This is a genomic window from Bacillus sp. K2I17 (assembly GCF_002209985.1).
Classification (GTDB): domain Bacteria; phylum Bacillota; class Bacilli; order Bacillales; family Bacillaceae_G; genus Bacillus_A; species Bacillus_A wiedmannii.
Genome location: NZ_NJGF01000002.1, coordinates 1 through 57,671, shown reverse-complemented (window position 1 = coordinate 57,671; position 57,671 = coordinate 1). Strand labels below are relative to the sequence as shown.

Here is a 57,671-nt window from a genome sequence, read left to right as displayed (position 1 = left end):
AATAAAGTGTTTCCTTTTTCCCCATACTTTCCGTAGTCGTTTAAGCATAATAGTTCCTCGACTCACTTTCATCTCTAGAAATATATGGTGCCTCTTTTAGCGGCATCGGCTTATTTCTTAATACTTGAATCCAAATTCGAATCGCAGAAATTAATACAGCGATTACAACTATCATAAAAATTCCACAAAGCGCTGCATCAATATAATCATTGAAAATAATTTGTTTCATTTGAGCGACATTTTTAGCTGGTGCTAACACTTTCCCCTCATCTAATGCTCCCTGAAACACCTTTGCATGAGATAGAAATCCTATTTTAGGATTTTCATGAAATAGCTTTTGATAACCCGCTGTCATCGTTACAATAAGCAATCCGACAGTTGGAATAAGTGTCACCCAAACATATGCCTTTTTCCCCATTTTGAACAAAATTGTCGTTCCAAGTAATAATGCAATACCTGCTAACATTTGATTTGCAATACCGAAAAGTGGCCATAATGTATTAATTCCACCAAGCGGATCAACTACCCCTTGGTATAAGAAATAACCCCATCCTAATACGCATAACGTTGTAGCTATCACATTCGCTAATGTAGAATCCGTTTTCCCAAATGGCTTATATACATGTCCTAAAATATCTTGAATCATAAATCGGCCTACACGCGTTCCAGCATCAATTGTTGTTAAAATGAATAGAGCTTCAAAGAGGATTGCAAAATGATACCAAAAGGCCATCATGGCTGTTCCACCTATTACTTGTGAGAAAATATACGCCATACCTATCGCTAACGTTGGTGCACCACCTGTGCGTGATAAAATCGTTTGCTCTCCAACGTTTACAGCGAGATCTTTTAGTTCATTTGGTGTAATAGCAAATCCCCATGAGGAAATAACTTGAGCTGCCTGCGAGACATCCGTACCGATAAGCGCTGCGGGACTATTAATCGCAAAATAAGTTCCTGGTGTTAATACACAAGCTGCAATCATCGCCATCGCAGCTACAAATGATTCCATTAACATTGCCCCATAACCGATTGGCTGTGCGTGTCCCTCTTGTTCAATCATCTTTGGTGTCGTACCTGATGAAACGAGAGCATGGAATCCAGACACCGCACCACAAGCAATTGTAATAAATAAGAACGGGAATAAGTTTCCAGAGAAAACAGGACCTGTTCCATCGATAAATTTCGAAACTGCTGGCATTTGTAAATCTGGTGCTACAATTAAAATACCAATTGCTAATCCAACAATTGTTCCGACTTTTAAAAATGTGCTTAAATAATCACGTGGTGCTAAAAGCATCCAAACTGGTAAGGCCGATGCGATAAATCCATATACAATAAGCATAATAGCAATCGTTTCACCGCTAAACGTGAACATGCTTGCAAGCGTTGGATGCTCTGCTACATACTGTCCCCCAATAAGAGACAGTATAAGTAGAATAATTCCGATTACTGACCCTTCACCAACCCGGCCAGGCCTAATGTAGCGCATGTACACTCCCATTAAAATAGCAATAGGAATCGTTGCTGCTATTGTAAACATTCCCCAAGGACTTCCGACAAGCGCCTTTACTACCACTAATGCTAATACCGCTAATAAAATAATCATAATGCCTAAAATGCCTATCATTGCAATAAGCCCTGTAACAGGACCGATCTCATCTTTAATCATTTCTCCTAAAGATTTACCATTCCGTCTCATCGAAGCAAATAAAATTACAAAATCTTGTACAGCTCCAGCGACAACTACCCCAACAATAATCCATATTGTCCCTGGTAAATATCCCATTTGCGCTGCCAAAATCGGTCCTACTAAAGGGCCTGCCCCAGCAATTGCTGCAAAATGGTGCCCAAATAATACCCACTTATTTGTCGGAACATAATCTTTTCCATCGTTTAATGTATGGGCTGGCGTTTGCCGATTATTATCTAAACCAAATACCTTTCTCGCTATAAATCTACTATAAAAGCGGTAAGCAACTGCATACACACATACCGCAGCTACTAAGAGCCACACGGCATTAATAGTTTCACCTTGTGATAAAGCTATTACACCAAAAGCACCTGCGCCTACTGCTGCAATAACTCCCCATAGTAAAATCGACTTCAATGTTTTCACATACAATCCCCCCAATACTATCGCTTAGTGGGATTGTACTAAATTTTCTGAATATTTAATTTGAATCCTCCTTATCATGAAGGATTTTTAGTTTATCATGTTAAAAAATTCGCATTACCTACTATAATTCAATCTTATTTCGAAGTCGTTTCACATAATTACGACTAACTGGAATCGGTTGCTCATCATATTTATCTAAATACAGATTATATGTGCCATTATAATAAGGTTTTAGTTCTTGTACATATGACATATTAATTAAATAACTTTTATGCACACGTAAAAAATCATATACATTTAGCTTATTTTCCAGCTCTTGAAGTGTATATGTTGAAATATACTGATTATTTGTTGTATAAATTGAAACCGTTTTGTTTTCCTTATTTTTGCTTACATATACAATATCTTCAGGGAAAATATACCGAATTCCCTCTTGACCTTCTATCGGTAGTTTTCGCAAATAACTCTTTGCTTTCTCGCCTTGCTCTTTACACATTCTATATAAAAGGAATTGCAAATCTTCCTCACGAAATGGGCGTAGTAAATAATAAAATGCTTGAAACCGAAATGCCGTAATCGACTCTTCTATATCTTCACCCATAAAAATCAATTTCGTATAACAATTTACTTCCCGTAATAAACTCGCATATTCAAAACCAGTTCCATCTAGTAATTTTGAATTCAAGAAAACAAAATCTGGTGTATGCTTTTTCATGATCAATAATGATTCTGTTCCCGTATTCGCTTCAAAACATTCTACATTCCTTATATTTTCAGTAAATTTTTCAGCTAAACTTCTTCGCTCTTCTGCTTCTTCCATGATCAGTAAAATTTTCATTTCTTCAACCACCTAATTCTTTTGTCCATATGTCTTGTTGTATACATTCGCTTTTATAAGAAACATTCCCTTTTTCTTACTATACCATTATTTATCTAAAAAAACAGAAAAAAGGAAACCACAACGGTTCCCCCTACCCTTTCATTCCATTATTTGTAGGAAGTAACACCCACTGAATGCGAAGAAATGAGTGTTACTTCCCCAAAAACACAATTGGTGCTGGCTAATAATCAGTGGAGATAAATCCCTCACCGATTAAACTTTCACCTTATACTAATTCTCGTTGCTTCGTTTCTTGCCCAAGTACAATTACAGCAACTACGCCAATTAAAATTGATCCACAGAAAATCGTAAATATTAGTGATAGTGAAGCCTGTGAAGCAACTAAATATCCTACTAATAGCGGCCCAAGAATACCACCAATACGACCGAATGCTGCTGCCATCCCTGCACCTGTACCACGAATAACCGTTGGATACTGTTCCGGTGTATAAGCGTATAATGCACCCCAAGCACCTAAATTGAAGAAGGATAGTAACATGCCTGCTACGATTAATATCGTTAATGACTCTGCCACTCCAAACAAGTAAGCACTACATGCTGTACCGATTAAATACGTAACTAAAACGAACTTACGACCAAGTCGTTCAATAAACCAAGCAGCCGTGAAATATCCTGGCAATTGAGCTAACGTCATAATAAGTACGTACTGAAAACTTTTTATTAAACTAAATCCTTTTAATACCATTACACTAGGTAACCAAAGGAACATCCCATAGTAAGAAAAGACAACAGAAAACCATAGAATCCATAACATAATTGTTGCCTTACGATATTCACCAGACCAAACTAACTTTACATTTTCGATAACAGATGGTCTTTTTTCAGCCTTTTGAAATTTGGGAGAATCCGGTAAATTCCATCTTAAATATAAAGCATATAGTGCCGGAACCGCGCTCAATACCATTGCAACTTCCCACCCATATTTCGGAATAACAAAATACGAGATAAGGGCTGCAATTAGCCATCCACCTGCCCAAAAGCTTTCTAATAGCACAACTATTTTGCCACGTTCATGCGCTTCAACGCTCTCTGATACTAATGTAGATGCGACTGGAAGCTCTCCGCCAAGCCCCATACCAATTAAAAATCGTAAAACAAGGAACATCGCAAGTGTCGTCGTTAAAGCAGTTAAACCACTACCGATAGAAAATAGTAATAATGTAATAATAAAGACTGATTTCCGCCCTATTTTATCTGATAGTATTCCAAAAACGAGCGCTCCGATTGCCATACCAATCGAATTAACGCTGCCTATCCAGCCCATTTCTTGCGTACTTAATCCCCAATCTTTTTGCAGTGCTACCATTACAAATGAAAGCATTCCAACATCCATTGCATCAAATAACCATCCAAGCCCTGCTATACCAAGTAGCTTTCGCTTCGAAATTTCTTTCACCTTGCCCACAAGAAGTCCTCCTTACACAGCTGTCTTTACACATCATTTTACATGTGTGAATTGTATAAGTAAAATACTTTCGTTCAAAAAATTCTCCTTCATCATTCCCCAAAAGTAAAATACTTATCACACTATTTGAGGGCAGTAAGACTCCTACCTCAAAATTCAGCTGAAACAAAAAGGTTAAATTGAAGACCAACTGCCATTAAACGTCCAATTGGTGAGGGTTAACCATCAGTGGTGGATGAGCAAAACCTCACTTTATTAAAAATGACCAAATAAAAAAGTAGCGATATTCCGCTACTTTTTCGAACGCATGACTTCTTTTAAAAATTCCGCTAATACTAACTGACGACGCCAGCGCGTTGGATTACTACACAATCTATAAAACCACTCTAAGTTAATCGCTTGAATCCATTTTGGTGCACGTTTTACCTCTCCAGCCCATACATCTAAACTTCCGCCCACTCCAACAGCCATCTTCGTTTCTAAACGATGCTTATTAGTTTGGATAAAATTCTCTTGTCTTGGGAAACCAAGCGCGACAAGTAATAAATCTGGTTTTGCTTCTTGAATGCGAGAAACGATACTCTCTTCTTCTTCTTGTTTAAAGTACCCATCTTGTGTACCCACAATAGATACAGCTGAATATGTCTTCGTTAAATGATCTGCTGCAGCTTGTACAACATGCGGTTTTGCACCAAGTAAGAAAACAGATACCGGTTTATTCTCCTCTGATAACTTTGCAAATAGATTACACATTAAATCAAAACCTGCTACACGTTCCTTTACAGGTGTACCTAACATACCACTTGCTTTTACAACTCCAATACCGTCAGGTGTAATTAAATCTGTATTTAATAATGTTTTATGGAATGTTTCATCCTTTTTTGCACACATAACAATTTCAGGATTTGCTGTTACTACCTGAAAAGTATGAGTTCGCTCCAATTCTAGTTGTCCCTTCAAATATTGGATCGTTTCATCCATTGTCATTGTAGAAAAAGGAACACCTAGAATATCAACCGTTTTTACTTCCATGATTAACTATCCTCTCTATTTCAGTAAAAGTTTTTTATATGCATTATAAGTATCTTCATACAAATTCTTTAGCGAGAAATGAGTAGATGCATGATTATATAAACGATTTCCCATCGCTTCTAATTCACCATTCAACCATTTTTCATAAGCATTTTCTAACGCGTTTGCTAACGAATCTGCATCACCAATCGGTACAATCCATCCATACGTATCATCAACTATTAACTTTTTCATATCACCTACATTTGTTGCAATAGATGTTAAGCGTTGATTAGCCGCCTCTAATAAAACAAGAGGGAAGCTTTCGCTATAAGAGGTTAACAAATTAATGTGTGCAGATGCATATAATTCTTTTGAATCTGTACGAAAACCTAGAAAAATCACCTTATCCTCTAAGCCCTTTTGTTTCACCATCTCTTTTAATTCTGCTTCTATAGGTCCATCACCAAGCAAGAGCACCTTTATATTTGGAATTTTAATTTTTTGTAACGCTTCAAATAAAATATCATGACCTTTAACAGGATGAAGACGCGCTACTTGAACAGCTGTAAATACTCCTTCATCAATGCCAAATTCACTTTTATCATAAGGTTTTGCTGGAGTATTATCATACTCGATTCCATTATAAACCGTACAAATCTTCTCTTCTGGTACACCTAGTTTTATTATGTTTCTCTTAAAGTTTTCCGTAATTGCAAAGAATAAATCTACCTTCCTGAAAGAACGTAAATTTAACTTCGTAAATACCCATCCTTTTAATCCCCTCTTCATAAAATCCAAAGTTGGATCACTGTGGACAGTCATTATCCATTTCGCTTTTATACCTTTTTTCAAGAGGGAGAGATAGAAATTTGCTCGTGCGCCATGTGTATGCACAATGTCAAATTGATTTTCATTAATAAATGCTTTTATTTTTGAAAGAATTGATAGGTCGTACCGAGATGATTGGGTAAAAACATGCACTTGAATACCAAGGTTTCTCGCCTCTCTAGCAATCGCACCTTCTTCAAATACCATTAATTCCACTTCTTCCTTTGAAAATTGAGATAAAAGTGAAATAATATGTGTTTTCCCCCCACCTTCTTCTGCACCAGCATTCATATGCAACACTTTCATTTCTTACATCCCCCATTTTTTCTTTTTATTTACTATAACAAAATAAAAGCTAACATATGCTAGCTTTTATTTTTCTATCATTCAATTTCCAAGTCAACTATTAAATATGCCATGATTATTACTAAGTAGAAACTCACTCCAGGTGCAATTAAAATATGACCAGCCATGAATGAGATACCTAATCCGAGAAGTATTGCTGCAATCATCATTGCATATTTCACTGTGAATATTTGTTTAAATTTAGTAAATATACATGCAATAAATTTAATACCAAAGTATAAGAATGGAATTACAAGTAAAATGAACCCTATGATTCCGAAAGAATAGAACCAATCGTGGAAGTCACGTTCAATTAATTTCGGCTGTTCTTTATAGTTACCAGCATAACCCATTCCTAATAATTTTTGAGACATTGGGGCTTCATTATAGAAATCTTTATACATCTGTTCAAATAATTGACGCCCACTAAAAATAAGAGCTTGCGTTTCTTCTTTCTTCTCCGCTACTTTTTCTTTTGCTTTTTCTTTCTCTTTTTCTTGCTCTGTCACAGGAGGTTTGTGCTCTTTAGCTTCCTCCTTCTTTTTCTCTTCCTTTTTCGCACTCTGTTCTTGTTCAATTAATTGGAAATGGAATCCCATATTTTTCATAAACGGTGAAAAAGGTGTATATGCCAATATGCCTACAAATACAGTTATTGCAAGAAAACCATTTAATAAATAGGCATGTTTCTTTCCATCTTTACGCTGTGTAAATGCCTGAATAAAGCACATAACAACTGCGATAGCCATTGATCCAAAGATTGCTCCTACGCCAACCTTTGTCCCAATTGCAAATAGTGAATAAACAACTAAAATTGAAGGAATCCAATAGTACGCTTTACCTATACTTTTTGTTCTTTCAATTGAATACAAAATAACAATTGGACACATGATGGCTAAAATAGATCCTAGCTCGTTACCTGCATAAAACCAACCGCGTGATCCTAACTTTACCCATTCATAACTATTATAATCTGTTCCAGTAGTAATCGAAGCTAGCATGACTACTCCTATAATTAGCGATGCATACGTAACATAGTCACGCATTTTTGAATTTGAATGGCTTTTCTCTTTTAAAGACTTAAATACAAATACATAACAAGTAAGCATAACAAACGGATATAATGCTTTTGCTATAAACTTAATTTCCTCTGTAAGTACCATAGGATCTTTTGTAAGCTTGTTATTTACCAATCCGATGGTGAAGACTATTCCTACTAAGATTATATACAATATATATTTTATATTTCCTTGTTTCTTCGTTTGAATTAAAATATATATCCCGCTTAGGAACATAACGAATAAGCGTGTAATAACTCCAATGGTCGTATCAATTTTTAAAACCATTATACAGAATGCCGTGAGCAAATCTAAAATTGGTTGCAACAAAATAAAGATTAATAGAAAATTTTCAAATTTATTACTTTTACTATTTTCGCTTAACATCTAGAACCTCCATAACTATTACCTAATTTCAATCTATACTGTTAATATTTTTTTCTTATCTCAAATATTTATTATAACATATATTTTTTAATTAAACGCCTCACATTTCTCCCCAGCCTTACCTTATAGAAAAAAGCATATTTGCATTTTCAAGCGCTTTCTTTCCTCATTTTTTCTTTTTTTCTACATGTAAAGAAAATGCGTTGTTATTTACATAACTTTAGTGTATATTTTTTCTCTGGAACATCTTTAGGAGGAAGGGATTACAGCAATGTTATTAATCGACATATTTACGTTTCTTGGCATTATCGCCGCTGCTATTTCCGGTACATTAGTTGGTTTAAAAAAAGATTTAGATTTATTCGGTGTCCTTTGTTTAGCTGTAGCTACAGCGCTCGGCGGCGGTATTATTCGTGATATTATGATCGGTAACCTGCCTCCTGTCGCATTTGTTAAACCCATTTACTTTTTCGTAAGCGTATTATCAGCATTATTTACTTGTATGTTTTTTGAGCGTATCAATAAACTGCAAGTCGTTATTATGCTTTCTGATGCTGTTGGCTTAGGTGTTTTTACAGCTATTGGTGCAAATGCAGCAATGTCACATCATGTTGACGCCTCATTTTTAGTTGTTTCAATGGGAGTCATTACAGGTATTGGAGGCGGTATTTTGCGTGACATTTGCGCTCAAGATATCCCCTACGTATTCCGAAAAGAGATTTACGCAATCGCTTCTATTTTAGGAGCAATTAGTTTCCTAATCACATATGCAATGGGGGCACACGTACTAGCTTTCTATGTTTGTTTATTAGTAACATTTATTATTCGTGTTGTCACTGTAATATATAATGTACATTTCCCTGTTTTCTTTAAAACACATGCTAAAATTAATAAAGGCCATTAAGAGAATTCTACACAGAATTCTCTTAATTTATATACTATTCTACACACTAATATAGAGTAATTGTATATAAAAATATATAATTATATTAGAACCAAAAATGAAAACGCTTTATACACAGGGGGAAGAACGATGCTTCGGTTTTTTAAAAAACATACAAATAAAACAAACGCCAGTATACTTGAATTAAGTAAGGATCAAAAAATCACTTTTAACGTGCCTACTAATTCTGAACTGAAAATTCAAATGGATATGCTACATATTTCAAAAGAAGATTTACAAATCGTAAAGGTACTACAGCCCTTTATTTATGAAGAAATTGATTGGATTACGGAAAAATTCTATGCCAATATTACAAAGCAGCCTAATTTAACTACTATTATTGAACGTTATAGCTCTATTCCAAAACTAAAGCAAACTTTAAAAACACATATAAAGGAATTATTCAGCGGAGATATGCACGAAGATTTTATTGAACAACGTGTTAAAATTGCCAAAAGACATGTACAAATTGGTTTACATAGAAAATGGTATACTGCCGCTTATCAAGAATTATTCCGCTCTATCATGAAGATTTTGCAAACAAAAATTACAACAATTGACGATTTTTCTTATTCTATAAACGTAATAAATAAATTATTCACCCTTGAACAAGAGCTCGTTATTGCGGCTTATGAATCTGAATATGAAAGAATGCAAAAAGAACATGAAAAAGAAAAAGAAATAACAGCTATGACCATTACGCATATTGCAACAGAACTAGCATCTGTATCTGAAAAAACGAGTGCTTCTATTCAACAGTTAACCGCTAAATCTGAAACTATTGTAGAAATTGCCAAAACAGGTACATCATTAGCTACAACATCAGAAGAAAAAGCGAATAAAGGGAAAGAACAATTAAATCAACAGAATAAACGAATGGAATACATTCAAACAAACATGGAAACGATTATTACAGATACTCATGAACTTCTCGATATTTCTAACAAAATTAACGAGATTATAGACATTGTAAAATCAATTGCAGAGCAAACAAATTTGCTCGCACTAAATGCTGCTATTGAATCTGCACGTGCTGGGGAATTTGGCAAAGGCTTTTCTGTTGTAGCTGGAGAAATTCGCAAGTTATCAGAGCAAACGAAAGAATCTATATTCAACGTTACAAAGCTCGTTGAAAAAACAAATGAACAAATTGTTCGTGTCTCTTCTTCAGTGAAACAAATTAGCTCCCTCGTATCTGAAGGAACGGATAGTATGTCTGCAACAGATCAATACTTCCAAGAAATTGTAAAAGACATGTCTAACTCGAAAGAACAGAATAAAAAAATTGAAAATGAGTTAGAAACCATTTCACAAGTAATGAAAGGAATTCAAGACGATTCCTCAAAAATGGCTCTAACAGCTGATAGTTTACAACTAGAACTGAATAGATAGGGTGAAGCTTATGTCAGTAGAGATTCTTCATCTCTGCTGACTCTTAGTCCTCATCTTCCATCCATAAAAAAAGAATCCAAACTGGATTCTTTTTATTTTCTGAAGAATATTTTTTGACAATAAACATAACTCATATAAACACCAAAGCTTTGCAAAATAAACAAGGCTGGCACAATAAGATTGTAATATGCCATATCTACTTGGAAGAGCCTTAACAATACGTATCCGCCAATTAACAAAACGAACAACATATATCCTTCGTTTTGTTGTTTCTTAATAAGAAAGTGTAATAAAGCTATCGACATAAATAATGTTACCGCTATATATATAAGTTTTTCACATTTAAATAGAATAGAATGTATTCCCTCACCTGAGAATTGATTAATTACTGGCTTTAAAAGTTTAAATCTTTCTTCTTCAATCTCTTTTAGCTTTTGATCAATATGCTCTGTTACGTTTTGATTCTTTGTTATTTTTTCCTCATTTTTACTTTTTCCAATTAAAACAGATTGAACATACGTCTCATTTGAAATTGTATATTGTGACATTCCCATTGTCTGAATTCCATAACTCACACCAAAATGAGCACTATAAAATAGAATAAGTATCCCTATCATCTTTAATAGTACTTTTTGCTTCATTGCTGATTGAAAGAGTTCAATTAACAACACATATACAGCAATAAAAATAGGAAGAAATAATCCTATTGGGAAAATCATATTACTGCATGCAAATAAAATTGCTGAAAGTACCCACATATAAGGATGATCTAAACCTTTATATAAAAGTATGTAGCAAGCCAAATAAAATAAAAATATTGCGAGCGATTCTGATGTTAATAAGGAACTCATAAATATATTCGGAATATATAAAGCGTAAAATACAGACGCAATACGGCCGCATTCTTCTCCGAAAACCATTGCTGCAATACGATAAATGAAAAATGCAGTCCCTGTGCAAAATAAAATATTAAATAACTGCAATGCGAATACTGTATCGCCAAATACACGAATAATTATTGATTCATAAATAATAAAAGGTAACTGCGCTATGCTCTCTACGTTATTACCAATTGCAATCTGCTTTGCAGACTCAAACATAGCTTTCATATCACCAATTATTGGAACGTCTACAAATAGAACCATACTAAGTCTCACAATTATAGATGTACTCATAAGAAAAACAAGAAATTGTTTTTCTGTAAAGCGATACTGTAAAATCGATGCCACTAACAACATAAGAATAACAAAAATAACCAATACAATTGTTACACTTGTTGTACTGTCGCCAAAAAATTGTTTACTTGTTTCAAACGCTGACCAACAACTATAAACAAAAAATGCGAGCATCGCACCAATCATTATTTTACTAAAAAAAGACGAAAAATTTGTTTGTATATGATTCATATGTCCATTGCACCTCTATTTCCATTCATAACAAAACGATTCTATCATGAATAGGTACACAGCTGATAGGGAATTTCTATGACAAATACAGGGTCCTAATTTTTTCACTTGCAATGTAAGCGAATCCTCTTTTACACTACACTTTATATAGTAATAAATTTTCTTTCAGTTACATGAATACAAATACAGAAGTTTTACTAACCCTCTTCTGGAATTCTTTACTTCATTAAATATCTATTGATTTTTAATTTTTTGTACTCCACTTACAATACATGTCATTCTGATTGAAAACAGAAAATAGGGGCTGACCATATGGAAAAGAAATTCATGCGAGAATCCAAAGCAATTAAAACAACACGTGTTTTTCCGAATGATTTAAATAATCATCAAACACTTTTCGGAGGAAAATTATTAGCGGAAATTGATAGTATCGCTTCAATTGCAGCTGCAAGACATAGCCGTAAACATTGCGTAACGGCATCTATCGATTCTGTTGATTTTTTAACTCCAATTCACCAAGCAGATTCTGTTTGTTACGAAGCATTCGTATGTTATACAGGAAAATCTTCGATGGAAGTGTTCGTAAAAGTAATTGCAGAGAATTTATTAGCAGGCGAACGTAGAATAGCTGCAACATGTTTCATTACATTCGTTGCATTAAAAGATGGAAAACCTTCATCCGTCCCACAAGTACTACCTGAAACGGAAGAAGAACATTGGCTACACACAACTGGTTCTGAGCGTGCAGAAAGTAGAAAAAAAGGGCGTGTAAAAAGCAAAGAAATGGCTGAAGTTTTAACTTTAAGTAAACCTTGGAGTATATAGGCCTTCACCATTAAAACATCTTTTGAGCGAATAGCTATCACATATTCGCTCATTTTTTATAAACAATTTCACACCTTCATACAACCATTACTCCTTTTCACACATATTATGTAATATTTTTATACATACCCGTTCGCTATTAACTTTTTCTAATTGATAAAATCTCATTTATCCCGCTATTTTCGGGCTGTAAAAATACCGTGTAGCAAAGACTTTAGGCGGGAGCCCTGTTGCCCGTAAACGCCCAATTGATGAGTGCTGATAATCAATAGGAAATGTACACCCCCCCACTGATTAAAGTTTCACTTTATAATACAGTTCGATCCCATCAACAGTTGCTTTACAAAGTTTATGTAGGGTACACTTATACGGGTGGTCAACAAACAATTTAAGGATTTGTAAACAGTGTAGAAAACACCTTACACTTCATTATATTGAGAGAATTAACTCTAGTGAAAAAACTGGATTATTTTAATGGAAAGGTGAAATTATGCAGAAATCAATTGCTTCAAATATTTTTTATAAAATACTGCTCAACACGTTTAATATTATACTTCCAATTTTAGTTGGTCCTTACGCATATCGAACATTAGGGGCCAATTCAATCGGAACCGTTAACATTGCTGAAACTTTTTTCAATTACTTCTTCGTGTTCGCCGTATTTGGTGTATATCAATATGGTTTACGTGAAATTAGCTTAATTAAAAACGATAAAAAGAAAGTTTCTAAGTTATTTACAAGTCTCTATGTAATTAACTTCACAACTAGTATTTTAGCTTTATCAGGCTTTGTGCTCTTTAGTTATATTGGATACGGACATGAAAGTTTATTTCCTGTTCTTCTTATTTTCGGTTTTAATTTTATATCTAACATGTTTTATGTGGAATGGTTCAATGAGGCATATGAAAATTATGACTTCATCACTAAAAAAACAGTTATCGTTCGATTAATCTATGTCGTACTTCTTTTCTCTTTCATTCATGGGGTTGACGATTACAAAACATATGCTGGTTTATTAGTATTATCGACATTTTTAAACCACTCTATTAGCTTTATATATGTGAAACGCCAAGTGAAATTTGATTTTTCCGACTTAACAATTATTCCTCATTTAAAACCGTTACTATTAGTCTTGATTTTTTCAAATGCTAATATTTTATATACTCAATTAGATCGTCTTGTTTTAGGGGTATATGTTGGAAAAGAAGAAGTTGCATATTACGTAATGGCTTTTCAAATTATGATGATTATTAATACACTTATGTTAAGTGTTGTACAAGTAACCGTTCCAAGACTGTCTTATTTATCAGGAAACGCGTCTGAAATGGAATATGAGTCTTTACTAAATAAAATTTCAAAAGTATATTTCATTACCCTATTCCCTGCCGCAATTGGTTTAATGCTCATTGCTCATGGAGCTGTTGTTATTTACGGTGGACAACAATTTGCTGAGGCTGGTAATACATTAATTGTTTTCGCCTTCTATATGATTACAGTCGGTATTGAGTCCATTTTATCGAATCAAATTATTTATGTGAAAAAGAAAGAAAGCATTTTAGTGCGATTTTTATTTATTTGTGGATTTATCAACTTGGCATCCAATATTGCATTAATATTCTTCCATATACTTACACCAACAACCGCAATTTTCACAACAACAATTGCGAATTGTTTCTTAATCACATTTGAATATATTTATGTGAAAAAGAAATTAAAAGTGAATTATACGTTATTTGATATACAAAAACTTAAATATCTATTTTATTCCCTAACATTTGTCCCCATAGCATTCGTTATTGATATGATCGTATCTGGACAAATACTACAAGTTATCCTAGTCATAATAACGTGTGGATTAACGTATGCCCTTATCCTCTTTATAACAAAGGATGAAATTCTCTTTTCACTACTTGAAAAGATATTAGCACGATTCAAAAAAGCTTAAACTCAATCTCTAAAAGGAGCTGTTAAACTTGAAATTTTCTTTAATCATGGCTACTTGTGGCAGACGTGATGATATTCTTGACTTACTAAAATCACTTGAACAACAAACTTACAAAAACTTTGAACTTATCGTAGTAGATCAAAATGATACGCCAATCTCTGATTTATTTGATGAATATAAAGATAAATTTTCTATTAACTACATTTATACACCTATTAAAGGGCTATCGAGAGCTCGAAATGCAGGATTAAAAGTAGCAGATGGTGATTTCATCGCTTTTCCAGATGATGATTGTATTTATGAAACAAATGTTTTAGAGAGTATATTAGAAACTTTCAACTCTAATAAAGATGTTCATTTCATCTCGACAAACACTACAAATGTTGAAGGTACAGGTTCTTTAATACACGCACCGAATACAGACATTATTTTAAATAATAAGTATGGATTCATGGGGCCTTCTTTCACACTATTCTTCACAAAACAATTTGTACAAGCTGTAGGTACATTTGATGAAGATTTAGGTGTTGGTTCTGGCACGATTTATGGAGCTGGTGAAGAAACTGACTTTGTACTACGTGGGATGAAACAAAATTACACTGGTTTATTTAGAAAAGATCTGTTCGTATACCATCCTGTAAAAGAGGAAATTATTAATGAACAATCATTAAAACGTGCTATTTCTTATGCTGGTGGTTTTGGTAGGGTTATTCGCTTACACTATGGATTCCCTTATTTCATACGTGCTGTCGCTGCCGCAACATTCCGTATGACACAAAACATTTCTAATGATAAGCGTAAATTCCACGCAAATCGCTTACGCGGTATTGTTCGTGGATATTTAAAATAAAAAAACAAGGTGTAACCACTTTTATTAAATGGTTACACCTTATTTTTTTATTTCTCTTGCATCGCTTATTTCTTGCAAAGCAACCCATCATTCTTTTGTAATCGCATACCTTGCTTGTCAGTTACATTATATATTTTTGAAATGATAGCATTATATCCAAGAATTTAGTATCATGATTCAAGACACTATTTAGAAATGAACGGAGGACATTATGAGCTTATTAACTGTTGAAAAATTAGGCCATACATTTGGTGATCGTACATTATTTAGAGATGTATCCATGCGCTTACTCGCAGGAGAACACGTTGGATTAGTCGGAGCAAACGGTGTTGGTAAATCAACATTTATGAATATAATTACTGGTCAGCTTATCCATGACGAAGGTCGTGTAGAATGGACACCTGGTACAAATTACGGTTACTTAGACCAACATACGATTTTAACACCTGGTCGCACGATCCGTGACGTATTAGCAGATGCATTTTTACCTTTATTTGAAAAAGAAAAAGTTTTAAATGAAGTTGCAGAAAAAATGGGAACTGCTACACCAGAAGAATTAGAGGAACTTCTTGAACAAATGGCAGAAATTCAAGATGCCCTTGAAGCAGGTGGCTTCTATTTATTAGATATTAAAATTGAAGAAGCAGCGCGCGGCCTTGGAATTGATGCAATTGGTCTAGATCGTGATGTTGCGGCATTAAGTGGTGGACAACGTACAAAAGTATTACTTGCAAAGCTACTACTTGAGCAACCAGAAGTATTACTATTAGATGAGCCTACCAACTATTTAGACGTTGAACATATCCATTGGTTAACAAGTTATTTAAAAGAATATCCACATGCATTCCTATTAATTTCCCATGATACGGAATTTATGAATAAATGTGTCGATGTTATTTTCCATCTAGAATTCACAAAAATGACGCGTTATACAGCAACATATGAAAAATTCTTAGAGCTGGCAGAAATCAATAAAAATCAACATATCAATGCTTATGAAAAGCAGCGAGAGTTTATCAAAAAACAAGAAGATTTTATTGCAAAAAATAAAGCCCGTTACTCAACAACAGGCCGTGCAAAGAGCCGTCAAAAACAACTTGATCGCATGGAACGTATCGATCGTCCTGAAACAGCTATTAAGCCTGAGTTCTCCTTTAAAGAAAGTCGTGCAAGTAGTCGATTTGTCTTCGAAGGGGAAAATGTAGAGATTGGATATACACATCCGTTATTACCGAAATTAACAATGACAATTGAACGTGGTGAAAAAATTGCAATTGTTGGATGTAATGGTGTCGGTAAGTCAACACTGTTAAAAACGATTTTAGGTAAGATTAAACCATTAAGCGGAAAAACAAGTCTTGGTGACTTCTTAAACCCATCATACTTCGAGCAAGAAGTAAAAGCTGATAATATAACACCCATTGATGATGTTTGGAATACATTCCCTAGCTTAGACCAGCATCAAGTACGTGCAATGTTAGCGAAATGCGGTTTAAAAAACGAACATATCTCTCGTCCACTGAATCAATTAAGCGGTGGCGAACAAGCAAAAGTTCGTTTATGTAAACTAATGGGTGAAGAAAGTAACTGGCTACTCTTTGATGAGCCAACAAACCACCTTGATGTTACAGCAAAAGAAGAGTTGAAAAAAGCGATGAAAGCATACAAAGGAACAATTCTTCTTGTATGCCACGAACCAGACTTTTATGAAGAGTGGATAACAAAAACTTGGGATGTAGAGAAATGGGCCCAAGAAAATTCTTAATCCCCTAAAAAACATCCCTTTACACTGCTATTTAGCGTGTAAAGGGATTTCGTTTTAAAATAAACATACAGTATGATAAGGAGTTTTTAGTAATGCAACGTACATTCCCCCTAAAGCTTAATATATTTTTTGTAAAGTGCTTATTAGTACTATGTCTAATTATTTCTGCTGCTATAACGTGGCAATCAATAGTCGTAATTCAAGAAAAAACTGACACACATTCCTTTATTATCATCCCGATTATTATTCTAATAGGCCTTCTATTTTTGCTTATTGGCTATATTTCTAATAAGTATATGTCTACATTTATATTTACCGTTTCACTTATTGTTTTAGCTTTTTCTGTTCGATTAATTTGGGTTCTCTACGTTCCAACTCCTATCGAATCAGATTTTTCAGTGATGTACAATAGTGCTATTCAAGCTACTAAAGGCGATTTTAGTTTTGCACAAGATGACTATTATACTTCATGGGTTTATCAACTTGGATTTACAATGTACCAAGCCCTCATTATTAATTTATTCGGTGAAGGGCCTTTCCTTCTAAAACTTTTAAATATAATGTATTGCACAGGAACAACCTTGCTAATTTACAAAATAACTTCATATGTTTTTAATGAATGGTCTGGAAGAATGGCTGGATTACTATATGCATTATATATCCCAAGCATTGTAATGAGCTCATTACTAACGAATCAACATATTGCCACATTCCTATTTTATCTTGGGTTTTATTTATTAATTACAAAAGGCCTAACCCATAAATATATGTGGATTTTTATAGGGATCTCCCTAGCTTTAGGAGATATTATGCGTCCACTTGGCGCTTTAGTTTTGATTGCAGTAGCTCTTTATGTCTTTTTACAAGGTATATTAGGAAAATCAAAACAGGATATTTTAACTTCTATAAAAAAATTGTCTGGGATTTTCATCATTTTTTACCTTGTTCATTACATTATAAGTTCTTCATTTATATCTGCCGGAATTACCCAATATCCGCTATCTAACAGGGATCCTCTCTGGAAATTCACCGTAGGACTTAATCACGAAACAAGAGGTGGATATTCTTCAGCAGATGTAGAATATGTTATGTCCTTTGAGCTTGGAAAAGAACGAGAAGCCGTTGAGAAGAAATTGATTCAAGAGCGACTAGCTGATCCACAAAAGGTTTTATCTTTATTTAGTGATAAATTCACGATTATGTGGGCAGATTATGATTCCGCCCCAGTATGGAGTCTGGCAACACTAAGTAACACAGAGAATGATATGGTTACCTTGCAAGACGACCTTAAGACATACGATAAATATATATATATTACAACTATGTTATTTGGCACGTTAGCAACTTTTTATCTCATACTAACTAAGCAAAACAACACACATTACACACTATTTTTATTATTAATAATTGGCTATATAACGATTCACTTCTTAATCGAATATCAAACAAGATACCGATACTTTATCATCCCTAGCTTTACAATCATTCAAAGTTATGGACTATATGTAGTTTATCGTCTCATGTCTAAAAGAAAGACTACAAAAATATAAGATAAGGCCAAATAAAAAAGGCATGAGCTCGATGCAATACCGAGCTCATGCCTTTTTATTTATATCCTTTTTTTATTGTAAATATGATTAATGCCAAAAGCAGCTAAAAAGATCATAGGTATTGTAGCCGAATAATGATATCTCGGTGCTACTTCTACTATCATTTGTGCCATTGTTAGCCCAATCGTGTATAAACAAATAATGAGAAGTGAAGATTTATTTTTATTTTTTATAGCTACTAACGCCCCGAACAGTGAAGTAGCTAGTAAAAAGTAATAGAAAACATTAGAAATTATAGTATATCGTACTTTATGATCCATAATTGGATCTGCATATTTAACAGCTTGATCATCGTTCCCTAAAAAGATAATAAATTTATCATACATTAGTTTCCCGAAATCTATATCATCGTTTTTTATTCTCTTTTTCGCTTCTTCAAGCATTTGCTTTTGAACGTCCTGAGCACTCCATCCTGGTTGACCACTATAATGATATAGTAATGCTGAATCTCCTGGATTCCATGTTCCTGAAGCTCCCTTATTAAATCCTACATGAATATTGTATCCCGGCACTGTTGCTATCTCTTCACCTAAACGTAATGTTACATAATGATTTACCGCCGAAGACATCATTAAGTATCCAATAATGATAACCCCTACATATGCCACCTTGTTAATAAGTAGCTTTTTATTCCCAATATGCTTTGTATCTATAATAAACATCCATATTGCTAGGGCTATAATTGGCACTGCTGCAATTGGTCTTGCCATATTTATTAATACAAGTAATGCAGCTACTAGAATTGAATACATAAGAACCTTTGCAATCGTTATATTTTCAATTTTATCATAAACAATTATCATAATTGCCCAGGCCAATAACAATATTGTACAATACAACGGTTCTGAAAGTGCAAACATGTTATACATCGTTTGTGATGGCAAGAGAATCCATAAAACACTTGCTGTTATCGCTGTTCTCACTCCACCAATTCTTCTAGCTATAAAATATATTAATCCCATCGATATTGTAGTTAAAACAACATTAATAATTGGCGGAATCATAAAGTTTGCCCCAAATATTTTCAGGAAGATACTTAAGAATGAAGCATATCCAAAAATATGTGGAAATAATGCAACATATCTATCATGAATAACAAAGTTGTCACCTAATGCTTTTGCCGTATTAAAAAAGGCTTCATAATCACCAATCGGATCAATCTTATATGTAAGAATCCACGCTGTTTTCACTGCTACACAAATAATTAGCAGTACAAAAAAACATATTTTTTCATTTACTCTTTCAAGGTATAGCGATCCACTGCTAAGTATAAAGTTTCCAATTGTACATAATAATAAAACTCCAACTAATATCATTACATAATTATATTTTTGAGTATCTGAAAAATAATCAAAAATTAATATTGCAACGAAAAAGCTATAAATGCCGTATATGGCACGTGTAGAAAAGGTTGAAAACAATCCAGAAAAACGTTCCAAAAAAACTCACTCCTTAACATATTTATATGGGAAAACATTATATTTCCTAAAAAAATTACACTACCAGCTACTATACATTAATATTATCATGATTTCCATGTTTGCTTTTATATTTCCTAGTATACCAATTTAAAATAATCATTTTTATTATGAACAGATTTATTTTATATCCTAAAATGATATCTACCCAAAACATATAACATATTAGCATAAACTATGATATAATTGATAGTTGTTATGTACGAACAACCTTTTTACATTCCTGTTTTATTTATATATTTTATAAAGTTGAGGATACTATTATGGAGAAACTCTTAAAGTTTGGTTTAGTAGGAATCTTTAATACACTCATTACAATTATTAGCTTTTGGATATTATTAAAATTCGGGATGAACTACCTTATTGCGAATACCATTGCCTATTTAATTGGTGTTGCCAATAGCTACTATTGGAATAAAAATTGGGTGTTTAAACCTAATAATAAAAGCACGTCAATGTTCTTTAAATTTCTAACTGTAAATTTAATTGTATTGGCTTTTAATACATTATGTTTATTTATATTAGTAGATAAACTTACTTTTAATGCATTAATTGCACAGATCTTCGCAATTGGTGTCGGAATGGTTATAAACTTTGTCCTTAATAAAATTTGGACATTCAACCAAACCGAAAAGGCTACTAATTAAACTTGAACAACTTATTAAAAATACGGAGGATACAACATGCAAAAATTAATTTCGGTTGTAGTTCCTATGTACTTCGAGGAAGAAGTAGCACAGGAATGTTATAACCGTTTAAAGTCCGTTATGCTTCAAAATGATATTAATTACGAGTTTGTCTTTGTAAACGACGGTAGCACAGACCGTACAATGGAAATCTTATCTGAGATTGCAGCAAATGATTACCGTACAAAAATCGTTAATTTTGCACGTAATTTTGGACACCAAATAGCCGTTACAGCTGGTATTGCTGCTGCAAAAGGTGACGCTATTGTAATTATCGATGCAGACTTACAAGATCCACCTGAAGTTATTCCTGAACTTATTGCAAAATGGGAAGAAGGATATGAAGTTGTTTATGCGAAACGTAAACAACGTAAAGGTGAAACTTGGTTTAAACTTTTAACAGCTAAATATTTCTATAAATTCTTAAACTACATGTCTGATATCGATATCCCAAAAGATACTGGTGATTTCCGAATCATCGATCGCAAAGTAGCTGATGTTTTCAATCAAATGACTGAACGAAATCGCTTCATCCGCGGTATGATGTCTTGGGTTGGCTTCCGTCAAACGTATGTTGAATATGAACGCGATGAGCGCTTTGCTGGTGAAACAAAATATCCATTAAAGAAAATGATTAAATTTGCATCAGATGGCATTATTGCATTTTCAACAAAACCATTACGTATCGTTATGACTTTAGGCTTATTATCAGTTCTTATTTCAATAATCGTCTTACTATATACAATTACTGTAAAAATTATTGGCACTGGTACGCAAACAGGTTGGGCATCTATTATGGTTGCTATTACATTCTTTAGCGGTATTCAGTTACTTGGTCTAGGAATCGTTGGCCAATATATTGCTCGTATTTATGACGAGAGTAAAAACCGTCCGATTTATATCGTAAAAGAAACAATCAATATTGAGCAAGAAGAGACTACACAAACAAAAGAAAAAGTGAATGCATAATAAAAAAGGTAACAATGAAAACCATCATTGTTACCTTTTTATATTGTAATACCCCATAATCCTCAAACGAAATTCTTTTAAATTTGGATATATCTCTAAATTAGATAACATTCCTTGAATGACCGGTATCCTTGGATTTTGCAATCTCATTTCTGCCTCCAAAACATCTAATGTAACAAGCAATTCCTCATCTTCTAGTTGATCAGCTAATGTGCGTTTAAAAACAATAATTTCTTTTAAAAAGTGTTCCTTAACCTGCTCCTTACTAAGCTCTGATTTGCAAAGAAATTCCCCAAGCTTTTCTTCATGTAACACAGGTTCTTCCGAAGATTCTACCAATCCATCTACTAAATCATCTACTCTTTTCAAAATAAATGCAGAAACGTAAGATAAGTCAATTTCTGGTGCTTGTAAAATGATTAGTTCTAAATATCCACGGCATATACCTTCTACCATAATGACTAAATCTAATAAATAAGGCATAACCTTTTCACCATAAATAGACAATAAACTATTCCGATAAAATGCATGAGACTCTAACTTCATCCTCATCATAAACTCTTCTACTTCTTTATTAAAAGGTATAGCATTTTCCCTCGCATGCATAATAATAAATTCTTTATGCTTTTGTATATCGTTAAACTGACAACGCAATTGCTTTGCAAATTTTTCACGCGGCAATAACGATTCATTTTCAATATCCAGCATTTTATTTTGAATCTTGTCATAGTAATATCGAAGTGTTGCTAATAAAAGCTCATCTTTCGATTTAAAGTATAAATAGAAAGCTCCCTTAGATATGCCACAAGCTGTCACAATTTCCTGTACTGATGTCGCATTTACACCCTTAGTCGCAAATAACTTCATAGCCATCTCTATAATTAAGCGCTCTTTTTCTTTCATATCATGTCTCTCCTAAATTTAATCTCGCATCTTATTATGAATTTATTATACCATCCCTTTTCATTGACGACTGACCAATCAGTCAGTTATATTATGTATTAGACTGACCAGTTGGTCAATACAATACAAAGGGAGCGCAAACATGAACAAAATTATTAATTTCTCGTTAAAAAATAAGTTCGCAGTTTGGCTACTAACCATTATTGTTACCATTGCAGGTATTTATTCTGGGCTGAATATGAAGCTGGAAACAATTCCTGATATTACAACACCTGTTGTAACAGTAACTACGGTTTATCCTGGTGCTACACCAGAAGAAGTAGCTGACAAAGTTTCAAAACCGATGGAAGAGCAACTACAAAACTTAAGTGGTGTAAACGTTGTTAGTTCATCATCTTTTCAAAACGCATCTTCTATTCAGATAGAATATGATTTTGATAAAAATATGGAAAAGGCTGAAACAGAAATTAAAGAAGCTCTCACAAATGTGAAACTCCCAGAAGGTGTAAAAGACCCGAAAGTTTCACGTGTAAACTTCAATGCCTTTCCAGTTATTTCGTTAAGCGTAGCAAGTAAAAATGAATCTTTAGCTGCCTTAACTGAAAATGTAGAAAAAAATGTTGTTCCCGGATTAAAAGGACTTGATGGGGTCGCATCTGTTCAAATTTCAGGTCAACAAGTAGATGAAGTACAACTTGTCTTCAAGAAAGATAAGATGAAAGAATTAGGTTTAAGTGAAGATACTGTAAAAAATGTAATTAAAGGATCGGACGTATCTTTACCACTTGGCTTATATACATTTAAAGACACAGAAAAATCAGTTGTTGTAGATGGAAATATTACAACAATGAAAGCATTAAAAGAATTAAAGATCCCAGCTATACCTTCATCACCGAGCGGTCAAGGTAGTCAAAACGCTGGAGCTGGTACACAAACATCGCAAATGAATCCAGCGGCTATGAACGGGATTCCGACAGTTACATTAGATGAAATTGCTGACATTAAAGAAGTCGGAAAAGCAGAATCTATTTCTCGAACAAATGGAAAAGAAGCAATTGGAATTCAAATTGTGAAAGCTGCTGACGCGAATACTGTTGATGTTGTAAATGCAGTGAAAGATAAAGTAAAAGACCTTGAGAAAAAATATAAAGACTTAGAGATTATTTCAACATTCGACCAAGGTGCACCGATTGAGAAATCAGTAGAAACAATGCTGAGCAAAGCTATTTTTGGTGCTATATTTGCGATTGTTATTATTATGCTGTTCCTACGAAATATCCGAACAACATTAATCTCTGTCGTTTCCATACCACTTTCTTTATTAATTGCTGTATTAGTCATAAAACAAATGGATATTACGCTTAATATTATGACACTTGGAGCAATGACAGTCGCTATTGGACGCGTTGTTGATGACTCCATTGTTGTTATTGAAAATATTTACCGACGAATGTCGTTATCAGAAGAGAAACTGCGCGGAAAAGATTTAATTCGTGAAGCTACGAAGGAAATGTTTATCCCAATTATGTCTTCTACCATTGTAACAATTGCTGTATTCTTACCGCTTGGACTAGTAAAAGGTATGATTGGTGAAATGTTCTTACCATTTGCCTTAACTATCGTCTTCGCTTTATTAGCATCGTTACTAGTAGCAGTTACAATCGTGCCGATGTTAGCTCACTCTTTATTTAAAAAAGAGAGCATGAGGGAAAAAGAAGTACATCATGAAGAAAAACCAAGTAAATTAGCAAACGGGTATAAACGCATACTTGCATGGGCTTTAAATCATAAAATCATCACATCAAGCATTGCTGTCCTTCTATTAGTTGGTAGTCTTGCACTTGTGCCAATTATCGGTGTAAGTTTCTTACCATCTGAAGAAGAAAAAATGATCATTACAACGTACAACCCTGAACCAGGTCAAACGTTAGAAGATGTTGAAAAAATTGCAACGAAAGCTGAGAAGCACTTCCAAGATAATAAAGACGTCAAAACAATTCAATTCTCATTAGGTGGCGAAAACCCAATGAGTCCTGGTCAATCAAATCAAGCAATGTTCTTCGTGCAATATGATAACGACACGAAAAACTTCGAAAAAGAAAAAGAGCAAGTCGTTAAAGATTTACAGAAGATGTCTGGAAAAGGCGAATGGAAAAACCAAGACTTCGGAGCGAGTGGCGGTAGTAATGAAATTAAACTATACGTTTACGGAGATAGCTCGGAAGACATTAAACCTATTGTCAAAGATATTCAAAATATCATGAAGAAAAATAAAGACTTAAAGGATATTGACTCTAGTATTGCAAAAACGTATGCAGAGTACACTTTAGTCGCAGATCAGGAAAAACTAAGTAAAATGGGTCTAACAGCTGCACAAATCGGAATGGGACTTTCTAATCAACATGATCGACCTGTTCTGACAACAATTAAAAAAGACGGTAAAGATGTCAATGTATATGTCGAAGCTGAAAAACAAAATTATGCAACAATCGATGACTTAACAAATCGTAAAATTACAACGCCACTTGGTACTGAAGTGGCTGTGAAAGATGTTATGACTGTAAAAGAAGGGGAAACTTCGAATACAGTGAAACACCGCGATGGCCGTGTTTATGCAGAAGTAAGTGCAAAACTAACATCTGATGACGTTTCAAAAGCATCTGCCGCTGTTCAAAAAGAAGTAGATAAAATGGATCTTCCTTCCGGTGTAGATGTTTCTATGGGCGGTGTTACAAAAGATATTGAAGAATCATTCAAGCAACTTGGCTTAGCGATGTTAGCTGCGATTGCCATTGTATACTTCGTTCTTGTCGTTACATTTGGCGGTGCCCTTGCACCATTCGCAATTTTATTCTCGCTACCATTCACAATTATCGGAGCTCTTGTTGCCTTATTAATCTCTGGTGAAACGTTAAGTGTCTCTGCAATGATTGGTGCACTTATGTTAATCGGTATCGTTGTAACAAACGCAATCGTGCTTATCGACCGTGTTATTCATAAAGAAAATGAAGGTCTATCAACACGTGAAGCTTTATTAGAGGCTGGTGCTACACGCCTTCGCCCTATTTTAATGACTGCAATTGCAACAATCGGTGCTCTTATCCCACTTGCATTAGGATTTGAAGGTAGCGGCTTAATTTCTAAAGGACTTGGTGTAACAGTAATTGGTGGATTAACAAGTTCAACGTTATTAACACTTCTTATTGTTCCAATCGTTTATGAAGTATTAAGCAAGTTCAAAAAGAAAAAAGCAAAATAACAAAAAATAACCTCGCAGTTAGCGAGGTTATTTTTTATTCCCAAATACGACTAGAAAATCACCATATCCTTCTTTCTCTAATTCCTCTTTTCGGATAAATCGAAGGGCTGCGGAATTAATACAGTAACGAAGACCATTTGGTCCTGGACCATCCGGGAATACATGGCCTAGATGTGAATCTCCCTCTTTGCTTCTCACTTCCGTACGCGTCATATTATGACTGACATCCATTTTTTCTTTCACACTTGCTGACATAACTGGCTTCGTAAAGCTAGGCCATCCACACCCACTATCAAATTTATCTAAAGAAGTAAATAGCGGTTCACCTGAGACGATATCTACATAAAGTCCTTCTTCTTTATGATTCCAATATTCATTTTGAAAGGGTGGCTCAGTTCCATTTTCCTGTGTTACATAAAACTGCATCTCATTGAGTTTTTCTTTTAAATGAGTATTATCTTTTGGCCAATGTTGTTTAATAAAAGCATCTCGTCCCGATCCTTTACGGTATAACTCATAGCGGAATGTATTTTTCTTATGATATCCTTGGTGATAGTCTTCAGCTGGATAAAACGTAGCTGCTGGTAATATTTTTGTAGCAATTGGTTTTGAAAAGCGTCCACTCTTTGCAAGCTCTTCTTTTGAAGCCTCTGCTTTTTTATGTTGTTCTTCATTGTGATAAAAAATTACTGTTTCGTAAGACTGTCCACGATCGTGAAATTGTCCTCCTATATCAGTCGGATCAATTTGTCTCCAATATATATTTAATAACTCTTCATACGGCATTTTATTTGCATCAAATGTAATTTGTACTGCCTCATAATGTCCCGTCGTTTCTGAACATACTTCTTTATATGTTGGACTCTCTTTATAACCACCTGTATAACCAGAAACAACCTTTATAATTCCTTCCATCTCTTCAAATGGCGAAACCATACACCAGAAGCACCCTCCAGCAAATGTAGCTAACTCTACCTTTTCATTTACAGCCATTATTTCACCCCTATTCTATCTTCTGCTTACAGTATGGCATAAAAAACATCATGTTATAAAAGAAAAAGCATCGAACATCGATGCTTTTTCTTTACTTCACCTTATTTTTCTGGCGTCATTCTCTATTTCATCACTTGTCACATCTAAGACATCTAATAAGAAAATGAAGATTGGAATACCGATAATTAATCCCCATACACCTAAGAAGTGTTCTGAGAAGATTAATACCATAAATGTATAGAAGATCGGTAAGTTTGTTTTTTGCGACATGAACTTCGGATTTAACACGTAACTTTCAAGCGCATGAATTACTGTTACGATAATTAAAATATAAACAACGTACATAATACCGCCAATATTGTAAGCAATCATACAAAGCGGGAATAACGAAATGATAACCCCAGCTACTGGAATTAAACCGAGTAAGAAGATCATTAACGCTAAACCTAATAATTGCGGGAATCCTAATATCCATAGTGCAATAACGGATAAAACACAGTTAACAACTGCAATTAAAAATTGTGCTTCGATTACTTTTCCGAATGAACGTGCAAATTTCTTACCGAAGTACTCAATTTCAGTATAGAAAATTGCAAGTCGGCTTTCTTTAAATTTTGCAGTAAAAGCAACGATCCGAGCTTTCTCCAATAAGAAAAATAAACTTAAAATTAAAGAAAGTAACACTTGAAGGCCAAATTTCCCAACATTCGTAATCGATTTATACAAAATGTCAACGCCTTGTCCTACATATTTCGAAAGTTCCATATGATTGACAGCATTAACTGCATACTTAATTAATTCACTATCCGGTGGGTTTCTTAAAAATACGTTAAATTGATAAATCAATTGTGAAATTTGTATCGTTAATACTGGTAAATATTTAAATAGCGTAATAGCAATTCCACCAATTAACATTACATATAGAAACGCTATAATAATTTTTCGGTTAATGGGCATGAAATGATCTAATTTGCGAGAAATAAACTTTTGGAATCGATCCATTAAATATGTGAGAATAAACGTAATTAAAATTAAATTCAACATACTTTGCAGCCCGTATAACACGAGAGCAAGTATTACTAATACGAGAAACCTCTGAAATCCTTTGCTTTGAAACAGGTTTTTTATTTGCATAATCGACGAGTACTCTCTCCTGTCCTATAAAGTAAAACGTTAATAAGTAGATTTTTTCTCTCTTCTCTACCTTTAATTATTCATTCATATAAAGATTTTTATAAGCTTATTATAGGTCTCTCTTAGCAGATCCTATAGTAGCTTACTTCTTATTTTACAATACAATGACCTAATTCAAAACGTATTCTACACAGTATTAATGAAGATTTAAGGAAACTTACATTTTATTAACATAGGTCTTACCACTACTGTAACATAAAAAGCAAGCTATCAGTAGAAATCTGTCCTACAAATAGCTTGCTTTTCTCGTTTTTTTAAGTAAGTTTTACTATCCAATGAATGGCATAAACATCGGTATGACAACTACAGTTACAACCCCAACTACTGTTACAGCAATACTTGCCATAGCTGCCTCTACTTCACCCATTTCAATTCCTACTGCCACTCCTAATGCGTGACCTGCTGTTCCAAGTGCTAAACCTTTTGCAATTGGATGTTTTACTCTAAATGTTTTTAAGAATAATGCTCCTAATGCGTATACAATAACTGCGTTAAAAATAACTGCAAACGATGTAATTGCTGGTATACCACCAATACTTTCAGAGATTGGTAATGCAATTGCTGTTGTTGCTGCTTGTGGTAACATTGAATTCATTACTGCTGTATCTAAACCAATTGCTTTTGCAACAATAAACACGACAATTACTGAGCAAATAGATCCAACCACGATAGCCGATAAAATTTGCCACCAATATTTTTTTAACTTATCCACTTGTTTATATAATGGAATTGCAAACGCGATTGTTGCTGGTTCTAAGAAGAAGCTAATCATTTTTCCGCCAGTATTATATTCTTCAAAAGTAAAGTTACCTACTTTTAGAAAGACAATCCCTAATACCATCGCTACGAATAATGGTGTGAATAAGAAGAATCCTTTTGAATGCTTAAATAATAATGTTCCGATTCCGTATGCGATTAATGAAACGACGATTCCGAAATATGGAGTCATTGTGCTTGCCATGTTCATTCCCTCCTAGCAATATATACTAAATTGGTTACGCAACTTTTCCGTGCTTGCGTCCTTTATTTACTACTTTCAATTCTTTCGTATCTTCTATTTCTTTATCGTCTTTTCCTAAAATAAATTGTGCAAATAATCCTGTTACAGCGAGTAAAATAATTGTTGCGACAACAATTACAGTTAAAATTTGTACAAAATATTGTCCCATTACACCGAGAGAATTAATAACCGAAATACCTGATGGAACGAAAAGGAATCCGATAATACCTGTTAAAGCCGTTCCGAGTGATTCAACTTGTTCCAATTTAATAACTTTTAAACATAATAGGCTAAATAAAATAACTAATCCGATCACCGATGAAGGCATCGGAATTGGTAAATGCGTTGCAATAATATTAGAAACTAACATAATAGCTGAAAATATGAATGCTTGTGATAAGAAACTATATACTTTTTTCGTACTCATTTTGGCCACCTCTTTCGATTTGGTACCTTTATTGTATAAGATAAAAACAAAGCTGTAAGCGTTTGCATAGCGGAACGTCAAATATACAAAATTAGTTACAAAAATAGGCAGATGAAATGCAAAAAGCTACTTCTTAAATACGAAGTAGCTTTTTGAGTTCTTTTGCATATGTACGGCTAACAGGTACTTTTGATCCTTCTTTCATAATTAAATTATATGTAGAATTGAACCATGGTTGTATTTCCGTAATATGATTAATATTTGCAATAAAACTGCGATGGACACGCATAAAACTTGCTTGTGGCAACTTCTTTTCCAAAATTACAAGTGTATCGTGTGTTACATACGTTTCTCTCATTGTTTTTACTGTCACTTTTCCATCCACAAGTCCTACATATATAATATCTTCAATATTCACAAGTACAATCGATTCCTCAATTGGTAATGCTAATTTATGCATCTCGGTCGTTACGTCTACACTCTTTACCTCTTGATTTGTTTCTAATTTTATTTGTTTTTGCTTTTTATATTTCTTTAATGTCTGTACGATACGTTCTTCATCAAATGGTTTTAAAATGTAGTCTAACGCGTCTACTTCAAATGCTTGCAGCGCATATTGATCATAGGCAGTAGCAAACACAATTGCAGGGGGATTTTTCATCTTCTTTAATATATTTGCGATTTCAAATCCGTTATCATCAGATAGCTGAATGTCTAGGAAAACAATATCTGGTTTGTTTTTCATTAATTCCTCTAATGCATCCTCTACACAATCCGCCTCACCAATTATCTCTACTTCTTTCGTTTGCTCTAATAAATACTTCAATTCATCACGTGCTAACATTTCATCGTCAACTACTAATACTTTTAACACTCCGTTCTTCCTCCCCTATTTTTTTAGGAATAACAAAAGTAATCTCTGTCCCCTCATTTAATTCACTTTCAATTTGAAGCATTGTCTCTTTCCCAAATAACCCGATAAGTCGTTCATTAATATTATATAAAGCTGTTCCAGTCCCTTTCTTTGACGACACTACCATTTTTCCTAATTGTTCTAAGCGTTCTTCCTCAATTCCTTGTCCATTATCTTTCACTTCGAAGTGAACCATGCCCCCTTTTTCAAAAACATGCACTTCTACTTCGCATACTGGCTGTTTCTTCGGAAAAGCATGTCGCAACGCATTTTCAACCAACAGTTGAAGAACAAATGGTGGTACTAATGTTGTCTTTAACTCTTCCTCAATATACATCTTTACTTCATACTTATTTGGGAATCTTGCTTGTTCTAGTGATAGGTATGCCTGTACATGGTTTAATTCTTGTTCTAGTGGAATCAACAACTGACGTGCCCCTTGCAAATTACAACGAAAATACACGCTAAGCTGCAATAATAACTTCCTTGCCTTTTCTACATCTGTTCGGCATAAAGCTGATACGGTATTAATCGCATTAAATAAAAAATGCGGATTGATTTGTGCTTGTAACGCTTTTATTTCGGCATCTTGCAATAACTTACTTTGTAACTCTGCTTCACCTAACTCAAGCTGCGTGGAAAATATTTTTGCTAATCCTTCTGCAAGTTCCTCTTCAACACGACTTAACTGGTTAGGGTTCTTGAAATACAGTTTTAATGTCCCTATCGTATTTTCATGTGAAGTTAATGGAATAACAATAGCTGCTTGCAAAGGACAGCCTTCATGTTGGCAATTAATAACCTCACGTGATTTCGCTTTCATTATTTTCCCTGTATGTAAAACCTCTTTCGATAAACCTGTTATTAAACTGTGTGAAGGAATATGATGATCTGATGCCAATCCAACGTGAGCTAATATTTTCTCTGTATCTGTTAAGGATACCGCATCCGTTCCCGTAAAACGGTGAATAATTTGTGCCACATGTTTACAAGACTCTTCTGTTAATCCCCTGCGAAAATATGGTAATGTCTTATCAGCAATTCGTAATACTTTATGCGTTTGCAGAGCTTTCGCGTTTTCTTCCTGACGCAAAATAGCTTGTATCATTGAAAGTAAAATAAAACTTCCGAAACTATTTACAAGGATCATTGGTATCGCAATTGTTTTCACGATACTAGTTCCATCCTCTACGACTAATAGGATCATAATCATTTCTAAAGAAACAATAAACACGCTTAAAATCGCTGAAAATTTAGGCGTAATTGCACGATTATATTTTTTGAAAATGTGTCCAATATACCCAGTTATAACACCTGCTAAAATTGAAGAGATTGCACAGCTTAGCGCTGTCGTCCCGCCAAGCATATAACGGTGAATACCAGCAATCGATCCTACTCCAATTCCGACGATAGGACCACCAAGCAATCCACTAATTCCAACACCCATAATACGTGTATTCGCAATTGTACTAGATGACGAAACACCTTGTAGCCAATTTTCATTCATAATTGTATTCCCCGCAATTTCAATTCCCGTGTAATTGCTGACAATTGTAAACACTGAAAAAATACAAATAAGCTTAAGCTTATCTACATACCCATCTTGTCTATGAAGAAGGCGCCTGAACGTTCTAATATGAGAAAGTAAAAATCCTAAAATAACAATAAGTCCGACACGTTCAATCATCATAAGTACTAAATTTAGCATCTGTGATTCATTCCTTTTTATATGAGTTAGTTTTATTATGGGAAAATAATGAAGTGGGCGTCAAGAAGAATGCAATATCTTTTGAAATATTTTACACATAACTATCCCCTCTTTATTTGACAACCTAATAGAAGAGTGCTAAAAATAAAGTAATATAATACAGTCCTTTAACCCAACCCCGTGAGGTTGAGAAGGAAGTCGGAATATACTATACGTATGGTCTTTTTTAGAGATACGTATGCTTTTTTGGCCTTCTCATCATATCAGGTGAGAAGGCCTTTTGTTATTCTTCCATAGCGACTGTAGAAGAAAATAAGGAGGAGTAATGATGAACGTTACTACTGATGTACAATCAACAACAGAGGAAACGAAGGAGAAAAGATATAAAACATTGTTTGGTTCTGCGCTAGGATATGCAGCAGAAGGTTTAGATATGTTGCTCTTATCTTTCGTACTGGTCTACATTTTAAAAGAATTTCATTTGAGCCCTGTTGAAGGTGGAAACTTGACATTAGCTACCACAATAGGAATGCTAATCGGGTCTTATTTATTTGGATTTATTGCTGATTTATTTGGGCGTATCCGTACGATGGCCTTCACAATCTTACTATTTTCACTCGCAACAGCACTTATTTATTTCGCAACAGATTATTGGCAATTATTAATTCTTCGCTTTTTAGTTGGAATGGGAGTTGGTGGTGAATTCGGGATTGGAATGGCCATCGTAACTGAAACATGGTCTAAAGAAATGCGCGCTAAGGCGACATCCGTTGTTGCACTTGGATGGCAATTTGGCGTACTAGTCGCTTCACTCCTTCCAGCATTTATCGTCCCGCATTTCGGATGGAGAGCTGTTTTCTTATTTGGACTCATTCCCGCTTTATTAGCTGTTTACGTCCGCAAAAGTTTAAGTGAACCGAAAATATGGGAACAAAAACAACGATACAAAAAAGAATTGTTACAAAAAGAAGCTGAAGGTAATTTAACAACTACCGAGGCAGAACAACTAAAGCAAATAAAAAAGTTCCCACTTCGAAAGTTATTTGCCAATAAAAAAGTAACGATAACAACAATCGGTCTTATTATTATGTCATTCATCCAGAACTTCGGATATTATGGAATTTTCACATGGATGCCAACTATTTTAGCGAATAAATATAACTACACATTAGCAAAAGCGAGCGGTTGGATGTTCATCTCTACAATTGGCATGCTAATTGGAATTGCAACTTTTGGTATTCTAGCTGATAAAATTGGTCGCCGTAAAACTTTTACAATCTATTATGTCGGTGGTACTATATACTGTCTCATTTACTTCTTCTTATTCACAGACTCAACATTATTGTTATGGGGAAGTGCATTGCTTGGATTCTTTGCCAATGGCATGATGGGAGGATTCGGGGCAGTTTTAGCCGAAAACTATCCTGCTGAAGCTCGCTCTACAGCAGAAAACTTTATTTTCGGTACAGGACGTGGTTTAGCTGGATTTGGGCCTGTTATTAACGGCTTACTTGCTGCAGGTGGTAATTTAATGGGAGCATTATCTCTCATCTTCATTATCTATCCAATCGGTTTAGTTACGATGTTATTATGTGTTCCAGAGACGAAAGATAAAGTATTAGAATAGATTGAAAATGTACAGAGTATGAACAGTAGTTAAATAAATAGCAAAGAGGAAGCATCTCAAATGAAACGCTTCCTCTTCTTATATAAATACAATTATTTATTTTGATTTACTAGCTTTTTGGAACAAGAAGCTAGTTTTATCTTCTTCTTTTACAATACCTTGTTTTAACGCTAATTCCCCTGCGACTTTAGGCGCTAGCCATAGCATCGGGAATAACAGAATAGATACTGGAACAGCCGTCACTACAATGAAGGATTGTAAGGCGTTAATACTTCCCTCACCCATATATAAAAGAATCGCCGCAACTGCGCCCATAATAAGCGACCAAAAAACTCGCAAACTAATTCTAGGATCTCCATCTCCAGTCACTGCCATTGAAATCGAATAAGCCATTGAATCTCCTGTTGTTACTACAAATAAAATTGTTAATAAAAGAAATGCAGGTCCAATAATATTAGATAGTGGCAGTTGCTCTGTAATTGCAATCATAGCCGCTGGCATACCAGATTCACTTAATGCCACCGAGATAGAACCAGGATTCATTAACTCATAAAACACACCTGATCCCCCTAGTATAGTAAACCAAAACGTTGTAATAATAGGTGCAATAATTCCAATTGCAACGATGATTTCTCGGATTGTTCTTCCTCTTGAAATTCGGCTCACTAAAATTGCCATCATCGGTCCATATCCAATAAACCATCCCCAGAAAAAGATTGTCCACGACCCTAACCAAGCCGTATCACCACGATATGTGCTCATTGGAATAAATTCATTTATATAAAATCCAAACGAAGAAACAAATGAATCGATAATAAATCCACCTGGTCCAAACAGTAATACGAATACCATTAATAAAACTGCTAACCTAACATTTAAATTACTTATAATTTGAATCCCTTTATCAATTCCCGTTACCGCAGATATAGTAGAAACAGCTACTACACAAACAATAATAGCTAATTGAGTAGTAAACACATCAGGAATGTTAAACAATGCTTGTAACCCATAACTTGCTTGTAGTCCTAAAAATCCGATTGGACCAATCGTCCCTGCAGCTACCGCAATAATGGCAAATACATCGATCATTGTTCCAAACCAACTCTTTCGCAATCTCTCCCCAAAGATAGGATATAAAAGCGTTCGAGGTTTTAACGGCATATCTTTATGATAATGCCCGTACATCATAACTACCGCACTAATTGTACCTAAAATCGTCCAAGCCAGGAAACCCCAGTGCATATAACTTTGTGCTAAAGCAGGCATTACCGCTTCTTGCGTCCCAGCAGTTATACCTTCATGTATTGGTGGCACCGTCATCAAATGGTACATCGGCTCTGCGGCTGCCCAAAAAACGCCACCTCCAGCAAGTAATGTAGACATAATAATAGCGAGCCATTTTGTCGTACTAATCTCAGGTTTTTCTAGCCCCCCAAGTTTAACTCTCCCATATTTCGAAAATGCCATACACATTGCAACAACAAATGTACCAATTAATAAAACTTGCCAAAAGGCACCAAAATATTTAATTGAAGCTGCAAAACTGCTATTAATGACTCCCTCTACGTAACTTTTATTTAAAATAACTGCAATTACAAATAATAAAAGTGAGCCACCACTAATAAGAAATACAGGCCAATCCGTTTTTCGACTCTTCATTCTCATTTACACTTCCTCCTTCCTCAGCAATCTAAAAAAACAACTTTATTATGTTTTATTGTTTACATCCAAAACACAATGATTATATAAGCATAATAATTCATCAATTTTCTACACACTTATGTTGTCCCTAAAAATATGCTAAATCCCTTATTTAAAAGAAAATTTCTATTCCTATTACATAAAAAAGCAAAACAAAAGACCTTATATTTCTATAAGGTCTTCGAAACAGAAATTTGATTATAACATAAGGAACTCCTTGGTTCAAAAAGCTCCTTCCAAAAATAACCGAGAGTAAAGGCTTCCATTTGCTACGTAACAGTAATCAAAAAAAATTATAATTTGCATAAAAAAACTATACTAAATATTATTTATGAAAGAAATTTGGCTTCAAAATTTCATTCGGATACGGTTTATGATAAATATGAGTGGTAGCTGGGGATAATGGTGGAATGAGCCACACCCAATTGCCCGTTACAACACGACCACAAGCTACTTCTTGCTTCTCAAATTGTTGAAATTGTTGTGCAGCAGTATGATGGTCAACAATACTAACTCCTTGTTTTTTAAAGGAATGTAACACAGCTACGTTTAATTCAATTAACGCCTTATCTTTCCATAACATACCGTTTCTCGATGTATCGAGCTTCATCATCTCCGCAACAGCTGGCAGTAAATTATAACGATCATGATCCGCTAAGTTACGCGCCCCAATCTCCGTCCCCATATACCATCCATTGAATGGAGCAGCTGTATAGGAAATACCGCCAATTTCTAAGCGCATATCTGAAATCATTGGAACCCCATACCATTTTGCTCCTAAAGATGAGATTGGGTACTCTGGATGTTCAATTGGTACCTCTTTCACTTCTTTTTTAGGAATTTCTTTATATACAGGTTCTTTTCCATCGACAGAAAAAACAAGTGGCAATACATCGAAATTCGTACCTTCTCCTTGCCAGCCAAGTTCCTGGCAAAAATCCGTAAACGCAGTGGAATGAGAGTCACCAATCACTCCCATTTCTGTTTTATACCCTGCATACCGAATCAATTGGTGATTATAAATTCGTATATTATTTTCTTCACCTTGATATTGCTTAAAAATTGTAATTGTCGGTTTAACTTTCCCATCGTTCGTTGCATATTTAATATGATGAATTAATGCGTTGTATACACCTTCCTCATCATTTACTTCACGTGCATCTAATATGTGCATCTTACTCCAAAATAGTCTTCCGATACATCGATTACTATTGCGCCATGCCATTCGTGATCCATGAACAAGTTCTTCAAATGTATGCTCATACGTCCCCGTCTTCTCTATCTCAACTTGAATTTCTTTTATTCTCTCTTCTATGAATTGTTCTTTATTAAGCTCTTTATAGCAAACCGTAATAAAATGACTCGCTTCCTCTATTAATTGTTTCGTTTTACTCATAAACGATCTCCTTCTATTTCAACAAAACGTTACTACTTTACAGTATAAGCAAAAAGAATAAGAGTCACAAATGAAAGTCGAAGTGTTACTTTTATTGTAATATTTTTCAGAAAATTAAAGAGATTACTATTGACTTGTATAAAAAATAGGTGTATTTTTGACTCAGGTAAATTATTTTTACCTAGACCAACTTTTTAATGAGAAAGGAGGGAATGTTATGTCTTCATTTCAATTGCCAAAGCTTTCATATGACTATGATGAACTAGAGCCATATATCGATAGCAACACGCTTTCTATTCATCATGGAAAGCACCATGCGACATACGTAAATAACTTGAATGCCGCTTTAGAAAACTATACGGAATTACATAATAAATCTTTAGAAGAGTTACTATGTAATTTAGAAACTTTACCAAAAGAAATTGTTACAGCTGTCAGAAATAACGGTGGTGGTCACTATTGTCATAGTCTTTTTTGGGAAGTAATGAGCCCGCGAAGTGGCGGTGAGCCTAATGGAGACGTTGCAAAAGTAATTGATTATTATTTCAATACCTTTGACAACTTAAAAGATCAACTTTCCAAAGCAGCTATTAGTCGTTTTGGAAGTGGCTATGGATGGCTTGTTCTGGACGGTGAGGAACTTTCCGTTATGAGTACACCCAATCAAGATACACCTTTGCAAGAAGGTAAAATTCCATTACTCGTCATCGATGTATGGGAACATGCCTATTATTTAAAGTATCAAAATCGGCGTCCAGAATTTGTTACCAACTGGTGGCATACAGTGAACTGGGACCAGGTAAATGAAAAGTATTTACAAGCAATGCGATCACAAAAACATTAGTCGTGCGTATAAGGTAAGTTTGGTAATGTAAAATTAGTATTGTTGAAATCCTCCAGAATCCCCCGGATTGCCACCGGGGGATTTATGATTATTTCATTGCATGTATGTAATAACGTAATACTTGTTCTATTTCTATTTTCAATTCTCGGAACGGGAATCCTAATTCACTAGCTTTTCCATTATGTAATGTACAATTAATCACTTCATTATAAGGTGCTACATTATCTCCTACTTCTTGAACGAGTGCTTTTATTCCCGTATTTTCTTCTATGAAATGAATAACTTCTCGAGTAGAAACTACCCCGTTGCTACAAGCATTAATTGGCCCTTCTATGTCCTTCATCCCGCACCAAGCTAAAAATTCTCCTGCTTCTTTTTCATGTATAAATGATAACTCTCCATCTAGATCATTCACGGCGACAGGTTCTTGCTTCACAATATGTTCAACGTAAAATTGTAATCTTTTCGTATAATCGTTTTCTCCAATAACAACTGGAAAACGTACTGCAACAACTGGGAATGTTGCTTGTTGAAATACAGCAGCTTCAGCTAGTCGCTTGCCTTCACCATAATTAAAATCCGTCCTATCTCCATACGTAATGGCATACTCGTACGGATTAAATTTCTCTTCTAACAAGCCTATTGCTGGCTCGTAAACAGCCATTGAAGATGTCATAATGTATTTCTTCGTTTTTCCTCGTAACACTCCACATACTATCTTCGCCGCATTCGAGCTATAGCATAAATTATCGTATACGATATCATAACTTTTATCTTCTAGACGCTCAGCTAGTTGTTTTTCGTCTTCTCTATCTACAATCAATCTGTTTACTACACTTCCAAAAGAATCTTCAGTAATGCCTCTCGTCGCAATTGTTACATCGTGTCCAGCTTGCAAAAGTGCTTCTACTAAATGTTTACCAAAAAATCTTGTTCCCCCTAGCACCAATACTTTTTTCAACTTCATCATCCCCATTTTAATAAATTGTAAAATACTACCTCTCTATTATAAATGCTAATATATAAAAAGCATGAAATTCGTTTAACGATTCCATGCTTTTCTACAGAAAATATATTAACGTACTCGATATTTATAAATACAGTAACAGAAGTATAAAATAGAAATTACGGATACATAAACCCATAGTTCATATACGAATCCCTCTCCCCATACTCCCATAAAATAAAAGAGTGAAGGCAACGTCAATGTTACCCATGATTGTACGAAGGCAATTCTTCCAAGATATTGATTGATATTCTTCTTTTGTGTATTTAATACAAAGAATAAATACCAAAGTAATGCCCACATAAACCACGTTAATGCATTAACAACATCGTGAAATTGAACAAATGAAACAACCATATAGAATAAAGCAATAATTGCTACCCAAATACAAAACCAACCTAAACCGCTACTATCCATTCCTTTTATAAAGGTAACACCTACATATAAATAGGTTAATCCAAATAAGAAAGTAGCTGCATATGAATACACTGTCCAATTGCTTTGGTCAGAAATCATGATCAAATAGAACGGAATAATAATTTGTAGTGCACCCACAAATAAATTAAAAACACCCGCACTTTTCATCTCTGCTTTCCCTAATATAACAAGACTATTTAAAAATAAAGCTGCACCCGAAAGTAATAATCCTACGTACCCCATATATCCTCATGTGAAAACCTTACATTTTCACACTGTACCCTCCCCGTCTTGTAAAAATTATATTATTCCTTATTCTCCTTCTTACTTACAACTACATACGAAGTTTTTTTGAAAATAAGTCAGACTTCCTACCTTAAAAAACAATAGAAAAACCCTTTTCATACATTTCATACAGTAATGATGTCAATCAAAATATATCACGCAATAAAAACGCTTTCAATAATACGTAATTCAAGCAAAAAGCTAACAAGATTATTTGATTATAAACGCACTTTAACAATGATACAAGTATTGGAATACTTTTCAATAGAACCGGTTGCTATTCAAATGCTATGGTCAGTAATATTTTATTACATTCTCTTTCCTAAATTGAACATATTACTGACCTCAAGCAACATAATAAAGAAAACAATTTATTATATACATAAAATATCCTACAAATTAATAAGAGAATGCTTTACTAACTACCTTAAATCATTTGATAGCCGTTTTTATTATTTACCTGCCATCTCCAAGAATCTACACACATCTCTTCTAACCCATATTCTGCTTCCCATCCTAATTCTCGTTTCGCTTTAGATACATCAGCAAAACATACTGCTACATCACCAGGACGACGCCCTATCACTTTATAAGGTATTTTTTTACCTGAAACCTCCTCAAAAGCCTTTATCATCTCTAACACACTATACCCTTTACCTGTGCCAAGATTATATGCCTCTATTCCTTTCGTCTCAAGTACTTTCTCAAGTGCCTTTACATGTCCTTTTGCAAGGTCAACAACGTGAATATAATCACGGACACCTGTCCCGTCTTTTGTTGGATAGTCGTTTCCGAATATATTTAGTTCCTTTAATTTACCTACCGCCACCTGCGTTACATATGGCATTAAATTATTCGGAATCCCATTTGGATCTTCTCCAATACGACCACTTTTATGTGCTCCGAAGGGATTGAAATAACGAAGTAACGCAATACTCCATTCATCATCAGCTTTTGCCACATCACGCATAATTTGCTCAATCATTAATTTTGTTTGCCCATATGGATTTGTCACACTTAGTGGAAATTCTTCTGTAATTGGTGACGTTTTTGGAATTCCATATACAGTTGCAGATGAACTAAAAATAAACTTTTTAACATGATGTTTCTGCATCACATCACATAGTACGATTGTACTTATTATATTATTATAATAATATGTTAGAGGAATTGTAGTCGATTCCCCCACTGCTTTAAATCCAGCAAAATGTATAACCGCTTCAATATTATTTTTCAAAAAAATCTCATTCATTTTTTCACGATTTAAAACACTTTCTTTATAAAATTCAAATTGTTTTCCTGTTATTTCTTTTACCCGATTTAAGGACTCGATTGAACTATTTGAAAGATTATCTACGACTATAATTTTATAATTATTATTTAATAATTCTATACACGTATGACTACCAATATATCCTGCTCCACCTGTTATAAGTATCGCCATATATATAGTCCCCCACTTATTATTAATTATAAAATTTTATAACCTCAATACAAATCTATCCTACCATAAAAGACTGATAATTTAGAATATTTATTTCGAATTATTATTTATATAAAAAAGAGCCGCATAACCTTTACGTTATGCAACTCTTTAACATACATATGTGTCTATATCTTTATTTATTAATCAAGAAAAAATAAAAATCACTCGGAAATTTCATCTTGTTAAATTACGTAGCAATATACACTTAAAAAGTGGGCAAGGCTTCCCAATAACACGAACACGTGAAAAATTTCATGATGCCCCATATGTTTAAACTCTAACCATTTTGGCTTTGTTCCATAAATAAATCCACCGATTGTATAAAGAATGCCTCCAAGCACTAGAAGCACGATACCTCCTGCACTTAAGTTAGCAGCTAACGGTGCAAAGAACAGAACAATTAACCAGCCCATTGTAATATAAATTGCTGTTGATAACCATCTCGGGCAACTAAACCAAAACATTTTAAAAACAATACCACAAATGGCAGTTGCATAAACTAAACAAAATAATAATAAACCTTTTGCGGAATGTAATGTAATTAAACAAAATGGTGCATATGTACCTGCAATCAATATAAAAATCATAGAGTGATCAAGCTTCCGAAAGAAATAAATAACACGTTCACTGGCTACAACACTATGATATACAGCTGATGCTGTATACAGAACCATCATTCCGATACCAAACAAAATAACAGCTGTAATTGCCGCAAAAGATGGCATCTTAATAGAAACTTTTACAAGCATAGCTAATAATGCAATAAATGATAATACAGCTCCTCCCAAGTGGGTAAAAGCATTAACTGGTTCTCTTACATAAGTATTCATATATACACCCCTCATATAATTACATGTAGTTTTAATAACTACATGTAATTATATACGCATTATTATTAGAGGTCAACATTTACAATTCATTTGTTTCGTAATACCATATTTAGAGATAAACTAAACATTATGCTCCACTAAGTTATAAAAGTGAGGGGTTCTACGTGGAAAATATAAATAAACTGCTTGAAACATTACATTTAGAAAAAAACATTACGCTTGAGGATATTCCAAATGTCGACTTGTATGTAGACCAGGTTGTCCAATTATTTGAAAATACTTATTCGGATACAACAAGAACCGATGATGAAAAAGTATTAACAAAAACAATGATTAACAATTACGCAAAAGGGAAACTGTTTATTCCAATCAAAAATAAAAAATACTCAAAAGAGCATATGATTTTAATCAGCTTAATTTATCAATTAAAAGGAGCCCTTTCCATTAATGACATAAAAAGCTCCTTAGAAAATATAAATGAATCCTTATTAAACGATGATTCATTCGAATTAAATACATTATATAAAGATTATCTTTCTCTTACCGAAAAAAACGTCGAAAGCTTTACACAAGACGTAAATAATCTTGTTTCAGAAGTAAGTGAAATTTCTTCCTTAGAAGATCCGAATCTAGAGAAATTTTTATTACTAACATCATTTGTGTCGATGAGTAATATGTATAGGCGCTTAGCTGAGAAGTTGATTGATGATTTAAAAGAATCTTAAATAAAAAAACTATCCACCTGTTATAGTGGATAGTTTTTTGTTTACTTAATTGCCTCATGAACTTTTAATTGTTTACCTTTTATCGTTGTATTTCTCATAACCTTTAAAACAAGTGGTCCTTTTCCGTTTAATATTTCAACATACGAAACATTATCTTGTATTGTAATAATACCTATATCATCAGCAGAAACACCTTGAATTTTAGCAATTGTACCAACGAAATCTACCGCCCTAATTTTCTTTTTCTTTCCGCCATTAAAGTACAATTTCATAATTCCTTTGTTTAAGTCTGCATTTTTATCTTTCTTTATAATTGGTTTAGCATATATTTTTTCTTCAAATACTGCTTTCTCCTTTATAACTTCTTCTTTTGAAGGTGCCAGTTCCTTTGGAATTTCAAATCCGATATATTCCTCGATCTCTTCTAAAAATCTATTTTCATAAGGCGTTATAAATGTAATAGCTTTTCCATTATTACCAGCTCGTCCCGTCCTTCCAGTACGGTGTACATAGCTTTCTTTTTCTAATGGAATATCGTAATTAATAACATGTGTAATATTATCAATATCAATTCCTCTCGCAGCTACATCAGTTGCTACTAAATAACGGAACTTTCCTTTTCTAAAATCATCCATAACTTCAAAACGATCTTCCTGCACCATACCACCGTGTATTTTGTCACAAGGATAATTAACTCGTTTTAGCTGTCTATATACATGGTCTACGTTTTCTTGTGTACGACAAAAAATAATGCAACTGTCTGGATTTTCAATCATAGTTACATCCTTAAGAAGTGAAAGCTTCTCTTCTTCCCTTACTTCAAAAAGGGTATGTTCAATTTTATCTGTTGTAATCCCAGCTGCTTTAATTTCAATATGAGTTGGTGCATTCATATATGTACGGGATAACTTTTCAATATCTTCCGGTAGGGTTGCTGAAAATAGCATTGTCATTCTTTTTGTAGGTAATTCATCAATAATTGCCTCTACTTGATCGATAAAGCCCATATTTAGCATTTCATCTGCTTCATCAATCACTAAATATTTCAATCGATCTAAAGAAAGGGTCCCTTTTTCAATATGATCCAACACACGTCCTGGGGTCCCCACTACAATATGCGTCTTTTGCTTTAGCTCTAATTTTTGACGTGCAAATGGAGATTTACCATAAATTGCAGCAGCTTTAATTCTTTTGAATCGCCCTATATTCGTAATATCTTCTTTCACTTGAACAGCAAGTTCCCTCGTTGGTGTTAAAACTAATGCTTGTGGTTTATTCTCTTCCCACTCTACCATTTCACAAAGTGGTATTCCGAACGAAGCCGTTTTTCCACTTCCCGTTTGCGACTTTACAACAAGATCCTTCTTTTGCAATGCAACTGGAATAACCTCTCCTTGCACTTCTGTCGGATGCTCATATCCTAAACCAGTAAGTGCTCGTCTTACTTCTTTACTTAATGCATAATTACTAAAGCTTTTTTTACTCATATATTAACCTCATTTGATTTTATATTTAACCTATTATGTTCTTCATACCTCACTTTAGACTATAGTAAGATACTATATTAATCCACTGTTTTCAATTCGTTTCAACCTAAATTTATCTAAGTATAATTTTAAAATAGGAAAAGGCAGCCTTAATAATAAGTCTGCCCTATCTATACTGTATTCATTTTTACGGAACTAATTTTTTCACAACTGGTATTCTTTGCAATACTAACGTAATTACCAGACTAAGAACAATTGTAATCGTTACATTAATAGGTATTGCCAATATTGCATGTACACGCTCATTTACCTTAGGGAAAACCATGTACAACAAGTTATTTAATAAGAAGAAGTGAAGAATATAGATTCCAAGGCTTGCTTGATTTATAAAACGGAATAACAATGGTAATTCTCTTTCTGACTTTTGGAATGCATATTTGAAAAATATAAATAATCCGATCGCCATCAGTACAACACCTGGCGCAAAATATCCATACCAAAACTGCTCTAACTGTCCATTTGCTTTTACTGTATAGTAATATGTAATAAAGAATGTACTAATAAATCCTACAAGTCCTCCAATGTAAGAAATATTCCTCCATTTTTTCGAAATATCGTAATTGGATAAATAATAACCAAGTAAGAAATACCCTACATAATTTGTAACGTAAAATAATTCAATGTTAAAGTTGATAGGATAATAATATTTCACTAAATTGACTACAACAGACGCATATAGCCATAAAATTAAAAAGTATTCTATCTCTCTTTTTTTAGCGTTCTTCACAAAGATTTTCAGTAGAGGTGTAATTAAATATATCCCTACAATCATGTATAAGAACCATAAATGTCCCCCAATAGTATCCGTTAAAAAGTGCTTTATCCCTTGCTTTAAAGATGCCGGGAAATATCCTGCATATGCTCCATATGCATAAAATATAGCGCTCCAAGCTACAAAAGGTATAATTACTTTACTTGCACGCTTCTGTAAAAATTCCCCGACTGAAATATCTTTTGTACCCTTTAACAATAACGCTCCACTAATCATTACAAAAATCGGAACACTCGCACGTGAAATCGATTCAAACAAGTTACCAGCCATCCAGCGTGATACGTTATTTGCATCTAACATAGAAACATAACCAGCAGAAACGTGAATTGTAACCACTGCGATCGTTGCTAATACACGCAACCAATCCATATATACTAAGCGCTTCATTAGCACCCCTCCTAAATTTACCTCTTTAACTTTTATTTCCCAAACATAATTTTACATCAAATAATACTATGTTTAAACACATTTTAATTACATGAACTTACAACATACGTAGCTAAACCTTAATTTTTAAATATAAACATGAAAACCTTTGACTTATGAGTGAAAATAATGTAAATTATCTTTTGGACGAACATTTTTAAACAAAACGAATAAAATATTCGTATTTTAGGGGTGTAAATGATGGAAAACGTATTCGACTATGAAGATATTCAATTAATTCCTGCAAAATGTATTGTAAACAGCCGCTCTGAATGTGATACAACTGTCACTTTAGGTAAACATAAATTTAAATTACCTGTCGTACCTGCAAATATGCAAACGATTATTGATGAAAGAATCGCAACTTATTTAGCTGAAAACAATTACTTCTATATCATGCATCGTTTCCAACCAGAGAAACGTATCTCATTCATTAGAGATATGCAATCACGTGGATTAATCGCTTCTATTAGCGTTGGTGTAAAAGAGGACGAGTATGAATTCGTACAACAATTAGCTGCTGAGCAACTTACCCCTGAATACATCACGATTGATATTGCACACGGACATTCTAATGCTGTAATCAACATGATTCAACATATTAAGAAGCATTTACCAGAAAGCTTCGTTATCGCTGGAAACGTTGGGACTCCAGAAGCGGTAAGAGAATTAGAAAACGCTGGTGCTGACGCAACAAAAGTTGGTATTGGACCTGGTAAAGTTTGTATTACTAAAATTAAAACAGGTTTTGGAACTGGCGGTTGGCAACTAGCTGCACTTCGCTGGTGTGCAAAAGCTGCAAGTAAGCCAATTATCGCTGACGGTGGTATTCGTACACACGGCGACGTAGCTAAATCTATTCGATTTGGGGCGACTATGGTTATGATCGGTTCTCTATTCGCTGGTCATGAAGAGTCTCCAGGGGAAACAATCGAAAAAGACGGCAAACTTTATAAAGAGTACTTCGGTTCAGCTTCTGAATTCCAAAAAGGTGAGAAGAAAAACGTTGAAGGTAAGAAAATGTTCGTTGAGCATAAAGGTTCTTTAGAAGATACTTTAATCGAAATGGAACAAGATCTTCAATCTTCTATCTCTTACGCTGGCGGAACAAAATTAGACTCAATTCGTACTGTAGATTATGTAGTCGTGAAAAACTCTATTTTCAACGGTGATAAAGTATATTAATTTTAAATTTAACTCGAAGGACAAGCATAAAAATGCTTGTCCTTCTTTTTCATACATAGAAATGTAAATTATTTTCATTTTACTGAATTTTCTAGTATCATGTTTTTAGATACTTATAATAAGGGGGATATAACAAATGAAAAATGTAATTGAGAAACGCCATATTCGCACAGAAGTCCCTACTGAACTAACATGGGACCTCTCTGATTTATACGAATCTGATAAAGAGTGGGAAACTGCATTACGTGTATTAACAAACGATATAAAAAAACTTGATGGGTTTAAAGGACAATTACACACTAGCCCCACTACCTTATTACATTGCCTACTTTTAGAAGAAGATCTTTTAATGGAGTTAACAAAACTATACTCATATGCAAATTTAAAAGAATCCACTGATCGTACAAATCCAATTATTCAAGCGAACTCTTCCAAAATTGCTGCTTTATGGACGAAAGTACATACTGCACTGTCCTTTATCCATAATGAAATCCTCTCATTCGACGAAGGAACAATTGAAAAATATTTAGCTGAAGAAACAAAACTCGAACCTTTCCGTAAATCATTACTAGACATCCTACAAAAAAGGCCGCACACGCTCTCTCCTGAAACAGAAGAAGCTCTTGCTGCACTTGGCGAAGTACATAGTTCTCCATACAAAATTTACGGTATGACTAAATTAGCCGATATGGATTTCACCTCCATACAAGACGAAAAAGGAAACGAACTCCCTGTATCATTTTCATTATTTGAAAGCAAATATGAGTTCTCTCCAAGCGTAGACATACGTAGAAAAGCATACTCATCATTTGTTTCCACCTTAAAACGATATAAGAATACAGTGGCAACAACATATGCTACTGAAATAAAAAAACAAGTAACACTCTCTCGTTTACGCAAATTTGAATCTGTTACTCATATGCTTTTAGAACCTCAAAAAGTTCCACTTGAAATGTATAACAATCAACTTGATATTATTTATAAAGAATTAGCGCCTCATATGCGCCGTTTTGCAGATTTAAAAAAGAAAGTATTAGGACTCGATCAAATGCTGTTCTGCGACTTACATGCACCTTTAGATCCCGAATTTAATCCAACCATCACATACAAGGAGGCTGGTAAATTAATTCAAGATTCTTTAAAGGTATTAGGCGATGAATATAGTTCCATTATCGAAAAAGGATTCAAAGAAAGATGGGTTGATCTTGCAGATAACGTAGGCAAATCCACCGGAGCATTTTGTTCAAGCCCATATGGTTCTCATCCATACATTTTAATTACATGGCAAAATACGATGCGTGGATGCTTCACATTAGCACATGAATTTGGCCATGCTGGTCATTTTTATTTAGCAAATAAAAACCAGCGTATTATGAATGTACGTCCATCTATGTACTTTGTTGAAGCACCATCTACAATGAATGAATTACTATTAGCCCAGCATTTATTAGCGACTACTGACGACAAGAGAATGCGCAGATGGGTGATTCTGCAACTACTTGGCACATATTATCATAACTTTGTTACTCACTTACTTGAGGGAGAATATCAAAGAAGAGTATATACCCTAGCAGAAGAAGGAGAAGCACTTACAGCTACAACTTTAACTGAAATAAAAACAAATGTACTTTCGACATTCTGGGGAAATTCTGTAGAAATTGACGAAGGTGCTGGCTTAACTTGGATGCGCCAACCTCATTATTATATGGGCTTATATTCTTACACCTATTCCGCAGGCCTCACTGCATCTACTGCGGTAGCCCAAATGATTAAAGAGGAAGGGCAACCTGCCGTTGACCGCTGGTTAGATGTACTTCGCGCTGGTGGTACGATGAAACCACTTGAATTAATGAAGCATGCCGGAGTAGATATGTCAAAACCAGATGCAATCCGCAGGGCTGTTTCTTACGTCGGTTCCTTAATTGATGAATTGGAACGTTCTTATCAAGAATAAAAAAAAAGCCCTCACTTTATGAGGGCTTTTTTCATATTTATTTTCCAAATCTTTTACGGTATCCACATTTCCTGCATAGCTCTTCGACTGCAACTCTTTTCGAAAATCCATCGACAATGTTTGTTGCTCTTTCACCTTCTATAATATTAGAAAATGAGTCATTATTAATATTCCCAAGGTTAATAATCCCTTCACCATCTAAACAGCAAGGAATAACCGTTCCGTTCGCTAAAATACCCGCTTGATTTCGAAGACCATGACAGAATCCTTTTCCATCATCCTCTTCTTCATGTAATGCCGGCCACTGGAATTCATAGTCTTGATTAATAAAGACACGTTCTGCAATTTTTATACCTTTTCCTGGTGTAAGCTTCTCTTCGATTTGATAAGATAGACCAAACTCATTTTCAATGATGGATAATAAATCTCTATTTTTCTGGATTTCAGCATTTGTTTTATTATCCTGAGTTAAATTCCATAACCGTAGTGAAACAATTAAATCCGATTGACTTGTCGCCTCTTTAATGAAGGAAAGTATACTCCTTACATAACCTTCTTTATCTTGCGAGCCTGGATGCCCATCAAAACTGTGCAGTGAAAAATTCATTTGTCTTAAAGCAGGCTTATTTAACAGTCTATGCCTTCTCTTATTAATTAACGTTCCGTTCGTTGTAATATTAACTTTAAACCCTTTTTCATGGCTCAAATCTAACAGTTGATCTATTTTTGGATGGAGCAATGGCTCACCCTTCACGTGCAAATAAATGTAGTCTGTGTGAGGTTTAATTTGGTCTAATCTTTTAGCAAAATCCTCCACAGAAATGAATTGCTTCTGCCTTTCCGTCGGCGGACAAAAGCTGCACGCAAGATTACATACACTCGTAATCTCCAAGTAAAACTTTTTAAACTTCTTCACCTTTAATTCCTCACTTCTATGACTACTTATACTTTTTCCTCTTCATATTACAACACACTTTTTTATAAATAGAAACATACTTATTTTAGGAAACCTTCGTACTACCTATTAATATTTAAAAGACCATCGGTGGTTTTTGTCCAATGGTCTTTTTTACTCTTTTTATATACAAAAAGTAATTTTATTTATGATACGGTTCCCCACGATTAATACGAAACGCTCTATACACTTGCTCAAGCAATACTAATCGCATTAATTGGTGTGGTAATGTCATCTTTGAAAAAGAAAGAGATTCGTTTGAACGCTTCATTACTTCTGAACTTAGTCCAAGTGATCCACCTATTACAAATGCAACTTTACTCTTTCCATATGTAGCAAGACGATCTAAGCTTACTGCAAATTCTTCTGATGATTTTTGTTTTCCTTCTATTGCTAACGCAATGACATGCGTATCGTCAGAAATTTTATCCAGTATACGTATACCTTCTTTTTCTTTTACAATTAACATTTCTGCTTCACTTAAATTTTCTGGCGCCTTTTCATCTGGCAATTCAATTACTTCTACTTTTGCGTATGCAGATAATCGTTTTAAGTATTCTGCTATACCTTGTTTTAAATATTTTTCTTTTAATTTCCCAATTGAAATAATCGAGATATTCACACTCATTCCCCACCTTACAAACATGTTATCCACATAACTTATCCACATATCCACAATTGTTACCCACATATTGTGTGAGAATCTGTGTTCGATACAACATATGTCGCCTCGTTTTGACAAAATTCACATGTTTTTTTCTCTTTTTCTGAGTTATCCACATTGTTGATAACCGGTGCAACTTCACACTCATCCACAATAATATCTAAAGCTAATTCAACATGTTCTAAACAACAAGGTAAATTCATATTCTTCACCTCACTTTTCTACAATAGAAAACAGGAGGTAGGCCCTCCTGTTTTTAATACTTTTGAATGCCTAGTTTAACCGTTGTTGTTGCTCGTTTTGTACCACGATAAAACGTAAGAGTCATTTTATCATTAATTTTTTTATCATATAAGGCCGTACGGAATCCAATAATATCGCGAACCGGTTTTCCATCTACTGCTACAATCACATCGTGTTCTCGTAAACCAGCATCTACACCTGGCGAAGGACTTTTCACATCTAAAATGCAAACTCCCTCTGTTACATTGCTTGGTAAATGCAATGTTTTTGACCAATGGTAATTTGGAATCTCATTTAACGATCTAAGTTCAATTCCAACATACGGTCTCCTTACTTTTCCATACTTCTCTAATTCATTCATAATTGGAACAGCTCTAGTAACTGGAATAGCTAGTCCAATTCCTTCTACTTCTTTTGCTGCAATTTTCATTGAGTTAATGCCAATTAATTGACCTGCCGCATTTACAAGCGCACCACCACTATTACCTGGATTAATTGCTGCGTCTGTTTGCAATACTTCTACTTGCCAATCGTAATGTCCATCTTGATCCAAATCTACAGGAACAATACGTTCCTTAGCTGAAATAATGCCTTGTGTAACGGTTCCTGAAAATTGCAGCCCGAGTGGGTTTCCAATCGCAATGACCGGTTCTCCTCTACGAACAGTATTAGAATCGCCAATCTCAATTATTTTTTTCACATGCTTTGCATCTATTTCTAGTACAGCCAAATCTGTGACTACATCCGTTCCTAATACTTTTCCCGGAACCTTCTTACCATCACTTAAGCTTACTTCAATACGATTTGCTCCAGCAACAACATGATTATTCGTTACAATATAAGCTTGGCCATCTGCTTTTTTATAAATTACACCCGATCCTGTACCAGCTTCTGAATCTGCCTCTGAAAAATTATCTCGTTGAATATTAATAACGCCAACAACAGCTTCAGACGCACGATCAACAGCATCAACAAAGCTAATCTGTTTAATTCCTTGAGCTTCGGCCATATTACTTCCACTTGCTTCAGCTTGCGGAAGCGCGCCCGCATCATTCGCAAATAAAGGAGCTCCAAATGCAAATAACGAAGCTCCTACAATTGTTCCTGCTATACTAGAAATAACAATACCTTTATGCTTCTTTTTTCTTGCACGTTTCATACGATAATTTTCTTCATCAATAAAGGACATATTTGTTCACCCATCTTCCTGAAAACAACTATATTCACCTTTATTGTTTACTAAAATGAAGAATTATACGTATTGAATTTTTGTAGGCATTTTCGGATCTGTATCGTGAATTTCAAAGGCTTCTCCCACTCCAAATCCTTTTTCCTCTAATACTTGTGATACTGACATACGTGCGAGCTCTTTCATGTTATTATCTAAACTTAAATGAGCTAAATAAATATGTTTTGTCTCATCTGTAATTACATCCGCCATCGCTAATGCAGCGTCCTCATTACAAACGTGACCCACATCACTTAAAATACGTCGCTTAATACTCCATGGATAACGTCCCATACGAAGCATTTCCACGTCATGATTACTTTCAAACACGAAAGCATTAGCACCCTTAATAACACCTTTCATACGGTCACTCACGTATCCCGTATCTGTAATAAGGGCTAACTTTCTATTATTGTTATGAAAAGCATAGAACATCGGCTCTGCCGCATCATGAGAAACCCCAAATGACTCGACCTCAATATCACCGAATGTTTTCACATCCCCAACTGAGAAAATAAACTTTTGCTCAGTTGGGATATTTCCTATTAAATGTTCCATTGCATTCCATGTTTTCTCGTTTGCATAAACAGGTAAATCATATTTACGTGCCAATACACCTAACCCTTTAATATGGTCACTATGTTCATGTGTTACAAGAATACCTGATACATCATTTATATTTAGTTCTGCCTGTTTAAATAAAGCCTCTGTTGCTTTACCACTTAAACCTGCATCGACGAGTAATTTTTTTTCATCTGTTCCTACATATAGCATATTCCCTGTACTTCCACTTGCAAGTACGCTAAAATGCAACCCCATTCTTTCTCACTCCAGTATGTTCATCAACCACTTGATTTTCCCTTTCCCCTAATTCCATAACTTGTCCTTCGATTGCATTTACAAAGAAGTCCTGCTTCTGCTCCGTTTTTAAATTCCATGTTGGAGCGAGTACTTGGTTATTAGAAGTAGATGCGGTAAGGGTGGCATAACCAATTTGTGCTTCTTTTACATGTGTATTCCCATGAACTTTATTTTTTAAATACAGATTTTCTAAAGCTGTTTGAGCAGTAATAATTTCTTGCTGTTTCGTTTTTTCACTTTCGCCCATTTCTTTTAAATCAGTTAGCATCGTCTGCGTGTACGACACGAGTTCATTTTTTTCATTTAATTCCACAACAATCATTGCCTGATCGTTATAGAAAATAGGCTTATCTTTATATTTTTGGAAGAAGTAAATTTTAGAGTCTTTCATCGCCCCAAACTCATACTTTTGTCCATCCAATACATAGTTCTTCAAAAAATCACTATACTTATCTTTGGATAATGATTTTGTATTTAAAAAGGGCTCTTTTAGCTTACTTTCTATCCTGTACATATTTTGTATATGCGCCGTTTGATTCTTTAAAGACTGTACATCTTCTTCTTTAAACGCCTTGTTTTCCGCCCTAATAAATGATTCTTTTTTCGGTTCTTTAGGGAAATTACCCATAGTAATTTTATTTGCTTTTAATTCTTGATCTATCTTTGTTTCTGCAATAAGCTCCAATTGATTACTATCTTGCTTTTGAATGAATTGAAAAATGAGAAAGAGGTCCAAAACAAAAAAGGTCACAATAAATATGGTTTTAATCCGATCCCAATCCATTTAGTCCTCCCTCACTCCACTCATATATTTTTTGTTTACCCGCTTCATCTTCAACAAACTTTACATACCAAATTGGCTGTAGTCGAGCTACTTGCCCATCTAGTGATAATTTGTATCCAATACCAATGTCTTTAATGAATCTTTTATCTACCGCGGCATTATTTTCTAAAGATGCTATTACAACATGACCTGATGGAAGAGTAACCTTCTGTTCTATACCTTTCGTATTTAAAGACAACAACGGTCTTTCATATTCCATTACTTCTTCTGATCCCCATACTTGTCTCAATTCAGCTAATCCATCTGTATTGAATACGGAATATCCATCTTCATGTAAACGGAATACCGTCTGTCCTTTATTCATATAATCCAAACGATATGAATCCAAACTCCCACTGTGACCATTTACAAAATCAAAGCTTTTTTGTAAAAGCATTAAATTATCTGTCGTTTTCTCACTTGAAACAGAAGAATTTTTATACTTTAGCATATGATGATCGTTTTCAATCTCCATGGACCTAATACCATCCGTAAATGTTTCTTTCGATTTCTCGGTAATAGGGCTTAAATAACGTGGGTCACTAAAAAGAGCATTCTTAAATGTATCAACCGCTAAATTAGATGAAATATATGTTATATTACTTAATTCTGTCGTTCCATCTGGTAAAAATAGCTTTTTCATATCATTAATTTGATAGTCAAAATAAGGTTTTGCCGATACTATAAATTGATTTTGTACATTTACAATATCTTTTAAATACACACCACTTAATTTTGCTTCATATATTCTAGAGTTATCACCATCAGAAACAAAATTAATTTTAATTTCTTGATCCCTACTTCTAGAAGGATCAAGAATAATTCGATTAAAATATTTAGGCTTATTTATACTTTTTTCTTTCATATTAAACATAGATTTAACTGCATCAAACGGGATGTTGGTAGGAAAAACAAGTTCAATTTTCCCTTCACCATGCACATAAGAAAGGAAATCAGCCTTAGCAATCGATATCTCTTTGAAATCATGTAATTCCCCTGCTTCCAAAGGTTTATAGATTGATTCTATATCTCCCTCTCTTTTGCTCCCATAATGATTTTTATCTTTATGCACGATGATAGAAGTAGGGCGGACAACATCAGCGATTTTAGTTTGAGTAATTCCTTCATTCCCCTGCACAAATTTTGCATTTTGCATAGACGTGGAATCTGGCACATACGTCCATAAGTTAAAAGTAAGAAATAGGCTAATTACAACTAAATTAATTAAAACTATCGTTTTAACATTTTCCATACTCATTCCCAATCGTCCTCTTCATCTGCTGCCATTGGCAATGTGAAGTAAATAGTTGTCCCTTTTCCTTCCTCACTCTTCGCCCAAATCGAGCCACCATGTGCCTCAATCATTTCTTTTGCAATTGCTAATCCAAGTCCTGTACCACCCATTTGTCTTGAACGTGCTTTATCTACGCGGTAAAAACGTTCAAAGATTTTATCGACGTTTTCTTTGGGAATACCCATTCCTTGGTCACTTACACTAACCTCTAATAATTCCCCACGATCACGTAAGCGATATGTTACTGTTCCACCTTCTGGTGAATACTTTAATGCATTCGAAATAATGTTATACAAAACTTGCGTAATTTTATCCGTATCCATATCAATAAATCGGGATTTCTTAGAGAAAGATCGTTTGAAACTTACGTTTTGCTCTTTAGACATTTCAAAACGATCAATAATATTATTAAAGAAGTCAGTAAAGTCGACCCATTCTTTCATTAAACGATGTTCTGTACTATCGAGTTTAGAAAGTTGCAATAACGCATTTACAAGTCTAATCATTCTTTCTGTTTCTTCTTGTGTAACTGTTAAAAATTGCGGTGCAATATTCGGATCTTGCCACGCGCCGTCCGTAAGTGCCTCTAAGTAACTGCGCATCGTTGTTAATGGCGTTCTTAATTCATGGGAAACGTTTGCCACAAACTCACGGCGTTCCCTCTCTATACGCTCCTGCTCAGTTACATCATATAATACGGCAATTAAACCATTTGCTTTCCCTGTCTCTTTTTGAATAACAGAGAAACTAGCACGTAAAATATATGGCTCATTTCTCGTACTAAAATCTAATAAAACGGAATCAGGCTCTTCGTATAAATGATCGAGCGTAAATTCTTCTTGTATCCCTAATACTTCTAAAACAGATTGATCGAGCGCCGTTTCACGCGAAACATTTAGCATCTTTTCCGCAGGATCATTTAATAAAATAATGTCTCCTTTTCGGTCAGTAGCAATTACTCCATCTGTCATATGTGATAAAACAGATGATAATTTACGTCTTTCACTTTCCGTTGAAGAACGAGCTTGTTGTAATTTTTTTGATAAATTATTGAAAGATAATGCTAATTGTCCTATTTCATCATGGCTATGCACTTTTACTTTTCTTGAATAGTTTCCTTTTGCCATTTCAATCGCTTGTCTTCGCATATCTGAGATTGGTCTCGTAATCGTTTGAGCTAACAAAATTCCAAGTACAGCTGTTACGAGTAATGCAATAACGGTTCCAGTCGCAAAAATTTGATTAATATCCTTCATCTGTTTATAAACATCTTCCATAGATGCAACAATGTAAATAACACCAAGTGCATCCTTGCCGTTATCATCTAGAATAGGAGTAAGCATAACTTGTACACGATGGCCTGTACGACCATCCTTCTCAATTTTCACTTCTGGCTTTTTTTGTACCAATACCCGTTGAACAGCTATATCAGTTGATGTTCTATTTACCTTGTTTTGCTTTGACTCATCTGAAATAGCGAGTAACTTTCTATGCGAATCAAATACACTTACCTCTTGGATATCTTTCTTTCGATCAGAGGCAAATTTTCGAATTGAAGTTTTAATCGTTTCATCTGTTGATTCTGTTTCTGCCTTTGTATAACTTTTTTTAAACTCTTGTTTCAAGTTATATGATAATAAGTTCGTTTGCTGCGTTAAAGAATCTCTAAAGCCTTGTACAAGACTCTTTTCTAACTCTCTTACAAAATATACCCCAATAACTTGCATAGCTATCAATATTAATAGCATATATATGAGTACAAATTTTAAATGAATAGATTGAAAAAAACCAACTTTCTTCATATACTATTCCTGCTCTGGGTCACGCAAGTAATATCCTACTCCACGTCTAGTTACAATTAAAGTAGGATGACTTGGATTATCTTCAATTTTTTCACGTAAACGACGCACTGTTACATCCACTGTACGTACATCTCCAAAGTAGTCATAACCCCAAACTGTTTGCAATAAATGCTCACGAGTCATAACTTGTCCTAAATGTTTGGCTAAATAATGTAGTAGCTCAAATTCACGATGTGTAAGTTCAATATTTTCCTCACGTTTCGTTACACTATACGCATTTGAATTGATAACGATTGGTCCAATAACCATTTCCGTATTTTCTTCTTTTTCTGCAGCACCACCTTGTTGATGGCGACGTAAATTCGCCTTCACACGAGCAAGTAGTTCCCTCGTACTAAATGGCTTCGTTACATAATCATCTGCTCCAAGCTCAAGCCCTAATACTTTATCAATTTCAGAGTCCTTTGCTGTAAGCATAATAATCGGCATTTCTGAGCTTTTACGTATTTCACGGCAAACCTCTAAGCCATCCTTACCTGGTAGCATAATATCTAATAAAACCATATCTGGCTGCTCTTCATTCGCTTTTTCAATCGCTTCATCACCATCATGCGCCATTACAATTTCAAAACCTTCTTTTTCTAGGTTGAACTTCAAAATATCCGCAATCGGCTTTTCATCATCAACTACTAAAATTTTCTTTCCCATCATCGTCTATTTCCTCCTTATAAAGTGAAACTTTAATCGGGCATTTACGTGCAGTTGATCCCGCACCTAACTTCTTTACCTTCGTTGAATTTTTGGGTGGGGTCTTACTGCCCGTTAATGCGGGGTAAAAATATGTTCAATATCCCTAAACACATTGATGTCTACATAGTATGTCCCTATATGGCCGCATCTTTTGCTTAAGTACTTTCTCCTCTATTCTCACAGACTCATGTATGATCCACTTTTACACGGAATCCTATACGATCTATAGAAAAACCTCTAGCTTCAACTGCTAGAGGCTTCTCATTCTATTTTAAAATAACTACTCAATTTTGTAAAATTACACAAATAAAAAGGATATTAAGTGGGCCCACTTAATATCCTGAGAGTGGCTCGGGACGGAATCGAACCGCCGACACGAGGATTTTCAGTCCTCTGCTCTACCGACTGAGCTACCGAGCCAAAACTATATATAAAACCACTAATGGTGGTATAAACAAAAGTGGCGGTCCCGACCGGGGTCGAACCGGCGATCTCCTGCGTGACAGGCAGGCATGTTAACCACTACA

The 57,671-nt window shown here is 34.5% G+C and carries 48 protein-coding genes, 1 tRNA gene and 1 pseudogene (1 of these 50 running past the window's edge); 16 read left to right on the top strand and 34 right to left on the bottom strand.

The genetic code is table 11. The annotated features are described in order from the left end of the window. The 7 genes from CER22_RS03700 to CER22_RS03670 all read right to left on the bottom strand — a co-directional run. Nucleotides 1-48: the 5' end (the start) of a YbdD/YjiX family protein gene (locus CER22_RS03700; protein ID WP_000919820.1), read on the bottom strand. Its footprint begins 156 nt before the window's first position; only the first 48 of its 204 coding nucleotides appear in the window; the start codon lies at nt 46-48; the stop codon falls past the left edge of the window. Further along, on the bottom strand, nt 41-2,119 hold the full coding sequence (cstA, locus tag CER22_RS03695; protein ID WP_000854302.1) for a carbon starvation protein CstA: 2,079 nt from the start codon (nt 2,117-2,119) through the stop codon (nt 41-43). Before cstA ends, CER22_RS03700 begins: the two co-directional genes overlap by 8 nt. 121 nt (nt 2,120-2,240) lie before the next feature. Next, complete coding sequence (locus CER22_RS03690) at nt 2,241-2,957, bottom strand: LytR/AlgR family response regulator transcription factor (protein ID WP_048542790.1); 717 nt, start codon at nt 2,955-2,957, stop codon at nt 2,241-2,243. Nucleotides 2,958-3,225: 268 nt separating this feature from the next. After that, complete coding sequence (locus tag CER22_RS03685; RefSeq protein WP_088608204.1) at nt 3,226-4,425, bottom strand: MFS transporter; 1,200 nt, start codon at nt 4,423-4,425, stop codon at nt 3,226-3,228. Nucleotides 4,426-4,716: 291 nt separating this feature from the next. Beyond that, complete coding sequence (locus tag CER22_RS03680; protein ID WP_046955475.1) at nt 4,717-5,457, bottom strand: WecB/TagA/CpsF family glycosyltransferase; 741 nt, start codon at nt 5,455-5,457, stop codon at nt 4,717-4,719. Between the two features lie 15 nt (nt 5,458-5,472). Beyond that, nucleotides 5,473-6,573, bottom strand: a complete 1,101-nt coding sequence (locus CER22_RS03675; RefSeq protein WP_088065067.1) for a glycosyltransferase family 4 protein — start codon at nt 6,571-6,573, stop codon at nt 5,473-5,475. A 77-nt stretch (nt 6,574-6,650) separates the two neighbouring features. Beyond that, nucleotides 6,651-8,057 carry an O-antigen ligase family protein gene (locus CER22_RS03670; protein WP_088608203.1) on the bottom strand — a complete coding sequence of 469 codons (1,407 nt, stop codon included), beginning with the start codon at nt 8,055-8,057 and terminating at the stop codon, nt 6,651-6,653. A 271-nt stretch (nt 8,058-8,328) separates the two neighbouring features. Here CER22_RS03670 and CER22_RS03665 point away from each other — a divergent pair, with 271 nt between their 5' ends. The 3 genes and pseudogenes from CER22_RS03665 (at nt 8,329) to CER22_RS34175 (ending at nt 10,392) form a co-directional block, all read left to right on the top strand. Beyond that, nucleotides 8,329-8,961: a trimeric intracellular cation channel family protein gene (locus CER22_RS03665; RefSeq protein ID WP_000924376.1), complete on the top strand. Its 633-nt coding sequence runs from the start codon at nt 8,329-8,331 to the stop codon at nt 8,959-8,961. A gap of 129 nt (nt 8,962-9,090) precedes the next feature. Then, nucleotides 9,091-9,588, top strand: a pseudogene (locus CER22_RS34180) (protoglobin family protein); the annotation flags it as partial. Nucleotides 9,589-9,651: 63 nt separating this feature from the next. After that, entirely contained in the window at nt 9,652-10,392 is a 741-nt protein-coding gene (locus CER22_RS34175; RefSeq protein WP_371399406.1) for a methyl-accepting chemotaxis protein, read from the top strand. A 92-nt stretch (nt 10,393-10,484) separates the two neighbouring features. Here the strand turns inward: CER22_RS34175 and CER22_RS03655 are convergent, their stop codons facing one another. Then, a complete protein-coding gene (locus CER22_RS03655; protein ID WP_088608201.1) occupies nt 10,485-11,798 on the bottom strand; it encodes an ArnT family glycosyltransferase in 1,314 nt (437 codons plus the stop codon). A 312-nt stretch (nt 11,799-12,110) separates the two neighbouring features. On the opposite strand from CER22_RS03655, the gene CER22_RS03650 reads away from it, so the two are divergent. The 5 genes from CER22_RS03650 (at nt 12,111) to CER22_RS03630 (ending at nt 18,733) form a co-directional block, all read left to right on the top strand. Next, nucleotides 12,111-12,623, top strand: coding sequence for an acyl-CoA thioesterase (locus tag CER22_RS03650; protein WP_000412135.1), 513 nt, complete (start codon nt 12,111-12,113; stop codon nt 12,621-12,623). A 490-nt stretch (nt 12,624-13,113) separates the two neighbouring features. Beyond that, nucleotides 13,114-14,568, top strand: coding sequence for an oligosaccharide flippase family protein (locus CER22_RS03645; RefSeq protein WP_087981894.1), 1,455 nt, complete (start codon nt 13,114-13,116; stop codon nt 14,566-14,568). Between the two features lie 28 nt (nt 14,569-14,596). After that, the gene (locus CER22_RS03640; RefSeq protein ID WP_087981893.1) at nt 14,597-15,418 is read left to right on the top strand and encodes a glycosyltransferase family 2 protein; all 822 of its coding nucleotides are present in this window, start codon (nt 14,597-14,599) and stop codon (nt 15,416-15,418) included. Nucleotides 15,419-15,629: 211 nt separating this feature from the next. Further along, a complete protein-coding gene (locus tag CER22_RS03635; RefSeq protein WP_088608200.1) occupies nt 15,630-17,183 on the top strand; it encodes an ABC-F family ATP-binding cassette domain-containing protein in 1,554 nt (517 codons plus the stop codon). 92 nt (nt 17,184-17,275) lie between these two features. Further along, nucleotides 17,276-18,733: an ArnT family glycosyltransferase gene (locus tag CER22_RS03630; RefSeq protein ID WP_088608199.1), complete on the top strand. Its 1,458-nt coding sequence runs from the start codon at nt 17,276-17,278 to the stop codon at nt 18,731-18,733. 59 nt (nt 18,734-18,792) lie between these two features. Here the strand turns inward: CER22_RS03630 and CER22_RS03625 are convergent, their stop codons facing one another. Beyond that, nucleotides 18,793-20,232 carry a glycosyltransferase family 39 protein gene (locus CER22_RS03625; protein WP_088065071.1) on the bottom strand — a complete coding sequence of 480 codons (1,440 nt, stop codon included), beginning with the start codon at nt 20,230-20,232 and terminating at the stop codon, nt 18,793-18,795. 302 nt (nt 20,233-20,534) lie between these two features. Here CER22_RS03625 and CER22_RS03620 point away from each other — a divergent pair, with 302 nt between their 5' ends. Further along, nucleotides 20,535-20,918, top strand: a complete 384-nt coding sequence (locus CER22_RS03620; RefSeq protein ID WP_000413281.1) for a GtrA family protein — start codon at nt 20,535-20,537, stop codon at nt 20,916-20,918. A gap of 36 nt (nt 20,919-20,954) precedes the next feature. Next, on the top strand, nt 20,955-21,926 hold the full coding sequence (locus CER22_RS03615; RefSeq protein ID WP_001170707.1) for a glycosyltransferase family 2 protein: 972 nt from the start codon (nt 20,955-20,957) through the stop codon (nt 21,924-21,926). 30 nt (nt 21,927-21,956) lie between these two features. On the opposite strand, the gene CER22_RS03610 is transcribed toward CER22_RS03615, so the two are convergent. Further along, complete coding sequence (locus CER22_RS03610; protein ID WP_088065072.1) at nt 21,957-22,829, bottom strand: TetR/AcrR family transcriptional regulator; 873 nt, start codon at nt 22,827-22,829, stop codon at nt 21,957-21,959. Nucleotides 22,830-22,971: 142 nt separating this feature from the next. Here CER22_RS03610 and CER22_RS03605 point away from each other — a divergent pair, with 142 nt between their 5' ends. After that, nucleotides 22,972-26,088, top strand: coding sequence for an efflux RND transporter permease subunit (locus CER22_RS03605; RefSeq protein ID WP_088608198.1), 3,117 nt, complete (start codon nt 22,972-22,974; stop codon nt 26,086-26,088). 27 nt (nt 26,089-26,115) lie between these two features. Here CER22_RS03605 and msrB read toward each other — a convergent pair whose 3' ends face one another. From msrB to lytS, 6 genes are all read right to left on the bottom strand, one after another. After that, nucleotides 26,116-27,081 carry a peptide-methionine (R)-S-oxide reductase MsrB gene (gene msrB, locus CER22_RS03600; protein WP_088608197.1) on the bottom strand — a complete coding sequence of 322 codons (966 nt, stop codon included), beginning with the start codon at nt 27,079-27,081 and terminating at the stop codon, nt 26,116-26,118. A 96-nt stretch (nt 27,082-27,177) separates the two neighbouring features. Next, the gene (locus CER22_RS03595) at nt 27,178-28,215 is read right to left on the bottom strand and encodes an AI-2E family transporter (RefSeq protein ID WP_088608196.1); all 1,038 of its coding nucleotides are present in this window, start codon (nt 28,213-28,215) and stop codon (nt 27,178-27,180) included. A gap of 328 nt (nt 28,216-28,543) precedes the next feature. Further along, nucleotides 28,544-29,236, bottom strand: a complete 693-nt coding sequence (gene lrgB / locus CER22_RS03590; protein ID WP_000168869.1) for an antiholin-like protein LrgB — start codon at nt 29,234-29,236, stop codon at nt 28,544-28,546. A gap of 34 nt (nt 29,237-29,270) precedes the next feature. After that, nucleotides 29,271-29,702 carry an antiholin-like murein hydrolase modulator LrgA gene (gene lrgA / locus CER22_RS03585; RefSeq protein WP_000104908.1) on the bottom strand — a complete coding sequence of 144 codons (432 nt, stop codon included), beginning with the start codon at nt 29,700-29,702 and terminating at the stop codon, nt 29,271-29,273. Between the two features lie 133 nt (nt 29,703-29,835). Next, nucleotides 29,836-30,576, bottom strand: a complete 741-nt coding sequence (locus CER22_RS03580; RefSeq protein WP_048542820.1) for a LytR/AlgR family response regulator transcription factor — start codon at nt 30,574-30,576, stop codon at nt 29,836-29,838. Continuing rightward, a complete protein-coding gene (lytS, locus tag CER22_RS03575) occupies nt 30,554-32,323 on the bottom strand; it encodes a two-component system sensor histidine kinase LytS (protein ID WP_088065076.1) in 1,770 nt (589 codons plus the stop codon). The genes CER22_RS03580 and lytS overlap by 23 nt, the downstream gene beginning before the upstream one ends. Before the next feature lie 328 nt (nt 32,324-32,651). Here lytS and CER22_RS03570 point away from each other — a divergent pair, with 328 nt between their 5' ends. Further along, the gene (locus tag CER22_RS03570) at nt 32,652-33,950 is read left to right on the top strand and encodes an MFS transporter (protein WP_088608195.1); all 1,299 of its coding nucleotides are present in this window, start codon (nt 32,652-32,654) and stop codon (nt 33,948-33,950) included. Between the two features lie 96 nt (nt 33,951-34,046). On the opposite strand, the gene CER22_RS03565 is transcribed toward CER22_RS03570, so the two are convergent. Together CER22_RS03565 and CER22_RS03560 are read right to left on the bottom strand one after the other, a co-directional pair. Then, the gene (locus CER22_RS03565; protein WP_088608194.1) at nt 34,047-35,615 is read right to left on the bottom strand and encodes a BCCT family transporter; all 1,569 of its coding nucleotides are present in this window, start codon (nt 35,613-35,615) and stop codon (nt 34,047-34,049) included. 361 nt (nt 35,616-35,976) lie between these two features. After that, nucleotides 35,977-37,047, bottom strand: coding sequence for a nitric oxide synthase oxygenase (locus CER22_RS03560; RefSeq protein WP_088608193.1), 1,071 nt, complete (start codon nt 37,045-37,047; stop codon nt 35,977-35,979). A 217-nt stretch (nt 37,048-37,264) separates the two neighbouring features. Here CER22_RS03560 and sodA point away from each other — a divergent pair, with 217 nt between their 5' ends. After that, complete coding sequence (gene sodA / locus CER22_RS03550) at nt 37,265-37,891, top strand: superoxide dismutase [Mn] (protein WP_088608192.1); 627 nt, start codon at nt 37,265-37,267, stop codon at nt 37,889-37,891. An 88-nt stretch (nt 37,892-37,979) separates the two neighbouring features. Here the strand turns inward: sodA and CER22_RS03545 are convergent, their stop codons facing one another. From CER22_RS03545 to trhA, 4 genes are all read right to left on the bottom strand, one after another. Next, nucleotides 37,980-38,867, bottom strand: a complete 888-nt coding sequence (locus CER22_RS03545) for an NAD-dependent epimerase/dehydratase family protein (protein WP_142293425.1) — start codon at nt 38,865-38,867, stop codon at nt 37,980-37,982. 99 nt (nt 38,868-38,966) lie between these two features. Next, nucleotides 38,967-39,557, bottom strand: a complete 591-nt coding sequence (locus CER22_RS03540; RefSeq protein ID WP_000542569.1) for an AmiS/UreI family transporter — start codon at nt 39,555-39,557, stop codon at nt 38,967-38,969. Between the two features lie 469 nt (nt 39,558-40,026). After that, entirely contained in the window at nt 40,027-41,043 is a 1,017-nt protein-coding gene (gene galE / locus CER22_RS03535) for a UDP-glucose 4-epimerase GalE (RefSeq protein ID WP_087981865.1), read from the bottom strand. Nucleotides 41,044-41,267: 224 nt separating this feature from the next. Further along, entirely contained in the window at nt 41,268-41,915 is a 648-nt protein-coding gene (gene trhA, locus CER22_RS03530) for a PAQR family membrane homeostasis protein TrhA (RefSeq protein ID WP_088608191.1), read from the bottom strand. 164 nt (nt 41,916-42,079) lie between these two features. On the opposite strand from trhA, the gene CER22_RS03525 reads away from it, so the two are divergent. Next, entirely contained in the window at nt 42,080-42,640 is a 561-nt protein-coding gene (locus CER22_RS03525) for a DUF1836 domain-containing protein (RefSeq protein WP_088608190.1), read from the top strand. A 41-nt stretch (nt 42,641-42,681) separates the two neighbouring features. On the opposite strand, the gene dbpA is transcribed toward CER22_RS03525, so the two are convergent. Together dbpA and CER22_RS03515 are read right to left on the bottom strand one after the other, a co-directional pair. Then, nucleotides 42,682-44,127, bottom strand: a complete 1,446-nt coding sequence (gene dbpA / locus CER22_RS03520; RefSeq protein WP_087981861.1) for an ATP-dependent RNA helicase DbpA — start codon at nt 44,125-44,127, stop codon at nt 42,682-42,684. A 187-nt stretch (nt 44,128-44,314) separates the two neighbouring features. Further along, nucleotides 44,315-45,346: an acyltransferase gene (locus CER22_RS03515; RefSeq protein ID WP_087981859.1), complete on the bottom strand. Its 1,032-nt coding sequence runs from the start codon at nt 45,344-45,346 to the stop codon at nt 44,315-44,317. A 240-nt stretch (nt 45,347-45,586) separates the two neighbouring features. Here CER22_RS03515 and guaC point away from each other — a divergent pair, with 240 nt between their 5' ends. Beyond that, nucleotides 45,587-46,570, top strand: a complete 984-nt coding sequence (gene guaC, locus CER22_RS03510) for a GMP reductase (protein WP_000432444.1) — start codon at nt 45,587-45,589, stop codon at nt 46,568-46,570. 136 nt (nt 46,571-46,706) lie between these two features. Beyond that, nucleotides 46,707-48,524, top strand: coding sequence for an oligoendopeptidase F (pepF, locus tag CER22_RS03505; protein ID WP_088608189.1), 1,818 nt, complete (start codon nt 46,707-46,709; stop codon nt 48,522-48,524). 37 nt (nt 48,525-48,561) lie between these two features. Here the strand turns inward: pepF and CER22_RS03500 are convergent, their stop codons facing one another. From CER22_RS03500 to CER22_RS03455, 10 genes are all read right to left on the bottom strand, one after another. Next, the gene (locus CER22_RS03500; RefSeq protein ID WP_088608188.1) at nt 48,562-49,440 is read right to left on the bottom strand and encodes a radical SAM/SPASM domain-containing protein; all 879 of its coding nucleotides are present in this window, start codon (nt 49,438-49,440) and stop codon (nt 48,562-48,564) included. A 181-nt stretch (nt 49,441-49,621) separates the two neighbouring features. After that, nucleotides 49,622-50,101 carry a 23S rRNA (pseudouridine(1915)-N(3))-methyltransferase RlmH gene (gene rlmH, locus CER22_RS03495; RefSeq protein ID WP_001027003.1) on the bottom strand — a complete coding sequence of 160 codons (480 nt, stop codon included), beginning with the start codon at nt 50,099-50,101 and terminating at the stop codon, nt 49,622-49,624. A gap of 59 nt (nt 50,102-50,160) precedes the next feature. Further along, a complete protein-coding gene (locus CER22_RS03490) occupies nt 50,161-50,346 on the bottom strand; it encodes a CxxH/CxxC protein (protein WP_001052827.1) in 186 nt (61 codons plus the stop codon). A gap of 53 nt (nt 50,347-50,399) precedes the next feature. Continuing rightward, complete coding sequence (locus CER22_RS03485; protein ID WP_048542840.1) at nt 50,400-51,575, bottom strand: S1C family serine protease; 1,176 nt, start codon at nt 51,573-51,575, stop codon at nt 50,400-50,402. A gap of 63 nt (nt 51,576-51,638) precedes the next feature. Beyond that, on the bottom strand, nt 51,639-52,433 hold the full coding sequence (locus CER22_RS03480; RefSeq protein ID WP_000522836.1) for an MBL fold metallo-hydrolase: 795 nt from the start codon (nt 52,431-52,433) through the stop codon (nt 51,639-51,641). Beyond that, nucleotides 52,417-53,259 carry a two-component system regulatory protein YycI gene (locus CER22_RS03475; RefSeq protein WP_088065084.1) on the bottom strand — a complete coding sequence of 281 codons (843 nt, stop codon included), beginning with the start codon at nt 53,257-53,259 and terminating at the stop codon, nt 52,417-52,419. Before CER22_RS03475 ends, CER22_RS03480 begins: the two co-directional genes overlap by 17 nt. Beyond that, nucleotides 53,240-54,556: a YycH family regulatory protein gene (locus CER22_RS03470; RefSeq protein ID WP_088065085.1), complete on the bottom strand. Its 1,317-nt coding sequence runs from the start codon at nt 54,554-54,556 to the stop codon at nt 53,240-53,242. The genes CER22_RS03475 and CER22_RS03470 overlap by 20 nt, the downstream gene beginning before the upstream one ends. Beyond that, nucleotides 54,553-56,394: a cell wall metabolism sensor histidine kinase WalK gene (gene walK / locus CER22_RS03465; RefSeq protein WP_048542845.1), complete on the bottom strand. Its 1,842-nt coding sequence runs from the start codon at nt 56,392-56,394 to the stop codon at nt 54,553-54,555. Before walK ends, CER22_RS03470 begins: the two co-directional genes overlap by 4 nt. A gap of 3 nt (nt 56,395-56,397) precedes the next feature. Then, the gene (gene walR, locus CER22_RS03460; protein WP_000971866.1) at nt 56,398-57,105 is read right to left on the bottom strand and encodes a cell wall metabolism DNA-binding response regulator WalR; all 708 of its coding nucleotides are present in this window, start codon (nt 57,103-57,105) and stop codon (nt 56,398-56,400) included. Between the two features lie 386 nt (nt 57,106-57,491). Further along, nucleotides 57,492-57,564: transfer RNA gene (locus tag CER22_RS03455), tRNA-Phe, on the bottom strand. Nucleotides 57,565-57,671 lie beyond the last annotated feature (107 nt).

Coding starts and splice junctions, on each gene's coding strand:
- CER22_RS03690 (WP_048542790.1), bottom strand. CDS start 2,957: ATGAAAATTTTACTGATCATGGAAGAAGCAGAAGAGCGAAGAAGTTTA.
- CER22_RS03680 (WP_046955475.1), bottom strand. CDS start 5,457: ATGGAAGTAAAAACGGTTGATATTCTAGGTGTTCCTTTTTCTACAATG.
- CER22_RS03675 (WP_088065067.1), bottom strand. CDS start 6,573: ATGAAAGTGTTGCATATGAATGCTGGTGCAGAAGAAGGTGGGGGGAAA.
- CER22_RS03670 (WP_088608203.1), bottom strand. CDS start 8,057: ATGTTAAGCGAAAATAGTAAAAGTAATAAATTTGAAAATTTTCTATTA.
- CER22_RS03665 (WP_000924376.1), top strand. CDS start 8,329: ATGTTATTAATCGACATATTTACGTTTCTTGGCATTATCGCCGCTGCT.
- CER22_RS34175 (WP_371399406.1), top strand. CDS start 9,652: ATGCAAAAAGAACATGAAAAAGAAAAAGAAATAACAGCTATGACCATT.
- CER22_RS03655 (WP_088608201.1), bottom strand. CDS start 11,798: ATGAATCATATACAAACAAATTTTTCGTCTTTTTTTAGTAAAATAATG.
- CER22_RS03650 (WP_000412135.1), top strand. CDS start 12,111: ATGGAAAAGAAATTCATGCGAGAATCCAAAGCAATTAAAACAACACGT.
- CER22_RS03645 (WP_087981894.1), top strand. CDS start 13,114: ATGCAGAAATCAATTGCTTCAAATATTTTTTATAAAATACTGCTCAAC.
- CER22_RS03635 (WP_088608200.1), top strand. CDS start 15,630: ATGAGCTTATTAACTGTTGAAAAATTAGGCCATACATTTGGTGATCGT.
- CER22_RS03630 (WP_088608199.1), top strand. CDS start 17,276: ATGCAACGTACATTCCCCCTAAAGCTTAATATATTTTTTGTAAAGTGC.
- CER22_RS03620 (WP_000413281.1), top strand. CDS start 20,535: ATGGAGAAACTCTTAAAGTTTGGTTTAGTAGGAATCTTTAATACACTC.
- CER22_RS03615 (WP_001170707.1), top strand. CDS start 20,955: ATGCAAAAATTAATTTCGGTTGTAGTTCCTATGTACTTCGAGGAAGAA.
- CER22_RS03610 (WP_088065072.1), bottom strand. CDS start 22,829: ATGAAAGAAAAAGAGCGCTTAATTATAGAGATGGCTATGAAGTTATTT.
- CER22_RS03605 (WP_088608198.1), top strand. CDS start 22,972: ATGAACAAAATTATTAATTTCTCGTTAAAAAATAAGTTCGCAGTTTGG.
- msrB (WP_088608197.1), bottom strand. CDS start 27,081: ATGGCTGTAAATGAAAAGGTAGAGTTAGCTACATTTGCTGGAGGGTGC.
- CER22_RS03595 (WP_088608196.1), bottom strand. CDS start 28,215: ATGCAAATAAAAAACCTGTTTCAAAGCAAAGGATTTCAGAGGTTTCTC.
- lrgB (WP_000168869.1), bottom strand. CDS start 29,236: ATGGCAAGCACAATGACTCCATATTTCGGAATCGTCGTTTCATTAATC.
- lrgA (WP_000104908.1), bottom strand. CDS start 29,702: ATGAGTACGAAAAAAGTATATAGTTTCTTATCACAAGCATTCATATTT.
- lytS (WP_088065076.1), bottom strand. CDS start 32,323: ATGCTAAATTTAGTACTTATGATGATTGAACGTGTCGGACTTATTGTT.
- CER22_RS03570 (WP_088608195.1), top strand. CDS start 32,652: ATGAACGTTACTACTGATGTACAATCAACAACAGAGGAAACGAAGGAG.
- CER22_RS03565 (WP_088608194.1), bottom strand. CDS start 35,615: ATGAGAATGAAGAGTCGAAAAACGGATTGGCCTGTATTTCTTATTAGT.
- CER22_RS03560 (WP_088608193.1), bottom strand. CDS start 37,047: ATGAGTAAAACGAAACAATTAATAGAGGAAGCGAGTCATTTTATTACG.
- sodA (WP_088608192.1), top strand. CDS start 37,265: ATGTCTTCATTTCAATTGCCAAAGCTTTCATATGACTATGATGAACTA.
- CER22_RS03545 (WP_142293425.1), bottom strand. CDS start 38,867: ATGGGGATGATGAAGTTGAAAAAAGTATTGGTGCTAGGGGGAACAAGA.
- CER22_RS03540 (WP_000542569.1), bottom strand. CDS start 39,557: ATGGGGTACGTAGGATTATTACTTTCGGGTGCAGCTTTATTTTTAAAT.
- galE (WP_087981865.1), bottom strand. CDS start 41,043: ATGGCGATACTTATAACAGGTGGAGCAGGATATATTGGTAGTCATACG.
- trhA (WP_088608191.1), bottom strand. CDS start 41,915: ATGAATACTTATGTAAGAGAACCAGTTAATGCTTTTACCCACTTGGGA.
- dbpA (WP_087981861.1), bottom strand. CDS start 44,127: ATGAGTAAAAAAAGCTTTAGTAATTATGCATTAAGTAAAGAAGTAAGA.
- CER22_RS03515 (WP_087981859.1), bottom strand. CDS start 45,346: ATGAAGCGCTTAGTATATATGGATTGGTTGCGTGTATTAGCAACGATC.
- guaC (WP_000432444.1), top strand. CDS start 45,587: ATGGAAAACGTATTCGACTATGAAGATATTCAATTAATTCCTGCAAAA.
- pepF (WP_088608189.1), top strand. CDS start 46,707: ATGAAAAATGTAATTGAGAAACGCCATATTCGCACAGAAGTCCCTACT.
- CER22_RS03490 (WP_001052827.1), bottom strand. CDS start 50,346: ATGAATTTACCTTGTTGTTTAGAACATGTTGAATTAGCTTTAGATATT.
- CER22_RS03485 (WP_048542840.1), bottom strand. CDS start 51,575: ATGTCCTTTATTGATGAAGAAAATTATCGTATGAAACGTGCAAGAAAA.
- CER22_RS03480 (WP_000522836.1), bottom strand. CDS start 52,433: ATGGGGTTGCATTTTAGCGTACTTGCAAGTGGAAGTACAGGGAATATG.
- CER22_RS03475 (WP_088065084.1), bottom strand. CDS start 53,259: ATGGATTGGGATCGGATTAAAACCATATTTATTGTGACCTTTTTTGTT.
- CER22_RS03470 (WP_088065085.1), bottom strand. CDS start 54,556: ATGAGTATGGAAAATGTTAAAACGATAGTTTTAATTAATTTAGTTGTA.
- walK (WP_048542845.1), bottom strand. CDS start 56,394: ATGAAGAAAGTTGGTTTTTTTCAATCTATTCATTTAAAATTTGTACTC.
- walR (WP_000971866.1), bottom strand. CDS start 57,105: ATGATGGGAAAGAAAATTTTAGTAGTTGATGATGAAAAGCCGATTGCG.